Annotated in this window: 43 protein-coding genes; 25 read left to right on the top strand and 18 right to left on the bottom strand. The window is 66.8% G+C overall.

The window, feature by feature from the left end:
- The first annotated feature begins 203 nt into the window (after positions 1 to 203).
- Entirely contained in the window at positions 204 to 590 is a 387-nt protein-coding gene (locus H6A21_RS07395; RefSeq protein WP_204562077.1) for an MmcQ/YjbR family DNA-binding protein, read from the top strand.
- A gap of 38 nt (positions 591 to 628) precedes the next feature.
- Entirely contained in the window at positions 629 to 1,933 is a 1,305-nt protein-coding gene (locus H6A21_RS07390; RefSeq protein WP_204562075.1) for an MFS transporter, read from the top strand.
- A gap of 86 nt (positions 1,934 to 2,019) precedes the next feature.
- Here the strand turns inward: H6A21_RS07390 and H6A21_RS07385 are convergent, their stop codons facing one another.
- Positions 2,020 to 2,541, bottom strand: coding sequence for an adenylate kinase (locus tag H6A21_RS07385; RefSeq protein ID WP_204562073.1), 522 nt, complete (start codon positions 2,539 to 2,541; stop codon positions 2,020 to 2,022).
- Positions 2,542 to 2,664: 123 nt separating this feature from the next.
- Here H6A21_RS07385 and H6A21_RS10985 point away from each other — a divergent pair, with 123 nt between their 5' ends.
- The 4 genes from H6A21_RS10985 to H6A21_RS07370 all read left to right on the top strand — a co-directional run bounded on the left by H6A21_RS10985 (position 2,665) and on the right by H6A21_RS07370 (position 5,620).
- Complete coding sequence (locus H6A21_RS10985) at positions 2,665 to 2,952, top strand: hypothetical protein (RefSeq protein WP_239462730.1); 288 nt, start codon at positions 2,665 to 2,667, stop codon at positions 2,950 to 2,952.
- Positions 2,953 to 3,495: a class I SAM-dependent methyltransferase gene (locus tag H6A21_RS07380; RefSeq protein WP_239462729.1), complete on the top strand. Its 543-nt coding sequence runs from the start codon at positions 2,953 to 2,955 to the stop codon at positions 3,493 to 3,495.
- Positions 3,496 to 3,615: 120 nt separating this feature from the next.
- On the top strand, positions 3,616 to 4,191 hold the full coding sequence (locus tag H6A21_RS11155; RefSeq protein WP_342636081.1) for a sugar O-acetyltransferase: 576 nt from the start codon (positions 3,616 to 3,618) through the stop codon (positions 4,189 to 4,191).
- Between the two features lie 127 nt (positions 4,192 to 4,318).
- Complete coding sequence (locus H6A21_RS07370) at positions 4,319 to 5,620, top strand: Na+/H+ antiporter NhaC family protein (protein ID WP_204562071.1); 1,302 nt, start codon at positions 4,319 to 4,321, stop codon at positions 5,618 to 5,620.
- A gap of 85 nt (positions 5,621 to 5,705) precedes the next feature.
- Here the strand turns inward: H6A21_RS07370 and H6A21_RS10970 are convergent, their stop codons facing one another.
- Positions 5,706 to 7,034 (bottom strand): GH32 C-terminal domain-containing protein, encoded by a 1,329-nt coding sequence (locus tag H6A21_RS10970; RefSeq protein ID WP_204562069.1) that lies wholly within the window; start codon positions 7,032 to 7,034, stop codon positions 5,706 to 5,708.
- A 145-nt stretch (positions 7,035 to 7,179) separates the two neighbouring features.
- Positions 7,180 to 8,511 (bottom strand): PTS transporter subunit EIIC, encoded by a 1,332-nt coding sequence (locus H6A21_RS07360; RefSeq protein WP_239462728.1) that lies wholly within the window; start codon positions 8,509 to 8,511, stop codon positions 7,180 to 7,182.
- Between H6A21_RS07360 and H6A21_RS07355 the strand changes: the two genes are divergently transcribed.
- The 3 genes from H6A21_RS07355 (at position 8,510) to H6A21_RS07345 (ending at position 11,005) form a co-directional block, all read left to right on the top strand.
- Positions 8,510 to 8,860 carry an MFS transporter gene (locus tag H6A21_RS07355; protein WP_342636080.1) on the top strand — a complete coding sequence of 117 codons (351 nt, stop codon included), beginning with the start codon at positions 8,510 to 8,512 and terminating at the stop codon, positions 8,858 to 8,860. The genes H6A21_RS07360 and H6A21_RS07355 overlap by 2 nt on opposite strands.
- Positions 8,811 to 9,239: a helix-turn-helix domain-containing protein gene (locus tag H6A21_RS07350; protein ID WP_204562093.1), complete on the top strand. Its 429-nt coding sequence runs from the start codon at positions 8,811 to 8,813 to the stop codon at positions 9,237 to 9,239. The genes H6A21_RS07355 and H6A21_RS07350 overlap by 50 nt, the downstream gene beginning before the upstream one ends.
- Positions 9,240 to 9,391: 152 nt before the next feature.
- Positions 9,392 to 11,005: a peptide chain release factor 3 gene (locus H6A21_RS07345; RefSeq protein ID WP_204562064.1), complete on the top strand. Its 1,614-nt coding sequence runs from the start codon at positions 9,392 to 9,394 to the stop codon at positions 11,003 to 11,005.
- A gap of 87 nt (positions 11,006 to 11,092) precedes the next feature.
- Here H6A21_RS07345 and H6A21_RS11225 read toward each other — a convergent pair whose 3' ends face one another.
- Complete coding sequence (locus tag H6A21_RS11225; RefSeq protein ID WP_204562061.1) at positions 11,093 to 11,812, bottom strand: metalloregulator ArsR/SmtB family transcription factor; 720 nt, start codon at positions 11,810 to 11,812, stop codon at positions 11,093 to 11,095.
- Between the two features lie 110 nt (positions 11,813 to 11,922).
- Here H6A21_RS11225 and H6A21_RS07335 point away from each other — a divergent pair, with 110 nt between their 5' ends.
- The 4 genes from H6A21_RS07335 to H6A21_RS07320 all read left to right on the top strand — a co-directional run bounded on the left by H6A21_RS07335 (position 11,923) and on the right by H6A21_RS07320 (position 15,610).
- Positions 11,923 to 12,486: a DUF5714 domain-containing protein gene (locus tag H6A21_RS07335; protein ID WP_204562059.1), complete on the top strand. Its 564-nt coding sequence runs from the start codon at positions 11,923 to 11,925 to the stop codon at positions 12,484 to 12,486.
- A gap of 429 nt (positions 12,487 to 12,915) precedes the next feature.
- Complete coding sequence (locus tag H6A21_RS07330; protein WP_204562056.1) at positions 12,916 to 13,440, top strand: hypothetical protein; 525 nt, start codon at positions 12,916 to 12,918, stop codon at positions 13,438 to 13,440.
- A 618-nt stretch (positions 13,441 to 14,058) separates the two neighbouring features.
- Positions 14,059 to 14,355: a transcriptional regulator gene (locus H6A21_RS07325; protein WP_204562053.1), complete on the top strand. Its 297-nt coding sequence runs from the start codon at positions 14,059 to 14,061 to the stop codon at positions 14,353 to 14,355.
- A 4-nt stretch (positions 14,356 to 14,359) separates the two neighbouring features.
- Positions 14,360 to 15,610 carry a HipA domain-containing protein gene (locus H6A21_RS07320; protein WP_204562051.1) on the top strand — a complete coding sequence of 417 codons (1,251 nt, stop codon included), beginning with the start codon at positions 14,360 to 14,362 and terminating at the stop codon, positions 15,608 to 15,610.
- Between the two features lie 178 nt (positions 15,611 to 15,788).
- On the opposite strand, the gene H6A21_RS11315 is transcribed toward H6A21_RS07320, so the two are convergent.
- Both H6A21_RS11315 and H6A21_RS07310 read right to left on the bottom strand, forming a co-directional pair.
- The gene (locus H6A21_RS11315; RefSeq protein ID WP_204562087.1) at positions 15,789 to 16,025 is read right to left on the bottom strand and encodes an AAA family ATPase; all 237 of its coding nucleotides are present in this window, start codon (positions 16,023 to 16,025) and stop codon (positions 15,789 to 15,791) included.
- A gap of 309 nt (positions 16,026 to 16,334) precedes the next feature.
- Positions 16,335 to 17,453 (bottom strand): helix-turn-helix transcriptional regulator, encoded by a 1,119-nt coding sequence (locus tag H6A21_RS07310; protein WP_239462727.1) that lies wholly within the window; start codon positions 17,451 to 17,453, stop codon positions 16,335 to 16,337.
- A 26-nt stretch (positions 17,454 to 17,479) separates the two neighbouring features.
- Between H6A21_RS07310 and H6A21_RS07305 the strand changes: the two genes are divergently transcribed.
- The gene (locus tag H6A21_RS07305; RefSeq protein ID WP_204562048.1) at positions 17,480 to 19,330 is read left to right on the top strand and encodes an ABC transporter ATP-binding protein; all 1,851 of its coding nucleotides are present in this window, start codon (positions 17,480 to 17,482) and stop codon (positions 19,328 to 19,330) included.
- On the top strand, positions 19,331 to 21,106 hold the full coding sequence (locus tag H6A21_RS07300; RefSeq protein WP_204562045.1) for an ABC transporter ATP-binding protein: 1,776 nt from the start codon (positions 19,331 to 19,333) through the stop codon (positions 21,104 to 21,106).
- Positions 21,107 to 21,541: 435 nt separating this feature from the next.
- On the opposite strand, the gene H6A21_RS07295 is transcribed toward H6A21_RS07300, so the two are convergent.
- The 3 genes from H6A21_RS07295 to H6A21_RS07285 all read right to left on the bottom strand — a co-directional run bounded on the left by H6A21_RS07295 (position 21,542) and on the right by H6A21_RS07285 (position 25,187).
- A complete protein-coding gene (locus H6A21_RS07295; RefSeq protein WP_239462726.1) occupies positions 21,542 to 23,254 on the bottom strand; it encodes an MFS transporter in 1,713 nt (570 codons plus the stop codon).
- 68 nt (positions 23,255 to 23,322) lie between these two features.
- Positions 23,323 to 24,285 (bottom strand): choloylglycine hydrolase, encoded by a 963-nt coding sequence (gene bsh / locus H6A21_RS07290; protein ID WP_204562042.1) that lies wholly within the window; start codon positions 24,283 to 24,285, stop codon positions 23,323 to 23,325.
- Positions 24,286 to 24,881: 596 nt separating this feature from the next.
- Entirely contained in the window at positions 24,882 to 25,187 is a 306-nt protein-coding gene (locus tag H6A21_RS07285) for a hypothetical protein (protein ID WP_204562028.1), read from the bottom strand.
- A 152-nt stretch (positions 25,188 to 25,339) separates the two neighbouring features.
- Between H6A21_RS07285 and H6A21_RS07280 the strand changes: the two genes are divergently transcribed.
- The gene (locus H6A21_RS07280; RefSeq protein ID WP_204562025.1) at positions 25,340 to 26,107 is read left to right on the top strand and encodes an EFR1 family ferrodoxin; all 768 of its coding nucleotides are present in this window, start codon (positions 25,340 to 25,342) and stop codon (positions 26,105 to 26,107) included.
- Positions 26,108 to 26,276: 169 nt separating this feature from the next.
- On the opposite strand, the gene H6A21_RS07275 is transcribed toward H6A21_RS07280, so the two are convergent.
- From H6A21_RS07275 to H6A21_RS07265, 3 genes are read right to left on the bottom strand one after another with little or no spacing between them, the layout of a single operon-like run.
- Complete coding sequence (locus tag H6A21_RS07275; protein ID WP_275052492.1) at positions 26,277 to 26,531, bottom strand: 4Fe-4S dicluster domain-containing protein; 255 nt, start codon at positions 26,529 to 26,531, stop codon at positions 26,277 to 26,279.
- Between the two features lie 41 nt (positions 26,532 to 26,572).
- A complete protein-coding gene (locus H6A21_RS07270; protein ID WP_204562022.1) occupies positions 26,573 to 27,451 on the bottom strand; it encodes an aldo/keto reductase in 879 nt (292 codons plus the stop codon).
- A 36-nt stretch (positions 27,452 to 27,487) separates the two neighbouring features.
- Positions 27,488 to 28,345, bottom strand: coding sequence for an aldo/keto reductase (locus H6A21_RS07265; protein ID WP_204562019.1), 858 nt, complete (start codon positions 28,343 to 28,345; stop codon positions 27,488 to 27,490).
- A 132-nt stretch (positions 28,346 to 28,477) separates the two neighbouring features.
- Here H6A21_RS07265 and H6A21_RS07260 point away from each other — a divergent pair, with 132 nt between their 5' ends.
- Positions 28,478 to 29,326, top strand: coding sequence for a LysR family transcriptional regulator (locus H6A21_RS07260; protein WP_204562016.1), 849 nt, complete (start codon positions 28,478 to 28,480; stop codon positions 29,324 to 29,326).
- Positions 29,327 to 29,336: 10 nt separating this feature from the next.
- On the opposite strand, the gene H6A21_RS07255 is transcribed toward H6A21_RS07260, so the two are convergent.
- Complete coding sequence (locus tag H6A21_RS07255) at positions 29,337 to 29,897, bottom strand: flavin reductase family protein (RefSeq protein WP_204562013.1); 561 nt, start codon at positions 29,895 to 29,897, stop codon at positions 29,337 to 29,339.
- Between the two features lie 134 nt (positions 29,898 to 30,031).
- On the opposite strand from H6A21_RS07255, the gene H6A21_RS07250 reads away from it, so the two are divergent.
- The 3 genes from H6A21_RS07250 (at position 30,032) to H6A21_RS07240 (ending at position 33,146) form a co-directional block, all read left to right on the top strand.
- Complete coding sequence (locus H6A21_RS07250; RefSeq protein WP_342636079.1) at positions 30,032 to 30,364, top strand: helix-turn-helix domain-containing protein; 333 nt, start codon at positions 30,032 to 30,034, stop codon at positions 30,362 to 30,364.
- A gap of 111 nt (positions 30,365 to 30,475) precedes the next feature.
- Positions 30,476 to 31,699, top strand: a complete 1,224-nt coding sequence (gene queA / locus H6A21_RS07245; protein ID WP_204562010.1) for a tRNA preQ1(34) S-adenosylmethionine ribosyltransferase-isomerase QueA — start codon at positions 30,476 to 30,478, stop codon at positions 31,697 to 31,699.
- Positions 31,700 to 31,979: 280 nt separating this feature from the next.
- The gene (locus tag H6A21_RS07240) at positions 31,980 to 33,146 is read left to right on the top strand and encodes an SLC13 family permease (protein WP_204562007.1); all 1,167 of its coding nucleotides are present in this window, start codon (positions 31,980 to 31,982) and stop codon (positions 33,144 to 33,146) included.
- A gap of 150 nt (positions 33,147 to 33,296) precedes the next feature.
- Here H6A21_RS07240 and H6A21_RS07235 read toward each other — a convergent pair whose 3' ends face one another.
- On the bottom strand, positions 33,297 to 33,599 hold the full coding sequence (locus H6A21_RS07235) for a GNAT family N-acetyltransferase (RefSeq protein WP_204562004.1): 303 nt from the start codon (positions 33,597 to 33,599) through the stop codon (positions 33,297 to 33,299).
- A 279-nt stretch (positions 33,600 to 33,878) separates the two neighbouring features.
- On the opposite strand from H6A21_RS07235, the gene H6A21_RS07230 reads away from it, so the two are divergent.
- From H6A21_RS07230 to H6A21_RS07220, 3 genes are all read left to right on the top strand, one after another.
- A complete protein-coding gene (locus tag H6A21_RS07230; protein WP_204562001.1) occupies positions 33,879 to 34,907 on the top strand; it encodes a 3-deoxy-7-phosphoheptulonate synthase in 1,029 nt (342 codons plus the stop codon).
- 141 nt (positions 34,908 to 35,048) lie between these two features.
- Positions 35,049 to 35,726: a DNA-3-methyladenine glycosylase family protein gene (locus H6A21_RS07225; RefSeq protein WP_204561998.1), complete on the top strand. Its 678-nt coding sequence runs from the start codon at positions 35,049 to 35,051 to the stop codon at positions 35,724 to 35,726.
- A 5-nt stretch (positions 35,727 to 35,731) separates the two neighbouring features.
- Complete coding sequence (locus H6A21_RS07220) at positions 35,732 to 36,265, top strand: methylated-DNA--[protein]-cysteine S-methyltransferase (RefSeq protein WP_204561995.1); 534 nt, start codon at positions 35,732 to 35,734, stop codon at positions 36,263 to 36,265.
- 190 nt (positions 36,266 to 36,455) lie between these two features.
- Here H6A21_RS07220 and H6A21_RS07215 read toward each other — a convergent pair whose 3' ends face one another.
- Complete coding sequence (locus H6A21_RS07215) at positions 36,456 to 38,657, bottom strand: zinc-ribbon domain-containing protein (RefSeq protein ID WP_204561992.1); 2,202 nt, start codon at positions 38,655 to 38,657, stop codon at positions 36,456 to 36,458.
- Positions 38,658 to 38,919: 262 nt separating this feature from the next.
- Between H6A21_RS07215 and H6A21_RS07210 the strand changes: the two genes are divergently transcribed.
- Positions 38,920 to 39,789 (top strand): deoxyribonuclease IV, encoded by an 870-nt coding sequence (locus H6A21_RS07210; protein ID WP_204561990.1) that lies wholly within the window; start codon positions 38,920 to 38,922, stop codon positions 39,787 to 39,789.
- 88 nt (positions 39,790 to 39,877) lie between these two features.
- Positions 39,878 to 40,909: a ferrochelatase gene (hemH, locus tag H6A21_RS07205; protein WP_204561982.1), complete on the top strand. Its 1,032-nt coding sequence runs from the start codon at positions 39,878 to 39,880 to the stop codon at positions 40,907 to 40,909.
- On the opposite strand, the gene H6A21_RS07200 is transcribed toward hemH, so the two are convergent.
- The 3 genes from H6A21_RS07200 to H6A21_RS07190 form a co-directional block, all read right to left on the bottom strand.
- Complete coding sequence (locus H6A21_RS07200) at positions 40,892 to 42,157, bottom strand: glycoside hydrolase family 3 protein (RefSeq protein WP_204561979.1); 1,266 nt, start codon at positions 42,155 to 42,157, stop codon at positions 40,892 to 40,894. The two genes, hemH and H6A21_RS07200, sit on opposite strands and share 18 nt — an antisense overlap.
- Before the next feature lie 248 nt (positions 42,158 to 42,405).
- On the bottom strand, positions 42,406 to 43,650 hold the full coding sequence (locus H6A21_RS07195; RefSeq protein WP_204561976.1) for an iron-containing alcohol dehydrogenase: 1,245 nt from the start codon (positions 43,648 to 43,650) through the stop codon (positions 42,406 to 42,408).
- Positions 43,651 to 43,752: 102 nt separating this feature from the next.
- Entirely contained in the window at positions 43,753 to 44,391 is a 639-nt protein-coding gene (locus H6A21_RS07190; RefSeq protein WP_204561973.1) for a lactate utilization protein, read from the bottom strand.
- Positions 44,392 to 44,523: the final 132 nt, after the last annotated feature.

Below are 44,523 nucleotides of genomic sequence, written 5' to 3'. Positions count from 1 at the left end.
CAGTCTGATCGAATCTAGGCAACTCGAATCATACCGGGGCGGGCCGTGCCCTCCTGTCTATCTGGACGCTATGCTGCTGTCAAAGTGCGCAAGAAATTGTACGTTACCGCGGTCGCATCCTTTCTTCCTATGGGACAATGGGAATACCATCATTGTTCCCGCTGCTGCGGCGGCTAACCCGTGCAATCTACAAGGAGGCGGCGATGGACCTTCGTGCGATCGAGCGGCGGCTGCTCGGGCATCCCGGCGCGACGCGTGCCCTGCATCCGTCGTGGGGGTGGATGGTCTATTGGGTGGGTGGGCGCCAGTTCGCCTGCGAGTTCACGGCGGCGCCCACGGCGAAGGCGCCCTATGCGGGGCGCCGCCTGCTATCGCTCAAGTGCGCTCCCGAGCGCATCGCCGAGCTGCGCGCGGAGTTTCCCGACACGGTGCTGCCGGCGTATTACTCGGATGGTCGGACGTGGATCTCCATCGATCTGGACGCGGACGATATACCCGAGACGCTCGTGTGCGACCTTGCCGACGCGAGCTACGGCCTCGTGTTCGCTCGGCTGCCGCGGCGCGTCCAGCGTGAGATCACGGGCGCATAGCCGGCCAGGTGATTGCGGTATAGAGAGAAGGGGAAGACATGGCCGATCGGTCGTGGCGGGCGAAACTCGCCTGCGTGTGGACAGGCGAGCTCGTCTCGGTGCTCACGAGCTCCATCCTGCAGATGGGCTTCATCTGGCACATCACGTTGACGACGAACTCCGCGAGCATGCTGTCGCTCGCCTCGCTCGCGGGCTTTCTGCCGTTGGCGCTGATCGGCACGTTTGCCGGTGCCATCGTCGACCGCCTGCCGCTCACGCGCGTGCTCATCGGTGCCGATCTGTTCATCGCGGCGGTGAGCGCCGCCGTGGCGCTCGTGTCCGCCTGGGGTGTTTTGCCCGTGTGGGTCGTGATCGCGGCGCTCTTCTTCCGGGCATGCGGCAGCGCCTTCCATACGCCGGCGTTCCAGACGCTGACGCCGCTCGTGGCGCCCCCGGAGCATCTCACGCGCCTGGCGGGTGTGGCGCAGGCGGTGCAGTCGGGCGGCTACATCCTGGGTACGGCGGTCGCGGCGGTCATCTACCCGCTATGGGGCCTTACCGCCATGATCGCGCTCGATGTGGCGGGGGCGCTTCTGGCTACGGTGGCGGTTCTGGTGGCCCGGCTCGACGTTGGCGGTGCGCGGGCGTCAGCGGGCGCGACCGGTGACGATGGTGCGCAGGCGGCGGCAGGCGAGGACGCGCAGGCGGCGGATGCGGCCGGGATCGGCCGTATCGCCGAGCAGGCGCGTACGCTCATGCGCGAGACGGCGGCCGGATACCGGGTGCTGCGGGGCTATCGCGGCCTGTTCGCGCTGTTGTGGTGCGGCTTCGCGTTCACGCTCGTGTTCTCGCCCATATCGGCGCTCTTCCCGCTCATGACGCTCGATCATTTCGGCGGCACGACCGCCGATGCCGCCGCGGCCGAGATCGTGTTCTCGGTGGGCATGATCGCGGGCTCTGCCCTGCTCGCCTCGACGGGCGGCTTCAAGAACCGTGCGCTCACGGTCGTGTGCGCCACGGCGCTCTTTGGCATCGCGACGTTTGCGACGGGTCTGCTCGGATCCAACGGCTACCTGGTGTTTTTGGCCATGAGCTTCCTGATGGGCGCGAGCTCGCCGTTCTACTCCGGTCCCCAGACGGCGCTCATGCAGGAGAAGGTCCCGCCCGAGTACCTGGGCCGCGTGTTCGGCCTCTACGGCGCGATCATGTCCTGGGCCATGCCGGTGGGCCTTGCCGCGTCGAGCCTGTTCGCCGATGCGGTCGGAGCGCCCCGGTGGTTTGCGGGGACAGGTGTCGCCATGGTGCTGCTCGCCGCTGCGACCTGGGCGATCCCGAGCATTCGCGCCATCGAGACCGAGCAGTAGGAGTCGCCGTTGACTCGCACGCTAGCGTCTACGTGCCCGCCGCGCCGCCCGCCCGGAATGAAGGCGCCTTGCGCGGTCCGCGTCCGCTAATCGTCGCCCGCGCGAAGGCGCGCGAGATAGGCGTCCGCCTCGGCGTGCGTGCGAAACGTGACGAGCCGGCAGGCGCTCGGGCGCGCGGCCAGCAGATCCATCAGCTGGGGACGCTGCTCTGTGGGAAAGCGCCGGATGTAGTCGGCGAATTCTGGGTCGAGCTCGTGCTCGACCCAGGGCAGGTCCTCGCGCGGCTGGCCGATGCGGGCGGCGGCGCCGGCAAGGCAGATGTCCACCGGCAGATCGAAGAGGAAGACCGTGTCCGTGCGCTCCAGGCGCCGTTCGAGCGTGCGCAGGTAGTTGCCGTCGATAATCCAGCGGTCGCGCGCGAGCTCGCGGGTGAGCCTGCGGTCGAACTGCTCGCAGGTGACGTTCGCCTTGTCGGGCGTGTGCCAGATCATATCCAGGTAGATGAGCGGCAGGCCGCACGCATCGCGCATTGCCCGGGCGAACGTGCTCTTGCCGGCGCCGGGGCTGCCCACGACAAGGGCGCGGGCGGGCGGTGTAGCTGTATCCATGGGGGGCTCCTTGCAGGGTTCGGCGGCTGACGGGCGCGCGATGACGGCTGGGCGCGTCCGTCAGCATGGCTTCGGTTCATCTACGGTAGCATGGTGGCGGTGCAGCCAGACCGGATGCACCCCATGAAAGAGAAGGGGATCGCCATGGGCTTGGCAAAGCACGGCGGCACGGGCGCGCACGACGCGGGCGCCGCCGAATCATATACCGATATCAACGCGCGCATCATCGACCAGTGGATCGACGACGGATGGGAGTGGGGGACGCCGATTTCGCACGAGCGCTACCTCGCCGCGGTCGCGGGCGACTGGTCCATGGTGCTCACGCCCACCCGTACCGTGCCGCGCGAATGGTTTCTGCCCGACATGCGCGGCGCGCGCGTGCTCGGTCTCGCCTCGGGCGGCGGCCAGTAGATGCCGCTGTTCGCCGCGATGGGCGCCGTGTGCACCGTGCTCGACTACTCCGAAAAGCAGATCGCGTCCGAGCGCATGGTGGCGGAGCGCGAGGGCTACGAGATCCGTGCCGTGCGCGCGGACATGACGCGCCCGCTGCCGTTCGAGGACGGGGAGTTCGACCTCATCTTCCACCCCGTCTCCAACTGCTACGTGCAGGACGTGCGGCCCATCTGGCGCGAGTGCTTCCGCGTGCTGGCGCCGGGCGGCAGGCTGCTCGCCGGCCTCGACAACGGCTTCAACTACGTGGTGGACGATGGCGAGGAGCGCGTCATCCACGGTCTGCCGTTCAACCCGCTGCGCGACCCCTCACTCATTCCGGCCGACGAGCTCGCCGATTGGGGCATGCAGTTCTCCCACACGCTCGACGAGCAGATCCGCGGGCAGATCCAGGCGGGCTTTAGCCTGCTCGACCTCTACGAGGACACGAACGGCAAGGGCCGCCTGCATGAGCTCGGCATCCCGACGTTCTGGGCGACCTGTGCGGAGAAGCCCCAGGCGTAATGAGGACGGCCCGGGCGCTTGCATACACGGGCCGGGCTGGCTGCGGCGGTGCCGGAGGTTGCGCCCGCTGCGGCTGCCCGCGGCATGCCGGCGGCGTATCGAGGGACGAGAGGGGATGCGGTGGATTCCGAACAGCTCCATGAGCTCGCGAATTCTGGTGAGCTCTACCACTATGAGGACCCGGAGATCATGGCCCTGCAGCGCACGTGCTGCGAGCGCCTGCGTCTCTACAACCTGACGCCCGAGACAGAAGAGGGCGCGCGGGAGCGCACCGAGATGCTCCAGCGCATGCTCGGCACCTGGTCCGAGGACGTGTGCATCCTGCCGCCGGTCCATGCGAACTGGGGGCTTGCGCATGTGCACGTGGGCCGTGGTGTCTTCATCAACTTCGACGCGAAGCTTGTGGACGACGGGGATATCTTCATCGGCTCGGACACCATGCTCGGGCCGGGCGTGACCATCGCCACGGCGCTGCATCCGGAGTCGCCAGAGCTACGCCGCCGCAAGGTGCAGCGCAACCTGCCCGTGCATATCGGCGAGAACGTGTGGATCGCCGCGGACGTCACGATCTGCCCGGGCGTGACGATTGGCGACAACAGCATCGTCGGTGCAGGCAGCGTGGTCGTCCGCGACATCCCGGCGAACGTGGTGGCGATGGGCGTGCCGGCCCGCGTGGTGCGCGCGATCGATGTGTGAGGTGCCAGGGCCGGTGTCCGCGTGACGCCCGTGGGGGCGCCGTCCCGTTTCCCGTGAGATGCGCTCGCCGCTTTGGGGGCGCCGACCCCACCGGGGCATGAGAACGTTCGATACAGGAGGTTATCTCGTGGAGCTGCTGACGCTCGGGTCGTTTCTGGTCGTGCTCGTGGTGTGCGTCGCCACCGGGGTGCCGACGGCCATCGCCCTGATCGTAGGGCTTGCCCTGTTCTGCCTGTATGCCTGGCGCACCGGGAATCCCGCGGGCCGCGTGGCGGCAATGTGCTGGCATGGCATCCGGCCGATCACGCGCATCCTGGGAATGCTTGTCACCGTGGGCGTTCTCACGGGGCTGTGGCGCGCTTCGGGCGTCATTCCGGCGATCGTCGCCTACACCGTCCCGTTCATCACCCCGCAGCTCTTCCTCCTCATGACGTTTCTGCTCAGCTGCCTCGTGTCGGTGCTCACGGGCACCTCGTTCGGCACGGCGGCGACCATGGGCGCCATCTGCATCTCCATCGCCTCGAGCATGGGCGTGCCACTCGTGCTCGCCGGCGGCGCTGCGCTCTCGGGGGCGTTTTTCGGCGATCGATGGTCTCCCATCTCCACGAGCGCGCTGCTCGTGGCGAGCATCACGGAGACCGATTTCTACGGCAACCTGCGCAACATGGTGCGGACGGCAATCGCTCCGTTCATCCTGAGCTGCGTCGTCTATCTTGTCGCGGGCATGCTCGTGCCGGCGGCATCGACGGCGGCGGACACGGCGGGCGCCCTGGCGGCGGCGTTCGACCTGTCGTCTGTCGTGCTCATCCCGCCGGCCGTCGTGTTCGTGCTCGCGTTCGCGCGCATGGACATCCTGCTCGTCATCGTCGCGGGCATCCTCTCGGCCGTGCCGCTCTGCCTGTTCGTGCAGGGTATGGATGTCGCGGAGGTCGCCCGCACCGCCGTGATGGGCTTTACCGCGCCCACGCCCGCGACGGCAGCGCTTGCGGGTGGCGGCATCGCCTCGATGCTGTCTGCCGTGGAGATCGTGGTCATCACCTCGGCGTACGCGGGCATCTTCGAGGAGACCGATCTCTTGCGGGGCATCGAGGGGATCGTGGCGCGCCTCGCTGCGCGCCTGTCGCCGTTCGCCACGACGCTTGTCATCTCGGCCGCTGCGTCGGCGATCTCGTGCAACCAGACGCTTGCCATCATGCTCACGCATCAGCTGAGTCGCGACCTGGCGCCTGCCGTCGACCATGCGCTCGACCTCGAGGATTCGGTCGTGCTCGTGGCGGGTCTCGTGCCGTGGTCCATCGCCGGCGGGGTGCCGCTCGCGTCGATGGGCGCGCCGGTTGAGAGCATGGCGTGCGCGGTCTTCCTGTACGCGGTGCCGCTCTGTCGCCTGGCGTTTGGCCGCCTAGCGCGCGTGCGTGCGAAGCGCGCGTGAGGTCGCTTGGGCGCTTGCCGCAGGCGCCCGCCCTGCCCGCGCAGCCGATCCGGACAGGACGGGTCTCATGCACGAATCGAGGCGGTTAGCCGAGCGCGTGGAGCTCCGGTGTGGCGGCGGCGCGCACCTCGATGTAATCCTGGAGCCCATAGACCGCGTGGCTCAGCACGTACTCGCCGTCGTTCACGTAGGTCTCGACCATGTTCGCGTCGACGAATACGTCGAGTCGGTCGCCCTCGCGGACCTCGGGCGTCTCGGAGGTAAGGCGGCACTTGCCGCTGTGCGGGCACACGGCGCTGCGATCGGCGACGATGCGGCCGCCCGTGCGCACGATGCGGTATCCTCCGAGGTCGAGCGACTCGCCCTCGTTAAGCTCGATGGCCAGGTGGTAGCCGGTGCGCGCCGAGACCTGCTCGGGGGATACCGGCAGGCGGTAGGCAGCGCGCACGTTGGGGTGGATGCGGAAGTAGATGTGGCCGTCTTTCACCTCGACCACGCGCGGCAGGCTCATCATCCCGCGCCAGGCGCCCTCGTCGCCCTCAACCGCGGCGGGCATGCGCAGCCAGGCGATGACGGTGCGGCGCCCCTCGGCGTCGAGCGCGCTCTGCGGTGCGTAGAGATCGAGGCCGTAGTCGAAGAACTGGTAGCGGTCGGCAAGCGTCATGTGGCAGGCGTCCTCGTCGAAGTCCGCGAGCATGCAGATGGCCATGTCGGTGGGCGCCGCCCCGTCGTCGAGCAGTCCCATGGGGGAGACCATGAGGACACCGGCCCCGTCGACCTCGAACCAGTCGGGGCACTCCCACATCCAGCCGAGGCCGGCATGCTCGGCCGTGCCGGCGAGCTCCCAGGTGTGCAGGTCGTCGCTGCGGTAGATGAGAAGGCGCCCCTCGCGGTGGACGGTCGTGCCGAGCACGAGGTAGTAGCCGTCGCGCCCGCGCCATACCTTCGGGTCGCGCGTATGGGTCGCATCACCCACCTCCGGGTCGGTGATCGTCGGGATGATGACGCGCTTGGCGCCCAGGTTGTCGAAGCGCTGCCCATCGCTTGAGATGAGCTCCATCTGGCAGGATTCGAACCGGTTGTTCAGATGCTTGTGGATGTTTTCCGGGTCGGTCTCGAGGTAGCGGACGCCGGTATAGAAGAGGTGCAGGCGTCCCTCGCGCTCGATGGCGCTGCCGGAGAAGCAGCCGTTTCGGTCGGCGAGCTTCGTGGGAAAGAGGGCGATCCCTGTGTGCTCCCAGTGGATGAGGTCGGACGACACCGCGTGTCCCCAGTGCATGGTCCCCCAGCTCGGGGCGTAGGGGAAGTACTGGTAGAACAGATGGTACTGCCCGCGGTAGTAGATGAACCCGTTGGGGTCGTTGATCCAGTTGAGCGGTGCCTTGAGGTGGCCGGTCTGCTCGATGACGCGCACGTCGTGCTCCTTCTATCCGATGGTTGGCGGGGTCTGTCCGATACGGGTGCCGCGCCGTATCGCTGATACGCCGAAAGGCGACGGCACGCCGGCCGCCGCCTTTCGGCTGCAGGGGGCGCAACCTGCTGGGTAGCAGGATTGCAGGTTACAACGTTGCAAGCTGCTTGCGTCCGATGGTCTTGGCGAACACGAAGGTGATGATGAACGTGCACACGATCGCGATGACCACCGAGACGAGGAACTGCAGCATGCAGTCGGGCCTGATGCAGATGACACCGATGATACCGCACGGGCTCTGCGAGACGGAGAGCACCTGCACCATAGTGGCATAGGCCGCGCCGATGCCGCCGCCGATGAGGGCTGCGTGGAACGGGAAGCGCAGCTTGAGGTTCACGCCGAAGATAGCGGGCTCGGTGATGCCCAGCCATGCGGAGACACCCGAGGCCGAGGCGACGCTGCGCATCTTGGCGTTGTGCTTGGCGAGGAACATCACGGCGAGCGCCGCGGCGCCCTGGGCGCAGTTCGCGCAGGCAACGACGACGAACGTGGGCGATCCGCCGAGCGTTTCGATGTTCGCCAGGATCTGCGTCTCGGCCGTGACCAGGCTGTGGTGCATGCCGGTGATGACGAGCAGCGGGTAGGTTATGCCGTAGATGAGGCCGCCGAGCGCGCCGAGGTCGAAGAACAGCCACATGACCGCACTCGTCATGGCGTCGCCGACGGTGCGCATGACGGGGCCGATGAACAGGAAGGTCAAAGCGGTCGTGATGAGGACGGAGAGAAGCGGGGTGACGATGTTGTCGATCATGGCCGGCACGACCTTGTGCAGGCGCTTCTCGATGACGGACATGAAGAACACCGCGACGATGACCGGCAGGACCGTACCCTGGTAGCCGACCTTGGCGACCGCGAGGCCGAAGAAGTTCCAATAGGGGACAGTGTTGTCGAGCAGCGCCTGACCGTAATCGTAGCCGCTCATGAGGTCGGGGTGGATCATGATGGCGCCGATGACCGCACCGAGGATGGGCGTACCGCCGAAGATTTGGGCGGTCGAGAAGCCGATGAGCACCGGCAGGAAGGTGAAGCCGGCGTTCGACGCCATGTTGATCATGGCGGCCAGGTCGGCGATCTGGGGGTAGGCCTCGACGAGCGACTTGTCGGGGAAGAACATGCCCTGGGCGGTCAGGATGTTGTTGATGCCCATGAGCAGACCGGAGGCGACGAGTGCCGGCAGGATGGGGACGAACACGTCGGCGAGGGTCTTCAGCAGCTTCTGCACCGGGTTCATCTTCTGCGCGGCCTCGAGCTTGACCTCCTCCTTGGTCGACTCGCTGACATGGGCGAGCTGGACGAACTCCGCATAGACGTTGTCGACGATACCGGTGCCCAAGATGATCTGGAACTGCCCGCCGTTGTTGAAGTTGCCCTTCACGAGGTCGATCTGCTTCGCCGCGGTGGGCGCCACCGAGTACCTCATGCCGTTCTTCCTGCAGGACGCCTGCGGCATCGCGCCGAATGTGGCGGGCCTTGCGCTCACGGCCATCCCGCTCGGCATGGCGGCAGTGGGTCCCGCCGCCGGTGCCCTGTCCGACCGCATCGGCAGCGCGCTGCCGTGCTTCGCGGGCCTGGTGGTCTACGCGGTGGGCATCGCCTTCACGGGAAGCCTGCCCGCAACCGCCCCGCTTGCCGTGATCGTTGCCGGCATGCTCGTGATGGCGGTCGGCACGGGGCTGTTCCAGTCGCCGAACAACTCGCTCGTCATGGGGTCGGTTGCCCATGAGCACCTGGGATTTGCCGGTAGATGCGTTCCCATTTCCCCCGTTTGAAGGCGGCACGTTCGGCGATGACTTCACTGATGCCGTCGAGAGCGCCGTTGATTGGCTCGGGTGCATGGTCGAGGACCATCTCATGAACGGTACCGAGCTGCCAGAGATGGAGTTTGGCCATAAGCCGGAACGGGGCGGCACGGTGATAGCGGTTGCTGTCGAGAGGAAGCTGGAAGACATTCCCGCCGTCACTGCCTCGGAGGCATCGCGCATGATGGGCGTGAGCACGGCAAGGGTGGCGCAGCTCGTGAAAAGCGGATATTTGGACTCATGGAAGGTCGGGGGCACGAGGATGGTCTCCCTCGCTTCCGTGAAGGCGAGAATCGAGAGCGACCCGAAGCCGGGGAGGCCGCGGTGTGAAACTTCGGAAGAGAAGTAGTCGGTTTCCAAGCGCTGTGCGATGCGGCGTCTTCGTCGACGCCATGTTTGCAGTCTGCGTGAGCGATTTTCCCATCTGGTAAGATAGCGCACGGTAAAACGCATATGAGGGGCCGTGGCGGGATGCGCGCGGTCGCAAGAACAGGGGAGCCCATGCCAAGTATCGCCGACGAGATTGCGTCGCGCCGCACGTTCGCCATCATCTCTCACCCGGACGCGGGCAAGACCACGCTGACCGAGAAGCTTTTGCTCTATACCGGCACGATCCAATCGGCCGGTTCGGTCAAGGGCAAAAGCAGCGCCAAGCACGCGGTGTCCGACTGGATGGACATCGAGAAGCAGCGCGGCATCTCCGTCACCTCCTCGGTGCTGCAGTTCACCTACGGCGGATGCTGCGTCAACATCCTCGACACGCCGGGCCACCAGGACTTCTCCGAGGACACCTACCGCACGCTCATGGCGGCCGACTCCGCGGTCATGGTCATCGATGGCGCCAAGGGCGTCGAGGCCCAGACGGTGAAGCTCTTCCGCGTCTGCGCCCTGCGCGGCATCCCCATCTTCACGTTCGTGAACAAGCTCGACCGCGAGACGCGCGACCCCTTCGAGCTCATGGAGGAGATTGAGAACGTGCTGGACATCGGCACGTGTCCCATGAACTGGCCGATTGGCAACGGCAAGAACTTCCGCGGCGTGTTCGACCGCGCGAGCCGCCATGTGCTGGCCTTCGAGGGCGACGGGCGCGCCAACGCCGCCAAGAAGGTGAACGAGATCGAGGCGGAGCTCGGCGACCCGGCACTCGACGAGCTCATCGGCGCCGAGAACCATCGCAACCTTATGGACGACATCGAGCTGCTCGACGGCGCGGCCGACGAGTTCGACCTGGACGCCGTGCGCGCGGGCAAGCTCTCACCGGTCTTCTTCGGCTCCGCCCTCACGAACTTCGGCGTCGAGCCGTTCCTGAAGGACTTTCTGCGCCTCGCGCCGCCGCCCTCCGCGCACATCGACGCGCTGACGGGCGAGCCGGTCGACCCGGCGGAGCGCGATTTCTCCGGGTTCGTCTTCAAGATCCAGGCGAACATGGACAAGAACCATCGCGACCGCATCGCGTTTCTGCGCATCTGCTCGGGCAAGTTCGAGCGCGGCATGGATGCGACGCACGTGCAGGGCAACCGCAAGATCAAGCTCGCCACGGGCACGGCCATGATGGCCGACGACCGCGCGACGGTGGACGAGGCGTACGCCGGCGACATCGTGGGCCTGTTCGACCCGGGCATCTTCTCCATCGGCGACACGGTGTGCTCGACGAAGCACAAGGTGCAGTACGCGGGCATCCCCACGTTCGCGCCGGAGCACTTCGCGCGCGTCAGCCAAGTCGACACGCTCAAGCGCAAGCAGTTCGTGAAGGGTATGGAGGAGCTTGCCCAGGAGGGCGCGATCCAGATCTTTCGCGAGATCGGCGCCGGCATGGAGAGCGTGATCGTGGGCGTGGTCGGCGAGCTGCAGTTCGAGGTGCTGGAACAGCGCCTGCTCAGCGAGTACCACGTGAACGTGCGCCGCACGCCGCTGGGCTACACCGACATCCGCTGGATTGCCAACGAGCCGGGCGAGGTGGATGTGAAGGCGCTGAACCTCACGCGCGACACGCTGCGCGTCGAGGATATGCGCGGCGGCAAGCTGCTGCTGTTCACGAGTCCGTGGAACGTCGACTGGGCGGTTGAGCACAATCCGACCCTCAAGCTGTCGGAGTTCGGCAACGTGACGTTTTAAGGCGACGGGCCGCATGCCGAAAGGCGTGCGGCCCGTCGCTCGCTGCGTGCGGCGTGACGCAGCGGGGCTGGCTGCCAGATGCGGGCGCTACCCGCGTTGACCGCTGCATGAGCCCAGCGCTGTGATCGTGTGTCCGAGGCCGGTGAAGTGCGCGGCATCGAGGCGGTAGTGGGACCAGCGGCCCTCTTTGCGCTGTTCCACCAGATGTGCCTGGACGAGCACTTTCATATGGTGCGACAGCGTGCTCTGTCCGATGGAGAGATACTCGAGCAGGTTGCAGGCGCACAGCTCGCCCTCGCGTGCGAGGATGCCGACGATGGCGAGGCGCGTCTCGTCGGCGAGCGCGCGCAGCGCCGCGATGTCGGGGATGTTCGGCGTATCCTGCGGGGAGGACTCCCCGTACGCGAGCTGTTCCGTCCGTATGCGGCAGGCGAGGTCGTCGACCTTCTGCTCGATCACGCCGATACAGGCCTCGATGGCGCTATCGCCCTTGCCGGTGGGGTCCTCGAGGCCCCAGTCCTCACGGTGCGCGCACGCAAGCGTCGGGCAGGCGACGCCGCAGCCCATCGTCACGACGATGTCCGGCTGCGGGATCGCGTCGAGCTTCTTGCTGGAGAGGCGCGACGTGTCGGCGCCATGGCTCGCGAGCAGGCGCAATACCTGCTGGTCGGGGGAGGGGGCAGGGTCGGTTCCGGCCGAATACGGCTCGATGATATCGGCGGCGCGCAGGCGGCAGATCGCCTCTGCGATCTGGCTGCGGCAGGCGTTGTGGGTGCATATGAACGCGACGCGGACTCTCTGCGGCACAGGTGGCTCCTTTTGGGTTGCTAGCTGTCGTACCGTCTAGTCTACACATTGATGGGTATCGATGCGGTAGTATGGAAGCGGATTTCGATATATGAGCGGAAGGAGCCGTCATGAAGGACGCCGGCAACGAGTACGCCTGGGCGCGCGAGCTGTGCCTGCAGAGCGCATCGACCTGCCCCTCTGCGCTGGTGGAGGAGCTGATGGGCGCGCCGGAGTGCCCTGCGTTCGGTCCGGCTCACCATGTTCTTGCGGGCGCGGCTTTGCTGACGTGCGTGTCGAATGCCCGCGGCGATGGGGATCTTGCGGCAAAGCTCGACGAGCTCATCGCGCGCTCCTCGAATGTTCCCGGTGGGACGTGCGCCCGGTGGGGTGCGTGCGGGGCCGCTCTGTCGTGCGGGATGGCGTTGGCGATCGAGCTGGATAACGCGCCGCTCAAGCAGGACGGCTGGAGCGACGCGCAGATGATGGTCGCCGAGCTTCTGCACGCGATCGCCCGTGCGGGCGCACCGCGCTGCTGCAAGCGCGACACGCGCATCGCCGTGGGCGAGGCGACGGGCTGGTTCTCGCGGGCGCTCGGGGTGAGGCTTGAGAGCCTGGCGGAAGAGGACATCGTCTGTCGCGTGTCCGATCAGAACTCCGTGTGCCTGGGCGGCGCCTGTCCATATTTCGGCTGAAACGCGCCGACACGACGTATGCGCTGCAAGATGCGGCCGCCAAGGATCTAGCCACCTACGTGCTCGTGATTCCGGAAGGGTATGGGGAGGAGCTTGCTGACGCTGCGCGCTCGGACGTCGAGCCGCCTGCACTCGAGTGTTCCGTGAGCTTCCAGAACGCTCAGGGGTCGCTCATGGATGAGCGGGTCCGCGTGTTCGCCCAGCAGCTCTATGCGCCGCTTCAGGTGGGGGATACGACGGCCGAGCAGGCCGTGGCGTGGGCCGAGGATGCGCAGGCTGCGCGGGCGGAGGTTGCGCTCACGCCCCAGCAGGCCACGGGCCTTCCGCTTGCGTACCTCATCTTCATGCAGTTCTCCACCTATGCGCTGTTCGGCGGGACGGCGATTCTCATCGCATCGGGGGCTGCGCTCGTTGGCCCGGGACCGGCCCGTGCACGCGCGGCTCAGCGCGGCGGGCGTGTCGGACGCGGCGCGCGAGGCGCAGCTGGCGCTTGCCTGCGCTGGCGTGGGGGTTGCGGTGTGGGCGGCGATGGCCGCGCTGGGTGCTATCTGGTGCGCGCCGGCGCTGGCTGGGGTCGACGTGGCGCTCGTGGCGCTCGCGCAGGTGCCGCTGCTTGCGCTCGGCTTTGTGGGGGCGGCGTACGGATATCTGCTCTGGAGCTTGGGCGCGACCGGCGACCTCGCACATGCTGCCGGTAACATGTGCTCGATGGTGCTCACGTTTCTGGGCGGTACCTGGGTCTCGCAGGCGACCATGGGCGCGGCGATCACGGCCGTGGCGCGGCTCACGCCCATCTGGTGGGTGGTCCATGCGTTCGGCGACGTCTTCTCGGCATCCGGCACGACCGGCGAGCTCGTGGGGTCGGTCATGGCGCAAACGGGGCTCGTGCTGCTCTTCGCCGCGGCGATCGCCGTTGCGGGCGCCGCGATTGCGCGCACCCGGGCGCGGAGGTGAGGCGAGGAGTCTCGGCTGTGCGCGCCCTCGCCCCGCGTCTCGCCTATCCGGTGCAGCTTCATGTTCGAATGCGCGGCTTCGCGTTGGGTTGAACTCGGGTGCCGTTGGGCAGGTACGCCGGCCGTGTTGGGCACAATCTGGCGCGCACGTGCGTATCGGGGCCGACGCCTGCAGAACAGCTATCTGATGCGATGGGGATGCCATCGGTAGGGCGACGCCGGCAGCCTCGTTGCGTTCAAGGCAATCCAGCAGGTGCTCTTGACCGTACCTTCGGGCGAACTCGGTGAACCCGCGGGGTTTGATCTTGGAAAGAATGCCCTTTTGGCAAGGGGTGGGGCACTCGTGGCAGTGGGTGAGCCCCTTTGCAGCGGAACATGGTCTGACTTCGCAGGTCAAAGCATCTGGGCATAAACCGGAGTCACAGCTATCGCACAGTCGTTTTCTGAGCAGAGGCAGCACGCGAGGCCGCAGCGCGCGATTCCCATCATCCGTCTCATCTGGCACTCACGCTCCCGTCCTGGCGGTATGCTCCGCGGATACGGGAAGAAAACTCTTTAAGAGAAATAAATATTGCTACAATAAACTACAAAAGAAGTATTTGTTTCTGTTAGGAGTGCCATGGCGGGTCGAACTCCCATACCGGTCGCGCGGGCTATGCGAAACGTTGCGGCCAATATTGATCTGGCACGCCGTCAACAGCGCATCACGGTTGAGCTTCTGGCGGAGCGCGCGAATCTCTCAGTCCCGACGGTGCGAAAACTTCTGAACGAGGGGGCGGGTACGTTCGAGAACTTCCTGCGCGTCGCGCGCATCTTGGGGATGCTCGAGAACGTCGTAGGCGCGACGGACCCGCTCCGTACGCCCATCGGAAGGGCGCGTGCCGAACAGGACGTGCCCAAGCGCGTCAGGGGATGAGGATGTGGAACTCGATATAACTGTTCAGATTTCGGGCAAGGATGTCCTTGCAGGCAAGCTGTACCAAAGCGTGCGCCATGGTGATGAGACTACGACATTCTCATATGTCCCTTCGTACCTTGATGATCCGCGCTCTTTCTCGCTTGCCCCTGATATGCCTCTCGGGCCCGGTTCGTTCCATTCTACGGGGCTTCGAGGTCTGCGGGCATTTGAGGATTGCATGCCGGATCGTTGGGGGCGCAACCTTATGCTCCGTGCAGAGCGGGCCCAGGCGCGCGTTGAGCATAGAACCCCACGCACGCTCTTTGAGGTTGATATGCTTGCGGGCGTGAACGACGAGGCGCGACAAGGTGCCATTCGAGTCTGGAATACAGATGGCGAGGTAGTCTCATCGGTTCGCAACGGGGTCCCTCGCGAGACGAGCGTTCCGGCGTTGCTTGAGGCGTCTGATCGCGCTGTTCAAGACATCGATGCCGACGTAAGGGACCTTCTTGCTGCTGGGTCCAGTTTGGGCGGCGCGCGGCCAAAGGCGTCTGTTCGCGATGAACAGGGGTTCCTGTGTATTGCGAAGTTTCCCAAAGCCGATGAGGGGCCGCTCGACGATGTGTGCGCGTGGGAGCATGTTTGCTTGCGGCTCATGGATCAAGCGGGAATAACGGTTCCTACTTCTCGTCTGCTGCGTGTCGGCGGCCGTTCCGTTCTGCTTGTGCGACGATTTGATCGCGCCGGCGATGCGCGATTGCCTTATATCAGTGGTCTGAGCGCTATTCAAGGTGAAGATGGCGGCAGGTATTCCTATCTTGAGCTGGCCGAATTCATAGAGGAAGAAGGATCTCGGCCCGCTTTGGACCTTCGTGAACTCTGGATGCGCGCACTCTTTTCGTGTGCGGTGGGCAATACGGACAACCATCTGAGAAATTACGGATTTCTGCGGGAGAAAACTGGCTGGATGCTGTCTCCTGCGTTCGACGTAAACCCGACACCCGGGTCGGAACGGAAGTACTTGGCGACGGGACTCGATTTTGACAACCGAGAGACGGAGCCGGAAGTCGCTTTTGCGGTCTGTGATTTCTTCAGAGTGAACAGTGCGGAGGCTTGTGACGTCGCTGCCGGTATGGCACGTGTGTTGGGCGGGTGGCGGAGGCTTGCGCGTGCGGATGGTATATCCGAGGCTTCACAGGAAATCATGGCTGACTGCTTCGAAGCGGGTATTCGCAAGTTGAAAGCTGTTGCTCGGAAAGGGCGAACGCGCTGAGCGGCACCTCGTCGATAAAACGGGGCTTTGTAAGGATAGAACCTGAAGCGAGAGGCATGAATGAGGAGACGCGTATGACGACTTCCCGCTAGCCAAAACGCATGACAACAGCGCAGGCTGTGGACCCGGTATCGCCGGGCGTAGTTTGTTGCGGCTTGCAATCGGATAGAAGGGATGCTCAATGGTTCATGACACTCGTATCGATCATGGCTACATAGTGAGATTTCGATTGCAACTGGTGCCTTGCTCCGTGAGCCGGTTTGGCTGAGCAGGATGTTTTGGAAGTCGGTTTGCGTGAAGTCTGCAGGCGCTTGTCTTCGAAGTTGATGTAGATGATGCGCTCCCACGCAACGCCGCTCTTCACAAGGCCGCGAACAACGCCGTACAGGAGCGTCGATTTCCCTGCGCGACGCAGGCCTGTTGCGACGTGGCATGCCGAGCATCATGGCAAACGGCGGGCGCTCGTCTCAAATTCCCTATGCTTTTTCAGCCACGAGTGCATACCGGCGTGAAAAGGGGAAGCGCGTAGCGGATTCCTACATCGGTGGGGCATCCATGGATGGGCCTCTCGCCAGGGATGCGCGCCGTGCGCTATGCGTCTCAGCCCTTATATACACTGCCCGTCGAGGACCGCGCCGCAGCCGCCTGCCTTCGCTTAGGGGCACGGCCTGATGAGAGGTGGATGCGGTTCAGATGGGGTCGGGTTCGTTCCGTTTTGATGTGCTCACAGGATTCTCGGCTGCGGCGAGACGCATTCCCTTTGGTTGCGCCAGGCGCTCGGGGAGAGGCCGGTTGCCCTGGTGAAGGCGTGGTCGAATGCCGACAGCCCGGGATAGCCGAGCATCTTGGCGATGTCCGCTATGGCGAGGCCGGTGGTGCCCAGCAGAGTGCGGGCGCGCTCGATACGCGCCTCGCGTATGAATGAACCGGGGCCCCGTCCGGTTTCGCGCTGGAATGCGGCGCAGAGCCGAGATCGGCTGACGAAAAGCGCCTTCGCGAGCCCATCGACCGAAGGCGGAGCCGCCCTGTCGTCGAAGGCTCGCGCGATATGGCGCCTCGCCTGGTCTACCAGCTCAGCGGCATCCCCGTCATGCGCCAAGGTGTCATGACGCGTCGCAAGCGACGCCACGAGCCCTTCCACGGCGGCGCGCAGCGCGAGGGTGCCGCCCGGTTCCGTGGGCGGCCGACGGGAGATCTTGCCGAGGGCATGTCTGATCTCTATGCTCTCATTCACGCCGAGACAGGTGTCGAACAGGGCGAAGGTGCCCCGGAACTCCCCGGGATAGCGCCGTTCGAGCGCATCGAAGAAGTCGGGGAGCAGGATGATGGAGCTCGAGCGGTAGCGCTCACCGGCGTGCAGGGGACTGGTGAGCGTGTGCGGCCGGCGCTCGACAAACGTCGCGAGCTCCGATGGAGCGGCCCCGCCCCGCGCGCCGACGGGCCTGAGCGCCAGCCCGCAGGCGCGCGAGCAGGCAGAGGAGGCATCTTCCAGCATGCACGCGCAGGCATACGGTCCGGTGGATTCCTCCTGAAGGTGCATGTCGGCGCGCGGGATCACATCGTGGTAGAGCACGAGGCAGCCCGCCGTCGGCGAGGCGAACCACATCGTGCCGTCGGCGGCCGATCCTGTCGTTTCGCCTGTCCAGAACGCGCCGTGCCGCTCAAGCCGGATGCCGAGCTGTACTGCCTGGGGGAGGCAGAGCGCAAGGAGCTCGCCGGCGATGTCGGATGCACCCTTCATGTTGAAGAACCGTCCTTCGTTCTTGCCGTTTCGTCGCGCATAAGTTGCATTAAGCAAACATTTCTGTGTTCGCATGATACCGTGCGGCGGAACGTCAAGCAAGAATCCGACTTCTTGAGGAGGACAACATGTCTGAGACGCAACGGGCGGGCACGACGCCTGCCGATGCGCGCTCCCGGCAGAGCGGCGCGGTAGGTCGGCTGCTCGCCTTCGCCGGATCGCGGCGCGCCCTCACGTACCTGGGCTGCGTGCTCTCGGCGATCTCGATGCTTTTGGGCTTCGGCCCGTACGTGTGCATCTGGTTCGCCGCGCGCGACCTCATCGCCGTCGCGCCGAACTGGGCCGCCGCGGCAAACAGCGCTGTATACGGCTGGTGGGCGCTCGCCTTCGCCGTGGGATCCATCGCCCTGTATTTCGCGGGACTCATGTGCACGCACCTCGCGGCCTTCCGCTGCGCGTCCAATATGCGCAAGCGCACGATCGAGCATCTCATGCACACGAGCCTCGGATATTTCGATACGCATGCGTCGGGTGCGCTGCGCCGGGTGGTGGACGGGTGCGCGGCCGAGACCGAGGGGCTGCTCGCCCACAAGCTGCCGGACACCGCGGGCAGCGTGGCCATGATCGCAGGCATGCTCGCGCTCTTCTTCCTGTTCGATTGGCGCCTGGGCGTCGCCTGCCTCGTCCCGGTCGCGATAAGTCTCGCCTGCATGTTCTACATGATGGGCGGTCGCGGCATGGACTTCATGATGCGCTACATGGAGTCGCTCGTGAAGATGAACAAGACGGGCACCGAATACGTGCGCGGCATCCCGGTGGTGAAGGTGTTCCAGCAGACGGTCCATTCCTTCAGGGCGTTTCACGATGCCATCGAGGAGTTTACGCGTCTCGCGCAGGACTACGCCGTGACGTGGTGCCAGACGCCGCAGTCGCTTTCGCTGACGGCCATCAGCGCGGCGGCGGTCTTTCTCGTGCCGGTTGCGGTGTTGGTGGCGCCCGGCGAGACGGATATCGCGCACTTTGCGACGAACTTCGCTTTCTACGCCATCTTCTCCGCCGTCATCCCCACCGCCATGACGCGCGTGATGTTCATGTCCGAGGCGTTCCAGTCGGCTGCCGATGCGGTGTCGCGCGTGGAGGAGGTCCTTGCGGCGCCCGTGATCGACGCTCCCGCCACGCCGCGCATCCCGCACGATAACGCCGTGGTGTTCGAGGACGTGAGCTTCGCCTACGAGGGGGCCGATGCACCGGCGCTCGACCACGTGAGCTTTACGGTGCCCGCCGGCTCGACGGTGGCGCTCGTTGGTCCCTCGGGCGGCGGCAAGACCACGGCCGCCTCCCTTGTGCCGCGCTTTTGGGATGCGGATGCCGGTCGGGTGCTCGTGGGCGGGGTGGACGTGCGCGCCATGGACCCCTCGGAGCTCATGGAGCGCGTTGCCTTCGTGTTCCAGGCCAACCGGCTCTTCTCCCAGTCCATCCTGGATAACGTGCGGGCGGCGCGTCCGGGCGCGTCGCGCGAGGAGGTGATGGCGGCGCTGTCGGCCGCCCAATGCGACGACATCCTCGCCAAGCTGCCGGACGGCGTGGACACCGTGTACGGAGCGGAGGGCGTCCATCTCTCCGGCGGCGAGGTCCAGCGCCTCATGCTTGCCCGCGCCATCTTGAAGGATGCGCCCATCGTGGTGCTCGACGAGGCGACGGCGTTTGCCGACCCCGAGAACGAGGTCAAGATCCAGGCCGCCTTCAAGCGCCTCGCGCGCGGGCGCGACGGTGCGCCCCGTACCGTGCTCATGGTCGCCCATCGGCTCTCGACCGTGAGGGGTGCCGACAAGATCGTCGTGCTCGATCGCGGCCGCGCGGTGGAGCAGGGCACGCACGACGCGCTCGTGGCGGCAGGCGGCCTCTATGCGCGCATGTGGGCCGACTACGAGCAGGCGGTCACGTGGAAGATCTCGAGTGGCGAGGGGAGCGAGGCGTAGATGTCCATCAAAGAGAAATATGCCCTGACCGATGAGGGGGCGCGAAACGTCAAGCTGGGTGCAGTATGGACGACCGTCACGAACCTCGTGGTGTTCGCGGGCGTGGGATTCGTCTTTATCATCATGAGCGCGCTCGTGGCGCGGCTTGCGGGCAGCGCGGTCACGCTCGGGCCGTGGGGCGCGCTCGGATTCGACCCGCTGTCCGTCCCCGTCGCGACCTGGGCGGTCGTGCTCGCGGCGTACCTCATCGTGCTTTTCGTGTGCGAGCGCTTCCAGTACTACTACCAGTACGGCGTCATCTACAAGGAGAGCGGACGGCAACGCATCGCGCTCGCCGAGCGTCTGCGCAGGCTCCCGCTGTCGTTTTTCGGCCGACGCGATCTCGCGGACCTCACCGAGACCCTCATGACCGACGTCAAGACCACCGAGCACGCCTACAGCCACGTGCTGCCCGAGCTCTACGGAGCCTACGCCACGATGGCTATCGCCTTCGTGTGCCTGTTCGCCTTTGACTGGCGGCTCGCCGTGGCGTCCATGTGGTCGGGTCCGGTGGCGCTGCTTCTGCTGTTCGGCGTGCGCTCCCGGCTCCAGCCGCTGATGGCCCGGACGCGCATGGCGGGTCTTCGCTGCTCCGAGCGCATCCAGGAGGCGCTCGAGTGCGTGCGCGAGGTGCGTGCCACCAACCAGGAGGAGCGCTACCTCGAGGGCATCTATAGGAGCGTCGATGCGGCCGAGCGCTCCGCCGTGCGCAGCGAGCTCGCCTGCGGCGTGTGCGTGAACGGGGCACAGGTGGTCTTGCGTCTGGGGTTCGCCACCACGCTGCTGGTCGGATCCGGGCTCGTGCTCGAGGGATCGTGCGATTTTCTCACCCTGTTCTGCTTCCTGCTCGTGGTGAGCCGCATCTATGCGCCCTTCGACCAGGCGCTCATGCTCATCGCGGAACTGTTCTCGGCGCGCACGGCGGCCGGGCGCATGAAGGCCTTCTTCGAGGAGCCGTTGGCGGCGGGCGGCAAGGCCTATGCGCCTATCGGGCACGATGTGGCGTTCGAGCACGTGGCCTTTGCGTATGAGAAGGGAGGCGAACAGGTTCTCTCGGACGTCTCCTTCACGGCGCGCGAAGGCGAGGTCACCGCGCTCGTGGGTCCCTCCGGCTCCGGTAAGTCCACGTGCGCAAGACTCGCCTGTCGTCTATGGGACGCGAGTGCGGGGCGCGTGTCCGTGGGCGGGGTAGACGTCTCAACGGTCGACCCCGAGGTGCTGCTCGGAGACTTCTCCGTGGTCTTCCAGGACGTGACGCTGTTTGACGACACCGTGATGGAGAACATCCGCCTGGGGCGGCGCGGCGCGACAGACGAGGAGGTGCTGGCTGCGGCGCGCGCCGCCAACTGCGACGAGTTCGTCGACCGCATGCCCGAGGGCTACGCCACCTTGATCGGCGAGAACGGGGCGCGCCTTTCCGGCGGCGAGCGCCAGCGCATCTCCATCGCGCGAGCGCTTCTGAAGAACGCACCGGTGGTGCTTTTGGATGAGGCGACGGCGAGCTTGGACGTGGAGAGCGAGACGCAGGTGCAGGAGGCGCTCTCGCGCCTGCTCGCGGGCAGGACCGTCATCGTGATCGCCCATCGCATGCGCACCGTGATGGCGGCCGACAAGGTCGTGGTGCTGGACTACGGCCGCGTGGTCGAGCAGGGCGCGCCGGCAGACCTCATGGCGCGCGGAGGCCTGTTCGCCCGCATGGTGCGGCTGCAGGCGGCCTCGGCGGACTGGACGCTGTAGGCGACGGTGCCGATGGGCGGCGTGGCCGTTCGAGGCCCACTTGCCGCCCACACCTGAATGCCGCATGGAGTCCGGGTGGGACCTGGCGCCTCGGCGCAAGTGTACCGAGGCGCTGCGAGCGGCGCTTTCCCGTAGGATGTTGATGGGTGCGACCGCGACGAGAGGTGGGTCCTCCAGACCGCATGTATCGATGGGGTCGTGGGCGCCCTCATCATCAAGGGGCTCAAAACAGCGCGCCGCCGCCGGCGAGAGACCGGAGGCGGCGCGCAGGGAGTGGCGACGGCGCGAGGCACGGGCCGCGCCGTCGTCGAGGGCCGCCCGGAAGACGTGCGGGAGAGATGGCTGATGGCGTGGGTATGGCGCATCCCGCAGGCCTTCCGGGGGCATGGGGGGGTGGGGCCGCCAGGCGGAAAAAGGGGACGGCCCCACGCGTTGTCAGCTCTTGCTCTTCGGGGCGGCCGCGGCGCTGCCCGACTTCGAGGCGGGTGCCGTGTCGTCCTTGTGGAGCGTCTTGATCGCCGGGGTGGTGAGCAGGCCCAGCAGCACGATGACGGCGCCCACGGCGTAGGCGATGCGCGTCGAGTCGAAACGTGCCTTGGCTTCCAGATTGACCAGCGTGTTGCGCTCGTCGGTGCTCATCTTGATGTTGGCAATCTCATCCTCGAAGGCAGTGTTGCTGCCGAGGTTGATGGTGAGCTCGGAGACCTGCTCGGCGACATCGTGCGAGATCGAGGAGTCGGAGGCCATCTCGGTGCTCAGCGTGGAGCTGATGCCGAAGATCAAGATCGCGCCGAGCAGGGCGACGCCCATCGCCTGGCCGACGTTGCGCATGGTGCTCTGGATGCCGCCGGACTGTGATGCGTCGCGGTCGTTCACCGCGAGGGCGACGACGTTGCTCGCATGGGACGAGACGGTGCCGGCGCCGACGCCAGCCATGAACGCACCGAGGTAGACACCGATGCGGTTCGCGCCGTCCAGGGTCACCGAGAAGGCCATGATGCCCAGCGCCACCGCCATGGCGATGTACCCCAGCTGGATTACGTGGCGCGGGTTGGCCTTCGGGAAGAGCTTGGGGATGCCGAGCGCGAGCGCGAAGGTGGGCACGCCGGTCGCGATGGAGATGGTGCCGACCTCGATAGGCGTCCAGTCAGCAACAAGCTGAAGGTAGGGGGACATAAGAATCGATTGCGCTCCCATGAAGAAGAACATGATCGCGTTGGCGCACAGACCCGCGAGCACCTGCGGCGTGGTGATGAACGAGCGCGGAAGCACGACCAGGCTGTAGCGCTTCTCCAAGCGACCCTCGACGATCACGAGCGCGATGAGGACCAGGATGCCCAGCACGATGAACGGAATGGCCGGCGAGATGCCGAACAGGGTGAACGGCGCGGTGCGCATCGGCTTGATGAGACCCCAGGAGGAGATGCTCGAAAGGCCGATAAGCACCAGGAAGAACCCGGTCGCGGCAAGGGCGACGCCGATGGCGTCGAAGTGGGACTTTTCCTTCGGCTGGTCGAGCTTGGGGATGCCGATTGACAGCGCGAGCACGCCGAGGAAGTAGACGGCGAGCACCAGGAAGGTGACACGCATGCCCGCTACCTGCATGACGACGCCCAGCGCGAGCGGCAGTACGGCGGACAGGCCGGATGCCGCGCCGATGCAGCCGAAGGCGACGGTGCGGTTGGTGCCGTGGTAGATAAACGGAATGATGCCGAGCAGGGACGGCACGAGGAAGCTCGCGCCCAGGCCGACGAGCACGCGGCCACCCCAGATGAAGATGGTCATGCTGGGGGAGAGGGCGCACAGAACCTCGCCGGCGGCCGCGAGCGCAGCGCCGATGCGGAAGGTGTTGCGCCAGCCGATCAGCGTGCCGGCGAGGCCGCCTGCGATCATGAACGAGCCTCCGACCAGCGGGTAGATCATGTTGGCGAGCTGGATGTCGGAGGTGGTCGCCCCGAGGACCTTCGTGAGCGCCGACGCGGCGAGCGACAGCGCGCCGTTGTCGCCGGTGGTGCCCATCTGGGCGAGGACGAGGATGACGATGGGCAGCACGAGGAATACCTCCTGTGCACCGGCCGGCGTCTTGGCCGGAGCCGCTGTTGCGGCGGTCTTGCCGGTAGATGATGAGACAGGGGTCGTGCTTGACATATGCACTCCCTTCCCCCGGGCGGTAGGGTCCGGGGTTTGACGGATGGATTCGGTTGATGCGGGTTCGATTAAGCTGCGGTGGCGATGAACGGAGCCGTACCGCTGAGGTCGCAGTTTGCGAGCGGGTACGCGTGGATGGTCGGATCGTCGTAGGTCGCGTGGTAGTAGGTCATCGACTGGGCGGAGAAGCAGCTGGTGTAGAGGGTCTTCTCATAGGCGCCATTACCCATCTTGGCGACGCCCTCGGGCACCGCCGCGGCACCGAGCGTACGGAACAGACGGGTCACGTTGGCGGCCTCGCCCTCCTGGACGGGGTAGTGCGCGTTCACGAACGCCGCGCGCACGAAACGCGCCGGTCCGCCGTAATCGCCCGGCAGCCCCTGGACGCCGCCGCCCGAGCCGAAGGGCTTGAGGTCGGCCTTGTCCCAGGTCGACTCGCCGGGCATGCCATCGGAAAGCATGAGGTAGTTGCGCAGGTTCTGACGGTGCCAGCCGAAATCGGGCTCGTTGGTGAGCGCGTCGACATCGTCTTCCCAGACGCGCAGGCCATCGGCCATGCACTCGACCACGATGCTGCCGGTGGCGTCGCCGATGAGCCAGTGGAGGTTGGCCACGGGCAGCTGCTCGTTGACGGGCTTGGCGACCACGGTCACGCGCTTCAGCGCTTCGCGCAGCTCATCGAGCGATGCGAAGTTGCGCGCGACCCAGAAGGGGAACTCGTAGGCGGCCACGTTGGTGGTGCCGTCCACGGCATCGGGAGCGTAGTGGGCGCTCTGGGGGAAATTCAAGCCAGCGACCGCGAGGCCGGCGTCGTTGCCGCAGTCGAAGTACAGCGGGATGCCCGCCACGACAATGCCCATACCCATCACGGTATGGCCCTGCTTGGGATCGTCCGGGCGCTCGAAGGCGCTCGGAACCTCGGCAGCCGGGGGCGTGACGACCACCTTCTCTCCGTAACCCTGCGTCCAGTCCAGGTTACGTCCAAAGTACATTGCGCCTGTCTTGTCGGTGAAGCGGATGCCTGTACACATCGGACCGCTCCCTTCTCGTCGGCGGCCGTGCCGCTGGCGCTCGCTGTGAATGTGAAGTGATTGTCCCCAAATAGCAGTTTATTATTCGGTGTATGGCATCTTGATTTGGGTGAACGGTGGTATATACCACTTCCAACGAGCTATTGTATTCGGGTGCGTGCATATTGCAAAAGCTCGCACAGTTAGAGTGGCATTAATTGTTCTTCAAAATAAGTTTGAGATAGTTCTCTCGAAAAACGCCGAATATGCCATTCTGCGCTCAGTGTCGCTGTGTCGAGTGTCTGGGCTTCAGGCTGCGAAAGCCTGACGATCAGTGTTTTTCTTGGGGCATTTCATCGGTCCACCCATACGGCAACGCGCGCGACGGGCGGAATTCAAGCAATTTTGCCATAGCGGACAGATCGCCATCTAAGCAGGGCACCCCTTCGTCAGTATCGACAAAGGGGTGCCCCGTTCGGCTTCTTTTCAGGTATGCCGTTACGCTGAATCGACATGCATTACCCGTCGCGCCCATCCGGCGGCTCTCGTCACGTCGCTGTGTATGCGTATGACGACGAGGTGCATCGCGGGCCGCAGCCATCTTCGGATGTTGTAGTTTACTCCAATGTGTGCAGATAGCGCGAAATTGCTTCGAGGCCCTTCTTCAGATCTTCGGGGTTATCGGAATAGCCGTAGCCGATGCGCATGCTTCGAGGCTCTTCGAAGCAATCTCCCGGGGTTACCATGGCGCCCGTTTTCTCGATCATGCGGGTGCAGAATGCATACGAATCGATGGCGTAGTCGTAGTACACGAGGGCGGTCGTGCCCGCCTCGGGCTTGACGTAGGAGAGGTGCGGCTCGCTTGCGATCCAAGCATCAAGAACGGCGAGGTTCTGCTTGATGATGGCCCTGCTCCTCCCCAAGATGGCGCCTGCATGCTCAAGTGCGATCGCAGCGACCGCCTCGTCGAAATGCGTATGCCCGATGATACTCCGGAGGGGGCAGGACGTTCGCCTCATGTTGGACGCGTGCCGCGGTGGGTAGAATACGCGACACGCAGCCAAAAGGAGCAATCATGATTCTGTACTTTTCCGCAACCGGAAACAGCGAATACGTGGCGCGTCGAATCGCCGCGGGGCTGAACGACGAATGTGTGAACCTGTTCGACAAGATCTGCATCTCCGACAACACGCCCGTCGAGGTCTCCCGGCCGCTCGTCGTGGTGGTGCCGACGTACGCCTGGCGCATCCCGCGCATCATCGAGTCGTGGCTGGAGCGCACGCCCATCACGGCGGATAAGGGCATCTACTTCGTGATGACCTGCGGTGGGAGCATCGCGAATGCCGGCGCCTACCTCAAGCGCCTCTGTGCGAAAAAGGAGCTGGACTACCGGGGCTGCGCGGAGATCGTCATGCCGGAGAACTACATCGCGCTCTTTCAGACGCCGGGGCACGAGGAGGCGGAACGGATCATCGACGCTGCGGAGCCCGTCATCGACCGGGTGATCGACCGCATCAAAGCGGGCGGCCCGCTTCCTGAAAAGGAACCCTCGCTGGTGGACCGCCTGAGCAGCGGCATCGTGAACGACCTGTTCTACCCGACGACCGTCCACGCGAAGAAGTTCCGGGTGACGGGCGCCTGCGTGTCGTGCGGCATGTGCGCCCGCGTGTGCCCGCTGGATAACATCCGGCTGAAAGACGGCAGCCCGGTGTGGGGCAGCTCGTGCACCCATTGCATGGCGTGCATCAACCGCTGCCCCATGGAAGCCATCGAGTACGGCAAACGCAGCCAGGGCAAGCCCCGCTACGTGTGCACGAGGAAGGCCCCGAAGCCGAAGAGCTAGAGGCTCCCACATCGGTTGGCGCGGTGGCGGCATCGCGACGCCGGGGATGGCCACGCGTTTCGTTTGGAAGGGACGTCGCGGGATTGGGCCCGTGGTCGATGGCCGCCTCGACCGCCTTTCGACGGACAGCCGCCTCGCATGCTGGCGCGTCGGTCGCCGACCCGATTCCTTACCGGGTTGTGGTTTCAAACGCGCGGGCAACGTCCCCCAGCAGCTTCTGGATGGGCAGTTGCTGGGGACAGACCGTCTCGCACGCGCCGCAGCCCACGCATTCGGACGCCTTGCCGGTGCCCGTGGGGAAAGCTCCGTAGTAGACCATGCCGTTGGTGTAGTGGTGCATCTGGCAGAACTCGTTATACATGTCGAAGTACTCCGCCATGGGGATGCGCTTGGGGCAGACCTCGGAGCATGCCCCGCAGTTCAGAGGCTGTCCGGTGGGCGGCCCGGATGGGCGGCGCCGGTGCGCTAGTACAGCGGCTCGCCGCCAAGCTGCTGGTTGCGCACGAGCTCCTCGAGCATCCAGCGGACCGTGCCCACGTCGAAGTGGTCGAAGATGGGCGGGAAGGCGGGGTCGTCGAGTTCGGCGAAGGTGGCGAGGTCGTCGCCGTCGAGCTCGAAGTCGAAGACGTCGATGTTCTCCTCCATGCGCTCGCGGCGTACCGTTTTGGGGATCACGATGACGTCGTTTTGGATGAGGGCGCGCAGCACGATCTGCGCGACGGTCTTGCCGTGCTTCTCGGCGATGCCGGCGAGCGCCTCGTTGTGGAAGATGCCGTTTTGGCCCTCGGCAAAGGGTGCCCAGGCCTCGTGCGCCACATCGAGTGCGTGCATGGTCTCGTGCGCCGCGCGCTGCTGGCGGAAGGGGTGCGTCTCGATCTGGTTGACCGCGGGCGGCACCTCGGCGAGGGCGCATATGTCCACCAGGCGCTCGGGATAGAAGTTGGAGACGCCGATGGCGCGGAGCTTGCCGGCGCGGTAGGCGTCCTCCATCGCGCGCCACGCGCCGGGGTAGTCGCCCATGGCCTGATGGAGCAGCATGAGGTCGATGTGGTCGGTGCCGAGGGCGCGCAGGCTCTTGTCTATGGAGGCCGCCGCGCGCTCGTAGTTCATGTTGGAGACCCAGATCTTCGAGGTCACGAAGACCTCGTCGCGCGGGATGCCGCTCTTGGCGATGGCGGCGCCCACGCCGGCCTCGTTGCCGTAGGCCTGTGCGGTGTCGATGAGGCGGTAGCCGGCATCGAGCGCCTCGCCTACGCAGCGCTCGGTGTCCTCGGGCGGCGTCTGGTACACACCGAAGCCGAGCATCGGCATCTTCACGCCGTTGTTGAGGATCCTGTACTCCATGGTCCCTCCTTCAGGGTTCGTTCTGGTGGCGTGCCTTTACGCCTGCTTGCTGTAGTCGTTGCGCGCCAGCACGAATGCGGGCGCCTCCTCGGGGACGGTGTAGTAGCAGTGCTGCGCCAGCGCGTCGATGCGCGCCATCTCGTCCTCGGTGAGCGCGAAGTCGAAGATGTCGATGTTTTCGGCCATGTGCTCGGGGTTGCGCGAGGTGGGGAAGACGACGTTGCCCTCCTGGATGTGCCAGCGCAGCACCACCTGCGCCGGGGTCTTGCCGTACTTCTCGGCGAGCTCGCGGAACACGGGCTCCGCGAGCAGGGCCTCGTCGCCGTGGCCGAGCGGGTACCAGCCCTCGAAGACGGCGTCGGCAAGGCCGCGCTCGGCGAGCGCCTTCTTCAGGGCATGCTGGTTCCAATAGGGGTTGATCTCCACCTGGATGACGGAGGGCTTGATGCGCGCGACCTCGAGAATCTGCTCGACCTTGTGCACGGGGAAGTTGGAGAGGCCGATGGCGCGCGCCTTGCCGGCGTCCACCGCCTCCTCCATGGCGCGCCAGCCCTCGACGTAGTCGCCGTAGGGCTGGTGGAACAGCATGAGGTCCACGTAGTCGGTGCCCAGGCGCTCGAGCGAGGCGTCGATGTCGACGCTGCACTGCTCGTAGGGGTAGCTCTGCGGGAAGAGCTTGGTGGTGATGAACAGGTCCTCGCGGCGCGCGCCGGACGCCTTGACGGCGCGGCCCACGGCGACCTCGTTGAAGTAGGCGTTGGCCGTGTCGATGTGGGTGTAGCCGGCGGCGATGGCCTCAGGCAGGTGCTTCTCGACCTCGGCCGAGGTCATGGTGTAGACGCCGTAGCCGAGCTGGGGGATCTCCCGTCCGTTGGCAAGGGTGAGCGACTGCATGGTTTCCTCCTTCGATTGGATGTCTCCTCATGCATAGTATCGAAGGCAAAACCGCTGGTGTAAAATGCCTATATCGGCACTTCTTATGCGTGATGCACATAAGATTCGGAGGCGGAAGAGGGGGGGAGGAGCATGGAACTCGAGCAGATGCGCCAGCTCGACGCCATCGCCCGTACGGGGACCGTGTCCGCCGCGGCGCGCGAGCTGCACCTGTCGCAGCCTGCGCTCAGCAGGTCGGTGAGGCGGCTGGAGGAGGAGCTCGGCACGGAGCTGTTCGCGCGCTCGGGACGGCATGTGGAGCTCAACGAGGCGGGCCGCGCCGCTCTGGAATGGGCGCGGCAGCTGCTGCGCGACGAGCGCCTTATGCGCGATGCGGTCCTCGCGGCGGCGCGGCGGGCGCGCGCCCTGCGCGTGGGCACGGTCGCCCCGGCGCCGCTTTGGCGCCTCACGGGTCTCATGACGGAGGCATTCCCGCGCGAGACACTCGTCTCGGAGACGGTGGGAGGGGATGCGGTGGTGCGCGGTGTGCTTGACGGCGGCTTTGACCTGGGAATCGTGCGGACGATGCCGACGAATCCGCTTCTGCGGAGCTGCGAGCTTATGCGCGAGCGGCTGTCCGTCACGCTGCCGCCCAACCACCCGCTCGCCTCGCGCGAGTCCGTGCGCCTCGCGGACCTTGCGGGCAATTCGTTTCTGATCCTCACGGACATCGGCTTCTGGCGCGACCTTGTGGAGCGTGCGATTCCGCGTGCGACCTTTATCGACCAGGATGACCGCATGGTGTTCGCTCAGCTCGCGCGCACGACGCCGCACTGCACCTTCGTGACGGATGCGCCGTATATGGAGCGCGAGCTACCGGCCGGCCGCGCAATCGTGCCGATCGAGGACGAAGCGGCATGCGTGACGTTCTTTCTGGTTGTCCGCATGGGCGCGCCCGGGCTCGCCGCGCAGCTCTTCGAGTGGGTGGCGAGCCGCGCTTGACGCCTTGCACCTATGCGAGCGACTTGCCGACACTCCAGGCGCCGCCGACCTCCTCGCCTACCACACGGTAGGTCATGTGCGCGGCGTCGTACACGAGCGGCTGGAACTTGTCGAAATCGACCTTTCCGTCCGCGTCGAGGATGTTCTCGTCCACGAGCACGTTGACGATCCTGCCCACGACGCGCGCACCGTGCTCGTCTCCGTCGATGGCGGTGACCTCGCATTCCATGGTGAGCGGGTACTCCTCGATCACCGGGGCGTCCACGTGTTCGGACTTCGTGAAAGTGAGGCCGCTTTGCTGGGCTTTGTTGACGCGCCTACCGGTAGCGATGCCGAAGTAGTCGGCCGTGACCACGGTGGCGACCGTTGCCGGCGCCACCGTGAAGGCGCGCCGTTTCACGATGTTCTCGGTGGTCTGGTGGTCGCCGATGTTGAAGCAGATCTCGTGGCGGCTGCATTCGCCGGCCCAGGCCGCGTTCATGGCGTTGGGCGTTCCATCCTCGCTGTAGCTCGCGATGATGAATACCGACTGCGGGAAGAGCTCGCCTGCATTGCCCAAGCTTTTCTTCATGGTCGCTCCTTTCGAAATGGCGTTCTCCTTTGCAGCCCAGTATCCTGCTCTGCTATAACAATGACAGTACCTACTTTCAATATAGGTACTCACCTTCTAGTAAGCGTTCTGCGATAGCGGGGATGGGAGGCGTCGTGGCGAAGAGCATAGCGGGCGCGCGGTACGGGGATACCGGCTACAGCTACACCATGTCGCTCATCCAGGGTAAGCACAAGGCGGCCATCCTCTACTGCCTCATGGAGTACGAACCGGTGCGCTTCAACGAGATGCGCCGATACCTGGGAGGCATCGCGGACAAGACGCTCTCGGCCAACTTGCGCGAGCTGGAGCGCGATGGGCTGGTGGCTCGGCGCGAGTACCTGCAGATCTCGCCCAAGGTCGAGTACTCGCTCACGGAGCTCGGCGCCTCGCTCATGCAGGTGCTCGACCAGCTGTGCCTTTGGGGTGAGCAGCCCCGTCCCCGATGAGGACATGAAGAATGGGGGAGATGCGCTGCTCGGGGCGTCCGGTGCGCTAGGATAGGGAGCGTTTGAGAACCTGCCGCGCGCACGCGCGGCTGCGAGGAGAAGGCCCTGCCCATGCGCACCGATGATTTCGATTACAACCTGCCCGATGAGCTCATCGCTCAAGCCCCTGCCGAGCCGCGCGACAGCTGCCGGCTGCTCGTGCTCGACCGCCACGGCGAGGCGCATGAGGGCGACGGGAAGGTCGCGCTGGCGCACGGCGGCACCGTGGAGCACAGGATCTTCCGCGACATCATCGACTACATCGAGCCGGGCGACGTGCTCGTCATCAACCAGACGCGCGTCATGCCGGCACGCCTCATCGGCCGCAAGGCCAAGACCGGCGGCGTCGCCGAGACGCTGCTTTTGCGTCGCCGCGAGGACATCGACGCCATGGGGCACGTGTGGGAGTGCCTGGTCAACCCCGGCCGCCGTCTGAAGCCCGGCGCGGTCATCGAGTACCGCGCGGGCGGGCCTCATGCGCCCGAGACGGCGCCTATCGTGCTGACCGGCGAGGTCGTCGACTTCGTGCCCGAGAGTCGCGGCGGCCGTCTGGTGCGCTTCACGCCGGCAGGCGAGAACGCCGAGGGTGCTCCGCGCACGCTCGACGAGGCGATCCATGCCGCCGGGCACGTGCCGCTGCCCCCCTACATTACCGACTACCAGGGCGACCCCGAGAAGTACCAGACCGTCTACGCCATGAAGGAGGAGCACTCCGCGGCGGCCCCCACGGCCGGTCTCCACTTCACGCCCGAGCTCATGGCGCGTATCGAGCAGAAGGGCGCGAAGTTCGTGGCCGTGGAGCTCGAGGTGGGTATCGACACCTTCCGCCTCGTGGAGGAGGACGATCCCACCCAGCACGTCATGCATACCGAGCGCTACCACGTGCCGGCAGAGGTCATCGACGCCGTGCATGAGGCGAAGGCCGCGGGCCATCGCGTGATCGCGGTGGGCACCACGGCGGTGCGCTCGCTGGAGAGCGCCTTCGATGCGGATGCGCCGGCGGCGTGCCCGCCCATGGTCGCCCGCTACTTTGAGGGACGAGCAGACGGCGCCGACACGCTCGGGCACGGCGACATCACGGCGCGCGCGGATGCGACGACGAACCTCTACCTCATGCCCGGCTCGACCTACCACGTGGTCGACGCGCTCATCACGAACTTCCACGTGCCGCGCTCGACGCTCATGATGCTCGTGTCAGCGCTTGCGACCCGCGACCAGATTATGGACGCCTATGCCGAGGCGGTCTCGGAGCGCTACCGGTTCTTCAGCTTCGGCGACGCGATGCTCATTAAGTAGTCGCGCTCAATGGGGCATGGGCGCATCCTCGTGCGCGGCGGACAGCGCTGCGCGAACTTGCACACGAGGATGTGCCCAGGCCCGGTCGCGCTGCGGACAGTGCTGCGCGAACGTGCGCGGGACGATGGCCGACGGCCCGTGTCGGGGCCCGCTCATTCGCGCGGGATTGGAGAGGAGCGCGCCTTCGGCGCGTTTTGGTGGGGTGGAAGCCCTTTTTTGTTGCAAAGGTTTGGAGTGCGCCGGTGGGGAGGATGTCGGCGTTTTTCGGGGGAGGACGACTATGGGACTCAGGCGGCGGATCGGGTCGGTTCGGGGGCTTGTGGCGAAAGATCCGGTACTCGTCGTGGCGGCGGTGCTGGCGGTCGCGTCGTGCGCGGCGGTGCCGCCCGATGCGGGATACGCCGACTACGTTGACCTGCATACGATCGGGTTGCTGTTCAGCCTCATGGCGGCCATGAGCGGGCTTTCGCGTGCCGGCGTGTTCCGCGTCGCGTGCCGCCGTCTGCTCGCGACCATCCGCGGCACGCGCCCGCTCATCCTGGCGCTCACCCTGCTCGCCTTCTTCTCGAGCATGCTCATCACGAACGACGTCGCGCTCGTCACGTTCGTGCCGTTGGCCCTGCTTGCGCTCGATTCGCTGCGCTCGCCGCGCCTCACGTGCTTCACCGTCGTGATGATGACCATCGCGGCGAATCTCGGCAGCATGCTCACCCCGGTGGGAAACCCGCAGAACCTGTACCTGTATTCGGCTTCCGGCATGTCGTTCGGCGCGTTCATCGGTCTCATGGCACCCTATGCGGCGCTCGCGCTCGCGTTGCTCGCGCTCGTGATCGTCGTGGCGGGCCGTGCGCTCAAGCGTGCGCGTGTGGAGAAGCTCGCCGACGCCTCGTGCGGCCGCGCTCCGGTGACCGCTACCGCCGAGCCCGCGGCGCTCAAGGCCGCCGCCATCGTGCCTTGGGTCGTCGTGTTCCTGGTCGCGCTGCTCGCCGTGGCGCACGCGGTGCCGGTGGGCGTCCCGGTGCTTGCGGCGCTCGCCATCGGGCTCATATTCGACCGCGGCGCCCTTGCGCATGTGGACTTCGGCCTGCTCGTCACCTTCGTGGCGTTCTTCGTCTTCGTGGGCAACATGGGGCGCATCGAGGCGGTCGACACCCTGATCGCCCAGATCGTCTCCGGCCACGAGCTCATCGTGTCGGTCGTGGCGAGCCAGGTGCTCTCGAACGTGCCGACGGCCATCCTGCTGTCGGGGTTCACCGCGAACATCCCCGCCCTGATCGTCGGCACGAACCTGGGCGGGCTGGGCACGCTCATCGCCTCGATGGCGAGCCTCATCTCCTACAAGCAGCTCGCGCTGTGGCTGCCCGCGCACAAGGGCCGCTATCTCGTGATGTTCACGCTGTGGAACCTTGCGTTCCTTGTGGTGCTGCTGCTGTTCGCCTATCTGTAGTGCCCGACTGCCCACAGGCGGCAGTCGGGCGCATCGGAAGGTTCGCTTTCGGATATGCGCAAAGCGGGGCCGCACCACCCGCTATGACGCCGGTGGTGCGGCCCTGTTGCTTCGCATGCGCGCGAGCGCGCCGTGTGCGGTTCTGCCGCCTTACGAGGCGAGGAGCGACGCGCGCTCGGGGTGCCGCTCGAACCAGAGGTGCGCATAGCTGCAGCTCGTCTTGCAGCGGCGCCCGGTCTCCTCGAGCTCCTGCGCGACGTTTTCGAGTAGCTTGCCGGCGATACCCTGGCCGCGGAGCGATTCGTCCACATAGGTATGGTTGATATCGACCACGTTGCCCGCGACGACGGGGAACGTGACCTCGGCGAGGACGGTGCCCTGCGGGTCGACGTAGCGCACGGAGTTCGAGTGGATCTCAACCTGGTTGGAAGCTTTTTGCTGGTTGGCGTTCATGGTGGCCTCCCATTCGCACGAATTGACGCTTCCCGTTGTACCCCGTCTGGAGATACAAAAACATATCGAATGTGGCGTGGAAACCCATCGGTAACGTGGCGGTAACGAGAGGTGCCGCTCGCGCGCACAAACGCAACGTCGGCCGAACGGACACGGTCGCGCGTCCCGTTTTGTAAACTTTTCGCATCCGACGTCAAGGGGCGTGGTGCGCGGCGCGGCCGTCATGGATAATCGCCCGTACCTGTCCGCATGCAACGAGAAACCGTGAGGAGCCGATCCATGTCCATGCAGTTCAAGCGCCTGCTGCCCATTCCGAGGGATATCCGCGAGGAGATGCCGCTGTCTGAGGACATGAAGAAGCGCAAGGTGGATTTCGACAAGCAGGTCATGGACGTCCTGTCCGGCAAGGACCCCCGTCGGCTGCTCATCATCGGCCCGTGCTCGGCCGACCGTGAGGACTCCGTGCTCGAGTACGCCACGCGCCTGGCCAAGCTCGCCGACCGCGTGCGCGACCATTTCCTCATCATCCCGCGCGTCTACACGAACAAGCCGCGCACGAAGGGCACCGGCTACAAGGGGCTGCTGCATAATCCTGACCCCGAGGGGGCCCCGAACCTGCTCGAGGGCGTGAAGGCCATCCGCCGCATGCACCTGCGCGTGGTGGAGGAGACCGGCATGTTCACGGCCGACGAGATGCTCTACCCGTCGAACTACCAGTACCTGATCGACCTTCTGGGCTACATCGCCGTCGGCGCCCGCTCCGTCGAGAACCAGGAGCACCGCCTTGTGGCCTCGGGCGTGCCCATGCCGGTGGGCATGAAGAATCCCACGGGCGGCTCGACCGACGTCATGCTCAATTCCATCTTTGCCGCCCAGCAGCCCCAGACGTTTCTGTTCCGCAACTGGGAGGTCGAGACGACGGGCAACAAGTTCGCCCACGCGGTCCTGCGCGGCTACATCGGTGAGGACGGGCTCAATTACCCCAACTACCACTACGAGTACCTCGAGCGTCTGGCGGCGAAGTACACCGAGGCCGACTTCGCGCATCCGGCAGTCGTCGTCGACTGCAACCATGACAACTCCGGCAAGCGCCCGCTCGAGCAGATCCGCATCATGAAGGAGGTGCTCGACTCGTGCCGCCGCTCCGAGGCGATCGCGGGCCTCGTGCGCGGCTTCATGGTCGAGAGCTATCTGGAGGACGGCAACCAGCCCATCGACGGCGGCGTGTTCGGCAAGTCGATCACCGATGCGTGCCTGGGTTGGGAGAAGACCGAGCGCCTCGTGCTGGAGATCGCCGAGCGCATGTAGCGCGCGGGCAGCAGAGGCGACCTGCGGGACGCGATAGGGTCGCGCTCGCGCGGCGGGATGCTGCCGCGCGAGCGCTTTTCATGCGACAATGGTCTCGAGGTGACGCGCATGCGTCGCGCCGTGTGCCGGGGAGGTCGGGCGATGGCCTGCTTTGCCTATGGGGAGACCGAGCTTGCGTACCTGCGCTCGCGCGATGAGCGGCTGGCCTGGGCGATCGACGCGATCGGTCCGGTCCGGCGCGAGGTCGACGACGACCTGTTCTCCTCGGTTGCGCACCAGATCGTCGGGCAGCAGATCTCGACGAAGGCGCTGGCGACCATCTGGGCGCGCATGAGAGGGCGCCTGGGGACCGTCGACGCCGCGCACGTGCTCGCCGCCGGCCGCGACGGGCTGCAGTCCGCGGGCATCTCGTATCGCAAGGCTGACTACCTGATCGATTTCGCCGAGCGCGTCGAGGGCGGCGCGTTCGACCTCGAGGCGGTCGCGACGCTGCCCGACGAGCAGGCGATCTCGGCCCTCGCGTCGCTTCGGGGGGTCGGTCGCTGGACCGCGGAGATGATCTTGCTGTTCTGCCTCGAGCGCCCCGACGTGCTCTCCTATGACGATCTGGCCATCCAGCGCGGCATGCGCATGCTCTACCACCACCGGCGCATCACCCCGCAGCTGTTCGCGAGGTACCGGCGGCGCTACAGCCCGTATGGCAGCGTGGCGAGCCTGTATCTGTGGGAGATCGCCGGCGGGGCGATTCCCGGTATGAGGGATTGGGCGCCCAGGTCCAAGCCCAAGTCCAAGCCGATCGAATCGAAAAGGGGGCGGTGAGGACCATGCTCGCGCGAACCTATGATTCCCCACTGGGGTCGCTCGTCCTCGCGGCGGATGGGACGGGGCTTGCCGGGGTGTGGTTCGAAGGCCAGCGGCATTTCGGTGAGTTCGGGTCGCCCCGTCGCCGGCTGGACGATCGCGCGCCCGGGCCGCTGGATGCTGAAGATGCCGCCCGCACGCTCGACGAAGCGGGAGCGTGGCTCGACCGCTACTTCACCGGGGCGACCCCGCTCGAGGCGCCGCGGCTCCACCTGATCGGATCTGGGTTCCAACTGCACGTCTGGGACCTGCTCTTGAAGATCCCCTTCGGCCGGACGACGACATACGGCGAGCTCGCGCGGGAACTCGAGCGGCGATACGGCGGGCGCGCGTCGGCGCGCGCCGTCGGGGGCGCGGTCGGGCGCAACCCGGTGTCGATCATCGTGCCCTGCCACCGCGTGGTGGGTTCAGACGGGTTGATCACGGGGTATGCGGGCGGCGTCGAGCGCAAGCGGGCGCTGCTCGCGCTCGAGGGGGTCCGCCTGGATGCCGTGTGAGACGGTGACGGGCGTTTGCCGCCGGCACACCGCTCAGGCGAGCGAGCGCTTTGGGAACGCATGCGCGGTGCGCCGCGTTCCCATTCCGCACGTTCGGGGCGCCTCGGACGCATCACGCGTGCGGACGGCTGTTCTTTCCGGCAGCCTCCCTTTCGCCCGCCCGGCAGCAGGCGCTTCGGCCCCAACGCCGTCATCCCGCGTCCGGTCCGTCCGCCTCGATGAGGATGAACGTCGCCGCACCGGCTTCCGCGTCGTAGCGGTACAGCGCTGTGAAGCCGTTGTCGGACTGTGCGTACCAGGCGCCGCTGCCGTCTTGGAAGAAACGGTCGGGCAGGTTGTAGCCCCCGAGGCTCGCATCGACGATCAGCGCGAGCGTCGTCATGAACGGATCGTCCGGCGAGGTGGCCGGCGGGTACGATGAATCCTTTGCGAACATGAGGTAGGAGCCGTCCATCCCGAGCGCATAGGTGAGTCCCGAGATGGGCGCCTGCGGCATGCAGGCGGTCCAGACCTGCTTGATGGGCGTGTCGGGAATGCTCTCGTAGGTGCCCGTCGAGCCGTCGCTGTACGGCCCGAGCGCATCGGCGAACGCCGCGATCTCATCGCTCGTCGAGGCGGGGGTGGGCCTCGAGGAGCCGGTTCCATGCGCTGCCTGCCCACCTGGACCCTGCGCCTGAGGGTCGGTATCGAGAATGGTGAGCGAGGGGTCGCTGCCTCCGCGCCAGATTGCGCGGAACCGGTCCCAAGTCGTTTCATGCCATGTGCCCTCGCCGTCGGTGCGGGCGCTCCCGATCGCGTCCGCCGCATCGCCGAGGTGCGTGGCTATCTCCGATATCGTCTGGTCGTACCAGGCGGCATCGCGCTCGTCGCGGACGTTTCCGATCGAGATCCAGCTGCCGTCCGCCGCGAGGCGGTACGTCATGTTCGGTGCGAGCCCATCTTTGGGGCATGTGTCGACATAGACCTCCTTGAGGAAGGTGTCTGGAACCCCGGCGATATCCGCGCCGCCCGCCTCCGGGCTGCCCGCGACGACGGCGTCGCGCCTGCCTTCGGCGTCCGCGTCGGCGAGGGTCTCGTCGTTTACGCCCTCGGGCGTGGTCGCGGCGCCGTCCGTCACCGTTGCGGGTTCGTTTTCGCCGGAGCCCTCGGATGCCGTGACGGGGCTATCTTGGGTGCTTTCACCGGTGCGCGCGAGACGGGTGAGGGCGATGCCGCCGCACGCCGCGAGCACGATGACGGCGACGATACCGGCGGCGATGGCGACGGTGCGCGACCGGAGCCGCCTGCGGGGCGCGGTGACTGCGGGCGTGTGTGCCCTTACCGAGCCGGACGCCGCCGCATCCGGATGCATCCGGTCGTTCGCGGCGGCGGGCGAGGTGGGTGACGCGGCATGCTGCGGTGCGGTTGCGGGCGGGACGGGCGCATGCGCCTGCGGTTGGGCATCGAGCGGGGAGGCGGTGCGCCGCGCGCCCCGCTCGAGCGACGTGCCGCAGCGGCGGCAGAACCTCGCCGCGGCGGGAAGCTCGGCGCCGCACTGCGGGCAGAAGACGGCGTCCCGGGGCGCATCTGCGGGGACGGCTGCCGTATCTCGCGACGCGGCCGCATCCGGCAGCGTCGAGGCGGTCTCGTTCGGCGCGTGGTCCTGTATCGCCTCGGTGTCCGGATGGGGCATCTCATCCGGGTGCGTGGGCGTCTTTGCGCGCGCCCGCGCGGTGAGGGGGATGATGTGGCCGTTCCAATCGAGCTTCATGCCGAGTGCGCGCAGATAAGCCTTGCCCCAGATATCGTCCAGATCGCCGCGGATGTCGGCGACCATCTCGGATTCGACCGGCGTGCCCGAGATGCCTCCGTCCGCCCAGGGCTGCCCCGCGAGCAGGACCGTGTACTCGCCGAGCTCGAGCGGCGGCCCGCCTGCGCAGTCGTCGCGGTAGCTATAGGCGGGGCGATCCCTCTTGCAGGAGGCGACGAGGTAGTCGAGCAGCTCGCCATCCATCAGCTGCACCGCTCGGGCGACCACGCCCGCTGTTCTCGCCATGCCCGCGCCGACCGCATAGGCGGCTGCCGCGCAGGCGACAGCGATGGCGCCGCCCGCGACGGCCCCCGGCAGGTTCGCGGCACGCATCGACGCGACCTGGGCGTTCAGGTCGTCGGCCTTAAGGCCGTAGCGGTCTCCGAACAGGGCGGTCCACTCGGTGTCTTCATAGCGCTCGGGTCTGAGGAGCGACCCCGCCTCGTAGCCCTGATACGTCCCGGCGTCCTTGAAACCGAAGAACAGCAGGCAGCCGATGCCGACTGCGAGCACTGCCCAGAAGACGGCGCGGCAGGGGCCGAGCAGCATGCCCGTCTGGATACCGGTCTTGATGTCGGGAAGATCGAGATGACGTGCGGCCATGGTGCCCCCTGTCCCTGTACGACGGTATGCCGAGGTGAGCCCGTACCGCCTGCGGGCATCGCCCGCAGGCCTGAGCGGACCGGCCGAGTCGCGACGCCGGGTCCCGAGATGATCGGGACGCAGGATCTCGCGCACGCGCCCTTGCTTCAGGTGTAGCACCTGCGCGCGTTTCCCGCAAGGTCGAGGGGTGCGGGCGCCGCGGACGCCCCGTGTGCCTCGCGGTACAATACGTAGGCTCGATACCGTACGGAAAGGGTTTCGCATGCTCACGATCGGCTGCCATCTGTCCTGCTCGAAGGGTTTCGCCGCCATGGGCGAGACGGCGCTGTCCATCGGCGCGAACACGTTCGCCTTCTTCACGCGCAACCCGCGCGGCGGCAGCGTGCGGAAGCTCGATGCCGATGATGTCGCGGCGCTTCGGCGCATCCTGGACGAGCATGCGTTCGGGCCGCTCGTGGCGCATGCGCCCTACACGTACAACCCCTGCTCGGCCAAGGAGCGCGCCCGTGAGTTCGCGCTCGAGGCCATGGCCGACGACCTGCGGCGCATGGAGGCGCTGCCGGGCAACTGCTACAACTTCCACCCGGGCGCGCATGTGGGGCAGGGGGCGCAGGCGGGCATCGCCCTCATCGTCGACGCGCTTTGCCAGGTGATGTTTCCGGATATGAGCACGACGGTGCTGCTCGAGACCATGGCGGGCAAGGGGACCGAGGTGGGACGCAGCTTCGAGGAGCTCGCGGCGATCATCGACGGCGTCTCCGCCCGCGCGCCGCATCTCGCGGAGCACCTGGGCGTGTGCCTGGACACCTGCCACGTGAACGACGGCGGCTACGATATCGTCGGCGACCTCGACGGCGTGCTCGCGCATTTCGACCGGGTGGTGGGGCTCGACCGCCTGCGTGCGGTGCACATCAACGACTCGAAGAACCCGTGCGGCGCGCACAAGGACCGTCACGAGGTGATCGGGGCGGGGTACCTGGGTTCGCCCGAGCTCGGCGGCGGGAGCGAGGTCTTCTCCCGCATCGTGTCGCACCCCGCCCTGCGCGACCTGCCCTTCATCTTGGAGACACCCAACGAGCTCGACGGGTATGCGCGGGAGATCGAGCTGCTGCGCGGGCTGCAGACCGCCTGAGGGCGGGGCGCAGCATGCCAACAAGCTCGCTCATCTCAACTTTGCGCTATCATACCGTAGCGATCTGAAGGCGAAACCCGGGAGGTGCATGGTGGGACGAATGCGCATCGGGGTGGTGCTCGCGAACACCGGCTCGCCTGCCGCGCCGACACCCGATGAGGTGGGGCGCTATCTCGCGGAGTTTCTGATGGACCCCTGCATCCGGCCCATGCCGGCGCTGCCCTGGTGGGTCATCCTGCATGCGTTCATCCTGCCGCGGCGCGCGGTCGCCTCGGCGGGGAAGTACCGGGCCATCTGGCGTCCGGACGGCTCGCCGCTCGTCGCGGTCTCGCACGAGCTGGCGCGCGCGGTGGAGCGGCGCTTGCGGGGGAGGGGCGGCCATCTCGCCGACTGCACGGTGCGCGCCGCCATGGCCTACGGGGAGCCGAGCGTGCCCTGCGTGCTCGCCGAGCTGCGCGAGGCGGGATGCGAGCGCCTTGTCGTGCTGCCGATGTACCCTCAGAGCGCCCATTCCACGACCGGCGCGGTGCGAGCGCGCACGGACGCGGCGCTCGCGAACATGGGGTGGCGCCCGCAGCTGGATTTCATCGAGCGCTACGGCGGCGAGCGGCGCTACCTTGACGCCGTGGCCGCGTCGGTGCGCTCCGCCGGGTTCGATGCGGGGCGCGACCGGCTCGTGCTCTCGTTCCATTCCGTCCCGCAGCCCGATATCGAGGCGGGGGACACCTACACCCAGCAGGTTGCGGAGACGTGCGCCGCCGTGGCGTCGCGGCTCGGTATCGAGGAGGGTGGCATGACCTGTGCGTTCCAGTCTCCCTTCGAGGACGCGCGGACCTGGTGCGGGCCGTTTACGGTCGAGGCGCTCCAAGGCGCCGCGCGCGGATGCGCGGGGCGGCTGTTCCTCGCGTGCCCGGGGTTCGCCGTCGATTGCCTGGAGACGCTTTACGACGTCGAGGCGGAGCTCCGTCCGCGCGCCGAGGCGGCGCTGCCCGCCGGCTCGAGCATGGTCTACGTGCCCTGCCTGAACGCCTCTTCGGCCCAGGTCGACCTCGTCTCCCACCTGGTCGAGCGCATCGTGCGCCCGGGTGCGCGCGGCCGGGCGCTAGGCGATGAGCCCTAGGCGCTCCTTCACGGCGAGCACGCGGCGGGCGCTCCCGTCGATGCGGTCCTCGGTGAGGACGCCGGTCGCCACGGCCTCCAGCACGCCCCGGTAGGCGAGCTCGAGGTCCGAAGGCATGAGCACGATGTCGCCGCCCGCGACGAGGAACTGAACCGCGGCGTCGTCTGCGGCGAAGCGCTGCGTGATCGCGCCCATGGAGAACGAGTCCGACACGATGGCGCCGGTAAATCCGAGCTCCCCGCGCAGGACGTCCGTCAGCATGTAGGGGGAAAGCGTCGCCGGCAGGCCGTCGGCGGCGAAATTCGGCGTCTCGATGTGCCCCGCCATGATGAAGGGGATGTCCGCGGCGATGGCCGCCCGGAAGGGCTCGAGCTCGCAGGCGCGGATCTCGTCGGCGCCCCGCTCGGTGAGGACGCCCCCGGTGTGCGAGTCGCCGGCGGTGTCGCCATGGCCGGGGAAGTGCTTGGCGCAGGGCGCCACGCCGGCGTCCATGAGGGCCGCGGCCTCGGCTGCGACCATGCGGGCCACGACCTGTGCGTCCGAGCCGAACGAGCGCGGGCCGATGACGGGGTTCGCGGGGTTCGTGAGCACGTCGGCATCGGGTGCGAAGTCGAGGTTGAACCCGATATCGCGCAGGTAGCCTCCGATGGTGCGACCGACCTCGGCGGCGCGCCCCTCGTCGCCCGTGGCGCCGATCTCGATCATGTTGGGGAAGCGCGGGACGTCGAAGTAGCCGGAGTTCGCCACCCGTGCGACGAGCGGGCCGCCCTCCTCGTCGACCGACAGGAAGGCGCCGATGCCCGCCCCGACGCCGCGCGCGAGCTCCTGCGTGCCCGCGAGGAGGTCGCGCAGCTGCTGGGTGCCCGCGATGTTCCTCCCGAAGTAGCACAGGCCGCCCACGGGGATGCGCGCCAGGGCCTCGGCCGTCATGGGGCCGGCGACGGTGGCGACGTCGGCGCCCGTGAGCTGCTCGGGGGTGACGATGAAGAGCTGCGCGACCTTCTGCTCGAGCGTCATGGTCGACAGCAGCCGGCTTACGGCGTCAGCCGGCTGCGCGGGAGCGGAGATGGGGGCGGAGCCCGTCTGTGCGCCCTCGACGGCGGAGCCCGTCGTCCCGTTCGCCTTTGAGCCTGCCCCGGTCACGGGCGCGTCCGCGTCGCCGCCCGTGCATGCGCTCGTGCACAGGCCGAGCGCGCCGAGGGCTCCCGCTGCGAGGAGCTGTCTGCGCGAGATGGGGGGTTGCGGCATGGTGGGCCTTTCTTCATGCGGGGTGCGCCGCATGCGCGGTGCGTGATGTACGGGCCAGCATAATCTCACGTCCGCGCGGGGAGCGCCACCCTTCACGCAACGGTTGATGCAGCGGGCGCGGCGGGCCGGCGGGCTCGGGTGCGGCGGCGCGTGCCCCAAAAGCGCAGGTGGCTGGGAAAAAAGGCCGCCCGCCGGGCTCGTTTCGCCTGGCGGGCGGCCAAAGGGAGGCTTGGTGCGGGTTTCGGCGCCTACAGGGCGCTCTCGTAGATGGCGCGGGCGTCGTCGAGCGTGAGCGTGCGGAACGTGCCGAAGCGCTCGCCCTTGTTGATCTTCAGGCCCGCAAGCAGCGTATCGATGTCGTCGGCCGTGATGCCGAGCTCGCCGAGCGTGCGCGGCATGCCGAGCGAGACGAAGAAGTCCTGGAGCTCGTCGATGGTGGCCTCGACAGCGTCCTCGATGGCGCGCTCGGGTGTGATCTCCTCGTCGATCTCGGACAGGTCGTCGATGGCGGGGTCGATCGGCTCGATGCCGAAGACCTGGCCGCCGAACTCGAGGAAGCGCTCGGGGTGCTCGCGCCACACGTAGCGCATCCATGCGGGGAAGATGACCGCCAGGCCCGCACCGTGCGTGATCGAGGTGTCGAAGGCGGAGAGCTCGTGCTCAAGGCCGTGGCAAGACCAGTCGCCGTCGCGGCCGGCGCCCGGGGTCTTGAGGCCGATGCCCGCGAGGCCGTTGTGCGCAAGGGTGCCGACCCACATGATGTTCGCGCGCGCGTCGTAGTCGTTCGGGTCCTCCATCACGCGGCCGGCGGCGTCCATGACGGCGCGGATCATGCCGCAGGCGATGTTGTCCGTCACGGGGACGGCGGGCGCGCCGGAGAAGAAGCGCTCCATGATGTGGGAGATCATGTCGGTGATGCCGGCGGCCGTCTGGTAGGGCGGCAGCGTGAAGGTGAGCTCGGGGTCCATGAAGGCGGCGACCGGGCGGTTGAGGTCGGTGTTGCAGCCGCTCTTCAGGTGCAGCTCGTCGTTGCTGATGACGGCGGAGTCGGAGGCCTCCGATCCGGAGGCGGGGATCGTCACGACGCAGGCGACCGGGATGCGGTCTTGCGGTACGGCGCGCTTGGCGTAGAAGTCCCACACGTCGCCGTCGTAGCGGGTGCCGAGCGCGATGGCCTTGGCGGCATCCATCGTGGAGCCGCCGCCCACGGGCAGGATGAGGTCGACGTCGTGCTCGCGCGCGAGCTCGATGCCGGCGCGCACCGAGGAGACCTCGGGGTTCGGGCGCACGCCGCCGAGCTCCACATGGGAGATGCCCGCGGCGTCGAGCGACGCCTTCACGCGGTCGAGCGTGCCGCAGCGCACGACGGAGCCTCCGCCGTAGACGATCAGGACGTTTTTGTAACCGAGCTTCGCAAGCTCTTCGCCCACGCGGTCGGTGACACCGCGGCCGAAGACGAAGCGGGTGGGGGACCAGAAGGTGAAATCGTTCATGAGCATCCTTTCTGAGGGCGTGATGCCAAGGTGTGCGGCGGGTGCGGCCTTGCCGCCTCGCGTGTGCGCGTCTTGCGCGGACATCCGCCGCCTGTTCGTATCTTAATACCCGAGGTCCTCGCCGATGAGGACGACCTTGATGCGGCCGGGGTGGCGCGAGTGGCGCGTGACGACCATCTGGCAGCACATGGAGTGCTCGCCGTGGCACTCGGAGCAGACGCCCGTAAGCTCGCAGGGCGTGTTCGGGTGGAGGCGCGCCGCATTGAGCGGGCAGGCGTGCGTGCGGATGCGCTTGAAGCCGGCGTCGACGTCTGCCACGAGCTTGTTCATGCCGGCGAGCACGACGACGTGCTCGGGGCCGTGGAGCAGAAGCGCCAGGCGGTCGGAGTTTCCGTCGATGTTCACGAGTTCGCCTGCGACGGTGAGCGCGTTCGTGCTCATGAAGAACCAGTCGGCCGAGGCGCGGTCGCGCCACATCGCGCGACGCTCTTCGGGCGTGGTCGCGCACGAGCGGTCCAGCAGGCGCCAGGTACCCGCCTCGAGCGCGGCCTTCATGCCGGACTCGGTGAAGGTGACGCTGCCGCCCCAGGTGATGGAGTCTCCGGCGGGGATCATGCCGCACACGAGCTGCACGGCCTTGTCGGCGGTTTCGCAATAGTAGCCCTCGATGTTGCGGCGCTTCAGGTTCTTGATGACGGTTTCGGCGGTGGTGCGCCGGGCGGCGCGACGGGTCTCGTCCATGGGTTCCTCCTCTGTGTTGGCAGGCACCACCATTATGGCCGATGCGGGGCACGTCGTTTGCGTACATGGCGAAGCCCCCCGCGGGCCGGGCGGCTCACAGGGGGCGAGAGGGAGGGCTGTGTCGTGCTGGGT

Source organism: Collinsella tanakaei (genome assembly GCF_016902615.1).
GTDB lineage: Bacteria > Actinomycetota > Coriobacteriia > Coriobacteriales > Coriobacteriaceae > Collinsella > Collinsella tanakaei_A.
This window is presented reverse-complemented; position numbering and strand designations above follow the sequence as displayed.

What these genes read in the sequence shown, in the direction of transcription:
- H6A21_RS07395 (WP_204562077.1), top strand. Translation starts at nt 204, where the DNA reads ATGGACCTTCGTGCGATCGAGCGGCGGCTGCTCGGGCATCCCGGCGCG.
- H6A21_RS07390 (WP_204562075.1), top strand. Translation starts at nt 629, where the DNA reads ATGGCCGATCGGTCGTGGCGGGCGAAACTCGCCTGCGTGTGGACAGGC.
- H6A21_RS07385 (WP_204562073.1), bottom strand. Translation starts at nt 2,541, where the DNA reads ATGGATACAGCTACACCGCCCGCCCGCGCCCTTGTCGTGGGCAGCCCC.
- H6A21_RS10985 (WP_239462730.1), top strand. Translation starts at nt 2,665, where the DNA reads ATGAAAGAGAAGGGGATCGCCATGGGCTTGGCAAAGCACGGCGGCACG.
- H6A21_RS07380 (WP_239462729.1), top strand. Translation starts at nt 2,953, where the DNA reads ATGCCGCTGTTCGCCGCGATGGGCGCCGTGTGCACCGTGCTCGACTAC.
- H6A21_RS07355 (WP_342636080.1), top strand. Translation starts at nt 8,510, where the DNA reads ATGCCGTTCTTCCTGCAGGACGCCTGCGGCATCGCGCCGAATGTGGCG.
- H6A21_RS07360 (WP_239462728.1), bottom strand. Translation starts at nt 8,511, where the DNA reads ATGAGGTACTCGGTGGCGCCCACCGCGGCGAAGCAGATCGACCTCGTG.
- H6A21_RS07350 (WP_204562093.1), top strand. Translation starts at nt 8,811, where the DNA reads ATGAGCACCTGGGATTTGCCGGTAGATGCGTTCCCATTTCCCCCGTTT.
- H6A21_RS07345 (WP_204562064.1), top strand. Translation starts at nt 9,392, where the DNA reads ATGCCAAGTATCGCCGACGAGATTGCGTCGCGCCGCACGTTCGCCATC.
- H6A21_RS07335 (WP_204562059.1), top strand. Translation starts at nt 11,923, where the DNA reads ATGAAGGACGCCGGCAACGAGTACGCCTGGGCGCGCGAGCTGTGCCTG.
- H6A21_RS07325 (WP_204562053.1), top strand. Translation starts at nt 14,059, where the DNA reads ATGGCGGGTCGAACTCCCATACCGGTCGCGCGGGCTATGCGAAACGTT.
- H6A21_RS07305 (WP_204562048.1), top strand. Translation starts at nt 17,480, where the DNA reads ATGTCTGAGACGCAACGGGCGGGCACGACGCCTGCCGATGCGCGCTCC.
- H6A21_RS07300 (WP_204562045.1), top strand. Translation starts at nt 19,331, where the DNA reads ATGTCCATCAAAGAGAAATATGCCCTGACCGATGAGGGGGCGCGAAAC.
- H6A21_RS07295 (WP_239462726.1), bottom strand. Translation starts at nt 23,254, where the DNA reads ATGTCAAGCACGACCCCTGTCTCATCATCTACCGGCAAGACCGCCGCA.
- bsh (WP_204562042.1), bottom strand. Translation starts at nt 24,285, where the DNA reads ATGTGTACAGGCATCCGCTTCACCGACAAGACAGGCGCAATGTACTTT.
- H6A21_RS07280 (WP_204562025.1), top strand. Translation starts at nt 25,340, where the DNA reads ATGATTCTGTACTTTTCCGCAACCGGAAACAGCGAATACGTGGCGCGT.
- H6A21_RS07270 (WP_204562022.1), bottom strand. Translation starts at nt 27,451, where the DNA reads ATGGAGTACAGGATCCTCAACAACGGCGTGAAGATGCCGATGCTCGGC.
- H6A21_RS07265 (WP_204562019.1), bottom strand. Translation starts at nt 28,345, where the DNA reads ATGCAGTCGCTCACCCTTGCCAACGGACGGGAGATCCCCCAGCTCGGC.
- H6A21_RS07260 (WP_204562016.1), top strand. Translation starts at nt 28,478, where the DNA reads ATGGAACTCGAGCAGATGCGCCAGCTCGACGCCATCGCCCGTACGGGG.
- H6A21_RS07255 (WP_204562013.1), bottom strand. Translation starts at nt 29,897, where the DNA reads ATGAAGAAAAGCTTGGGCAATGCAGGCGAGCTCTTCCCGCAGTCGGTA.
- queA (WP_204562010.1), top strand. Translation starts at nt 30,476, where the DNA reads ATGCGCACCGATGATTTCGATTACAACCTGCCCGATGAGCTCATCGCT.
- H6A21_RS07240 (WP_204562007.1), top strand. Translation starts at nt 31,980, where the DNA reads ATGGGACTCAGGCGGCGGATCGGGTCGGTTCGGGGGCTTGTGGCGAAA.
- H6A21_RS07235 (WP_204562004.1), bottom strand. Translation starts at nt 33,599, where the DNA reads ATGAACGCCAACCAGCAAAAAGCTTCCAACCAGGTTGAGATCCACTCG.
- H6A21_RS07230 (WP_204562001.1), top strand. Translation starts at nt 33,879, where the DNA reads ATGTCCATGCAGTTCAAGCGCCTGCTGCCCATTCCGAGGGATATCCGC.
- H6A21_RS07225 (WP_204561998.1), top strand. Translation starts at nt 35,049, where the DNA reads ATGGCCTGCTTTGCCTATGGGGAGACCGAGCTTGCGTACCTGCGCTCG.
- H6A21_RS07220 (WP_204561995.1), top strand. Translation starts at nt 35,732, where the DNA reads ATGCTCGCGCGAACCTATGATTCCCCACTGGGGTCGCTCGTCCTCGCG.
- H6A21_RS07215 (WP_204561992.1), bottom strand. Translation starts at nt 38,657, where the DNA reads ATGGCCGCACGTCATCTCGATCTTCCCGACATCAAGACCGGTATCCAG.
- H6A21_RS07210 (WP_204561990.1), top strand. Translation starts at nt 38,920, where the DNA reads ATGCTCACGATCGGCTGCCATCTGTCCTGCTCGAAGGGTTTCGCCGCC.
- hemH (WP_204561982.1), top strand. Translation starts at nt 39,878, where the DNA reads ATGGTGGGACGAATGCGCATCGGGGTGGTGCTCGCGAACACCGGCTCG.
- H6A21_RS07200 (WP_204561979.1), bottom strand. Translation starts at nt 42,157, where the DNA reads ATGCCGCAACCCCCCATCTCGCGCAGACAGCTCCTCGCAGCGGGAGCC.
- H6A21_RS07195 (WP_204561976.1), bottom strand. Translation starts at nt 43,650, where the DNA reads ATGAACGATTTCACCTTCTGGTCCCCCACCCGCTTCGTCTTCGGCCGC.
- H6A21_RS07190 (WP_204561973.1), bottom strand. Translation starts at nt 44,391, where the DNA reads ATGGACGAGACCCGTCGCGCCGCCCGGCGCACCACCGCCGAAACCGTC.